This is a genomic window from Streptomyces sp. WG5 (genome assembly GCF_049974565.1).
In the GTDB taxonomy this organism is placed as follows: Bacteria; Actinomycetota; Actinomycetes; order Streptomycetales; family Streptomycetaceae; genus Streptomyces.
The window spans coordinates 1-55,133 of record NZ_JBNGGC010000039.1; the positions used below are offsets into that span (position 1 = coordinate 1).

52 protein-coding genes, 1 other RNA gene and 3 pseudogenes (1 of these 56 running past the window's edge) are annotated in these 55,133 nt (G+C 73.0%); 25 read left to right on the plus strand and 31 right to left on the minus strand.

All coding sequences use genetic code 11. The annotated features are described in order from the left end of the window. Positions 1-228: 228 nt before the first annotated feature. The 5 genes from ACP4IX_RS30800 to ACP4IX_RS30820 form a co-directional block, all read right to left on the minus strand. A complete protein-coding gene (locus tag ACP4IX_RS30800) occupies positions 229-975 on the minus strand; it encodes a DUF3618 domain-containing protein (RefSeq protein WP_426557802.1) in 747 nt (248 codons plus the stop codon). Further along, positions 951-1,382, minus strand: a complete 432-nt coding sequence (locus ACP4IX_RS30805) for a phage holin family protein (RefSeq protein WP_426522478.1) — start codon at positions 1,380-1,382, stop codon at positions 951-953. Before ACP4IX_RS30805 ends, ACP4IX_RS30800 begins: the two co-directional genes overlap by 25 nt. 1 nt (position 1,383) lies before the next feature. Next, positions 1,384-2,070 (minus strand): hypothetical protein, encoded by a 687-nt coding sequence (locus tag ACP4IX_RS30810; RefSeq protein ID WP_426522479.1) that lies wholly within the window; start codon positions 2,068-2,070, stop codon positions 1,384-1,386. A 316-nt stretch (positions 2,071-2,386) separates the two neighbouring features. Beyond that, positions 2,387-3,613 (minus strand): MFS transporter, encoded by a 1,227-nt coding sequence (locus tag ACP4IX_RS30815; protein ID WP_426557804.1) that lies wholly within the window; start codon positions 3,611-3,613, stop codon positions 2,387-2,389. A 129-nt stretch (positions 3,614-3,742) separates the two neighbouring features. Beyond that, positions 3,743-4,795: an endonuclease/exonuclease/phosphatase family protein gene (locus tag ACP4IX_RS30820; RefSeq protein ID WP_426522481.1), complete on the minus strand. Its 1,053-nt coding sequence runs from the start codon at positions 4,793-4,795 to the stop codon at positions 3,743-3,745. 443 nt (positions 4,796-5,238) lie between these two features. Here ACP4IX_RS30820 and panB point away from each other — a divergent pair, with 443 nt between their 5' ends. From panB to ACP4IX_RS30835, 3 genes are all read left to right on the plus strand, one after another. Next, positions 5,239-6,114: a 3-methyl-2-oxobutanoate hydroxymethyltransferase gene (panB, locus tag ACP4IX_RS30825; protein WP_426522482.1), complete on the plus strand. Its 876-nt coding sequence runs from the start codon at positions 5,239-5,241 to the stop codon at positions 6,112-6,114. A 209-nt stretch (positions 6,115-6,323) separates the two neighbouring features. Continuing rightward, positions 6,324-7,349 (plus strand): ATP-binding cassette domain-containing protein, encoded by a 1,026-nt coding sequence (locus ACP4IX_RS30830; protein WP_426557806.1) that lies wholly within the window; start codon positions 6,324-6,326, stop codon positions 7,347-7,349. Continuing rightward, the gene (locus ACP4IX_RS30835) at positions 7,346-8,191 is read left to right on the plus strand and encodes an ABC transporter permease (RefSeq protein ID WP_426557808.1); all 846 of its coding nucleotides are present in this window, start codon (positions 7,346-7,348) and stop codon (positions 8,189-8,191) included. Before ACP4IX_RS30830 ends, ACP4IX_RS30835 begins: the two co-directional genes overlap by 4 nt. 12 nt (positions 8,192-8,203) lie before the next feature. Here the strand turns inward: ACP4IX_RS30835 and ACP4IX_RS30840 are convergent, their stop codons facing one another. Continuing rightward, positions 8,204-11,665 carry an AfsR/SARP family transcriptional regulator gene (locus ACP4IX_RS30840; RefSeq protein WP_426557810.1) on the minus strand — a complete coding sequence of 1,154 codons (3,462 nt, stop codon included), beginning with the start codon at positions 11,663-11,665 and terminating at the stop codon, positions 8,204-8,206. Between the two features lie 240 nt (positions 11,666-11,905). Between ACP4IX_RS30840 and ACP4IX_RS30845 the strand changes: the two genes are divergently transcribed. After that, on the plus strand, positions 11,906-12,703 hold the full coding sequence (locus ACP4IX_RS30845) for a site-2 protease family protein (protein ID WP_426557812.1): 798 nt from the start codon (positions 11,906-11,908) through the stop codon (positions 12,701-12,703). A gap of 6 nt (positions 12,704-12,709) precedes the next feature. Here the strand turns inward: ACP4IX_RS30845 and ACP4IX_RS30850 are convergent, their stop codons facing one another. Beyond that, positions 12,710-12,901 carry a hypothetical protein gene (locus tag ACP4IX_RS30850; protein WP_279563676.1) on the minus strand — a complete coding sequence of 64 codons (192 nt, stop codon included), beginning with the start codon at positions 12,899-12,901 and terminating at the stop codon, positions 12,710-12,712. 100 nt (positions 12,902-13,001) lie between these two features. After that, positions 13,002-13,709 (minus strand): NADPH-dependent F420 reductase, encoded by a 708-nt coding sequence (npdG, locus tag ACP4IX_RS30855; protein ID WP_426522487.1) that lies wholly within the window; start codon positions 13,707-13,709, stop codon positions 13,002-13,004. A 240-nt stretch (positions 13,710-13,949) separates the two neighbouring features. On the opposite strand from npdG, the gene ACP4IX_RS30860 reads away from it, so the two are divergent. Beyond that, a complete protein-coding gene (locus tag ACP4IX_RS30860) occupies positions 13,950-14,552 on the plus strand; it encodes a hypothetical protein (protein WP_426522488.1) in 603 nt (200 codons plus the stop codon). Positions 14,553-14,574: 22 nt separating this feature from the next. Here ACP4IX_RS30860 and ACP4IX_RS30865 read toward each other — a convergent pair whose 3' ends face one another. Then, positions 14,575-14,808, minus strand: a complete 234-nt coding sequence (locus ACP4IX_RS30865) for a hypothetical protein (protein WP_426557814.1) — start codon at positions 14,806-14,808, stop codon at positions 14,575-14,577. A 66-nt stretch (positions 14,809-14,874) separates the two neighbouring features. On the opposite strand from ACP4IX_RS30865, the gene map reads away from it, so the two are divergent. Together map and ACP4IX_RS30875 are read left to right on the plus strand one after the other, a co-directional pair. Continuing rightward, complete coding sequence (map, locus tag ACP4IX_RS30870; RefSeq protein WP_426557816.1) at positions 14,875-15,732, plus strand: type I methionyl aminopeptidase; 858 nt, start codon at positions 14,875-14,877, stop codon at positions 15,730-15,732. Positions 15,733-15,862: 130 nt separating this feature from the next. Next, a complete protein-coding gene (locus ACP4IX_RS30875) occupies positions 15,863-16,510 on the plus strand; it encodes a heme oxygenase (biliverdin-producing) (protein ID WP_426522491.1) in 648 nt (215 codons plus the stop codon). A 129-nt stretch (positions 16,511-16,639) separates the two neighbouring features. On the opposite strand, the gene ACP4IX_RS30880 is transcribed toward ACP4IX_RS30875, so the two are convergent. Further along, the gene (locus tag ACP4IX_RS30880; protein WP_426557818.1) at positions 16,640-17,329 is read right to left on the minus strand and encodes a PhzF family phenazine biosynthesis protein; all 690 of its coding nucleotides are present in this window, start codon (positions 17,327-17,329) and stop codon (positions 16,640-16,642) included. A gap of 293 nt (positions 17,330-17,622) precedes the next feature. Between ACP4IX_RS30880 and ACP4IX_RS30885 the strand changes: the two are divergent. Together ACP4IX_RS30885 and ACP4IX_RS30890 are read left to right on the plus strand one after the other, a co-directional pair. Continuing rightward, positions 17,623-17,746: pseudogene (locus ACP4IX_RS30885) on the plus strand (iron transporter); the annotation flags it as partial. After that, positions 17,721-18,722, plus strand: coding sequence for a hypothetical protein (locus ACP4IX_RS30890; RefSeq protein ID WP_426557820.1), 1,002 nt, complete (start codon positions 17,721-17,723; stop codon positions 18,720-18,722). The pseudogene ACP4IX_RS30885 and the gene ACP4IX_RS30890, both read left to right, overlap by 26 nt. Positions 18,723-18,747: 25 nt before the next feature. Here the strand turns inward: ACP4IX_RS30890 and ACP4IX_RS30895 are convergent, their stop codons facing one another. Then, the gene (locus tag ACP4IX_RS30895) at positions 18,748-19,479 is read right to left on the minus strand and encodes a bifunctional DNA primase/polymerase (protein ID WP_426522494.1); all 732 of its coding nucleotides are present in this window, start codon (positions 19,477-19,479) and stop codon (positions 18,748-18,750) included. Positions 19,480-19,625: 146 nt separating this feature from the next. Next, the gene (locus ACP4IX_RS30900; protein WP_426522495.1) at positions 19,626-20,276 is read right to left on the minus strand and encodes a TetR/AcrR family transcriptional regulator; all 651 of its coding nucleotides are present in this window, start codon (positions 20,274-20,276) and stop codon (positions 19,626-19,628) included. A 112-nt stretch (positions 20,277-20,388) separates the two neighbouring features. Between ACP4IX_RS30900 and ACP4IX_RS30905 the strand changes: the two genes are divergently transcribed. Next, positions 20,389-20,595: a DUF6243 family protein gene (locus tag ACP4IX_RS30905; protein WP_426557822.1), complete on the plus strand. Its 207-nt coding sequence runs from the start codon at positions 20,389-20,391 to the stop codon at positions 20,593-20,595. 117 nt (positions 20,596-20,712) lie between these two features. On the opposite strand, the gene ACP4IX_RS30910 is transcribed toward ACP4IX_RS30905, so the two are convergent. From ACP4IX_RS30910 to ACP4IX_RS30925, 4 genes are all read right to left on the minus strand, one after another. After that, complete coding sequence (locus ACP4IX_RS30910) at positions 20,713-21,375, minus strand: response regulator transcription factor (RefSeq protein WP_426522568.1); 663 nt, start codon at positions 21,373-21,375, stop codon at positions 20,713-20,715. 306 nt (positions 21,376-21,681) lie between these two features. Beyond that, the gene (locus ACP4IX_RS30915) at positions 21,682-22,686 is read right to left on the minus strand and encodes a small ribosomal subunit Rsm22 family protein (RefSeq protein WP_426522497.1); all 1,005 of its coding nucleotides are present in this window, start codon (positions 22,684-22,686) and stop codon (positions 21,682-21,684) included. 113 nt (positions 22,687-22,799) lie between these two features. Next, a complete protein-coding gene (locus ACP4IX_RS30920) occupies positions 22,800-23,858 on the minus strand; it encodes a serine hydrolase domain-containing protein (protein WP_426522498.1) in 1,059 nt (352 codons plus the stop codon). 77 nt (positions 23,859-23,935) lie between these two features. Then, entirely contained in the window at positions 23,936-25,456 is a 1,521-nt protein-coding gene (locus ACP4IX_RS30925; RefSeq protein ID WP_426557824.1) for a multidrug effflux MFS transporter, read from the minus strand. Between the two features lie 97 nt (positions 25,457-25,553). On the opposite strand from ACP4IX_RS30925, the gene ACP4IX_RS30930 reads away from it, so the two are divergent. After that, positions 25,554-26,585, plus strand: coding sequence for a Gfo/Idh/MocA family protein (locus ACP4IX_RS30930; RefSeq protein WP_426522500.1), 1,032 nt, complete (start codon positions 25,554-25,556; stop codon positions 26,583-26,585). Here the strand turns inward: ACP4IX_RS30930 and ACP4IX_RS30935 are convergent. After that, positions 26,572-28,218, minus strand: a complete 1,647-nt coding sequence (locus ACP4IX_RS30935; RefSeq protein ID WP_426557826.1) for an alkaline phosphatase D family protein — start codon at positions 28,216-28,218, stop codon at positions 26,572-26,574. The two genes, ACP4IX_RS30930 and ACP4IX_RS30935, sit on opposite strands and share 14 nt — an antisense overlap. A gap of 132 nt (positions 28,219-28,350) precedes the next feature. Between ACP4IX_RS30935 and ACP4IX_RS30940 the strand changes: the two genes are divergently transcribed. Beyond that, positions 28,351-29,223: an SDR family oxidoreductase gene (locus tag ACP4IX_RS30940; protein WP_426557828.1), complete on the plus strand. Its 873-nt coding sequence runs from the start codon at positions 28,351-28,353 to the stop codon at positions 29,221-29,223. A gap of 310 nt (positions 29,224-29,533) precedes the next feature. Here ACP4IX_RS30940 and ACP4IX_RS30945 read toward each other — a convergent pair whose 3' ends face one another. Then, positions 29,534-29,713, minus strand: a complete 180-nt coding sequence (locus tag ACP4IX_RS30945) for a hypothetical protein (protein WP_426557830.1) — start codon at positions 29,711-29,713, stop codon at positions 29,534-29,536. 97 nt (positions 29,714-29,810) lie between these two features. Beyond that, positions 29,811-30,137, minus strand: a complete 327-nt coding sequence (locus tag ACP4IX_RS30950) for a nuclear transport factor 2 family protein (RefSeq protein WP_426522504.1) — start codon at positions 30,135-30,137, stop codon at positions 29,811-29,813. Positions 30,138-30,375: 238 nt separating this feature from the next. On the opposite strand from ACP4IX_RS30950, the gene ACP4IX_RS30955 reads away from it, so the two are divergent. Both ACP4IX_RS30955 and ACP4IX_RS30960 read left to right on the plus strand, forming a co-directional pair. Further along, positions 30,376-30,918: a DoxX family protein gene (locus ACP4IX_RS30955; RefSeq protein ID WP_426557832.1), complete on the plus strand. Its 543-nt coding sequence runs from the start codon at positions 30,376-30,378 to the stop codon at positions 30,916-30,918. Between the two features lie 50 nt (positions 30,919-30,968). Continuing rightward, the gene (locus ACP4IX_RS30960; RefSeq protein ID WP_426522506.1) at positions 30,969-31,328 is read left to right on the plus strand and encodes a MazG-like family protein; all 360 of its coding nucleotides are present in this window, start codon (positions 30,969-30,971) and stop codon (positions 31,326-31,328) included. A gap of 406 nt (positions 31,329-31,734) precedes the next feature. On the opposite strand, the gene ACP4IX_RS30965 is transcribed toward ACP4IX_RS30960, so the two are convergent. The 3 genes from ACP4IX_RS30965 to ACP4IX_RS30975 all read right to left on the minus strand — a co-directional run bounded on the left by ACP4IX_RS30965 (position 31,735) and on the right by ACP4IX_RS30975 (position 34,598). After that, positions 31,735-32,466: a hypothetical protein gene (locus ACP4IX_RS30965; RefSeq protein ID WP_426522507.1), complete on the minus strand. Its 732-nt coding sequence runs from the start codon at positions 32,464-32,466 to the stop codon at positions 31,735-31,737. 126 nt (positions 32,467-32,592) lie between these two features. After that, positions 32,593-33,588 carry a polysaccharide deacetylase family protein gene (locus ACP4IX_RS30970; protein ID WP_426522508.1) on the minus strand — a complete coding sequence of 332 codons (996 nt, stop codon included), beginning with the start codon at positions 33,586-33,588 and terminating at the stop codon, positions 32,593-32,595. 35 nt (positions 33,589-33,623) lie between these two features. Continuing rightward, positions 33,624-34,598, minus strand: a complete 975-nt coding sequence (locus ACP4IX_RS30975) for a glycoside hydrolase family 11 protein (protein ID WP_426557834.1) — start codon at positions 34,596-34,598, stop codon at positions 33,624-33,626. Positions 34,599-35,364: 766 nt separating this feature from the next. On the opposite strand from ACP4IX_RS30975, the gene ACP4IX_RS30980 reads away from it, so the two are divergent. Together ACP4IX_RS30980 and ACP4IX_RS30985 are read left to right on the plus strand one after the other, a co-directional pair. Next, on the plus strand, positions 35,365-36,150 hold the full coding sequence (locus ACP4IX_RS30980; protein WP_426557836.1) for a hypothetical protein: 786 nt from the start codon (positions 35,365-35,367) through the stop codon (positions 36,148-36,150). Next, complete coding sequence (locus tag ACP4IX_RS30985) at positions 36,143-39,337, plus strand: DEAD/DEAH box helicase (RefSeq protein WP_426557838.1); 3,195 nt, start codon at positions 36,143-36,145, stop codon at positions 39,335-39,337. The genes ACP4IX_RS30980 and ACP4IX_RS30985 overlap by 8 nt, the downstream gene beginning before the upstream one ends. Before the next feature lies 1 nt (position 39,338). On the opposite strand, the gene ACP4IX_RS30990 is transcribed toward ACP4IX_RS30985, so the two are convergent. Beyond that, positions 39,339-39,530, minus strand: a complete 192-nt coding sequence (locus ACP4IX_RS30990) for a hypothetical protein (protein WP_426557840.1) — start codon at positions 39,528-39,530, stop codon at positions 39,339-39,341. A 184-nt stretch (positions 39,531-39,714) separates the two neighbouring features. On the opposite strand from ACP4IX_RS30990, the gene ACP4IX_RS30995 reads away from it, so the two are divergent. Then, complete coding sequence (locus ACP4IX_RS30995) at positions 39,715-41,019, plus strand: hypothetical protein (RefSeq protein WP_426557842.1); 1,305 nt, start codon at positions 39,715-39,717, stop codon at positions 41,017-41,019. A 6-nt stretch (positions 41,020-41,025) separates the two neighbouring features. Then, positions 41,026-41,321: pseudogene (locus tag ACP4IX_RS31000) on the plus strand (LLM class flavin-dependent oxidoreductase); the annotation flags it as partial. A gap of 242 nt (positions 41,322-41,563) precedes the next feature. On the opposite strand, the gene ACP4IX_RS31005 reads toward ACP4IX_RS31000, so the two are convergent. Further along, a complete protein-coding gene (locus ACP4IX_RS31005) occupies positions 41,564-42,472 on the minus strand; it encodes a class I SAM-dependent methyltransferase (protein WP_426557843.1) in 909 nt (302 codons plus the stop codon). Between the two features lie 33 nt (positions 42,473-42,505). Then, positions 42,506-43,581: pseudogene (locus ACP4IX_RS31010) on the minus strand (NAD(P)-dependent alcohol dehydrogenase). A 333-nt stretch (positions 43,582-43,914) separates the two neighbouring features. Here ACP4IX_RS31010 and ACP4IX_RS31015 point away from each other — a divergent pair. Then, positions 43,915-44,448 carry an EF-hand domain-containing protein gene (locus ACP4IX_RS31015; RefSeq protein WP_426557845.1) on the plus strand — a complete coding sequence of 178 codons (534 nt, stop codon included), beginning with the start codon at positions 43,915-43,917 and terminating at the stop codon, positions 44,446-44,448. A 55-nt stretch (positions 44,449-44,503) separates the two neighbouring features. On the opposite strand, the gene rnpB is transcribed toward ACP4IX_RS31015, so the two are convergent. After that, an RNA gene (gene rnpB, locus ACP4IX_RS31020) (RNase P RNA component class A) lies at positions 44,504-44,905 on the minus strand. Between the two features lie 306 nt (positions 44,906-45,211). Here rnpB and ACP4IX_RS31025 point away from each other — a divergent pair. The 4 genes from ACP4IX_RS31025 (at position 45,212) to eda (ending at position 48,138) form a co-directional block, all read left to right on the plus strand. Further along, positions 45,212-45,973 carry a MerR family transcriptional regulator gene (locus ACP4IX_RS31025; protein ID WP_426522526.1) on the plus strand — a complete coding sequence of 254 codons (762 nt, stop codon included), beginning with the start codon at positions 45,212-45,214 and terminating at the stop codon, positions 45,971-45,973. Beyond that, positions 45,970-46,566 carry a hypothetical protein gene (locus tag ACP4IX_RS31030; protein WP_426557846.1) on the plus strand — a complete coding sequence of 199 codons (597 nt, stop codon included), beginning with the start codon at positions 45,970-45,972 and terminating at the stop codon, positions 46,564-46,566. Before ACP4IX_RS31025 ends, ACP4IX_RS31030 begins: the two co-directional genes overlap by 4 nt. Positions 46,567-46,610: 44 nt before the next feature. Further along, a complete protein-coding gene (gene yaaA / locus ACP4IX_RS31035) occupies positions 46,611-47,393 on the plus strand; it encodes a peroxide stress protein YaaA (RefSeq protein WP_426557848.1) in 783 nt (260 codons plus the stop codon). A gap of 76 nt (positions 47,394-47,469) precedes the next feature. Next, positions 47,470-48,138 carry a bifunctional 4-hydroxy-2-oxoglutarate aldolase/2-dehydro-3-deoxy-phosphogluconate aldolase gene (gene eda, locus ACP4IX_RS31040; protein ID WP_426522529.1) on the plus strand — a complete coding sequence of 223 codons (669 nt, stop codon included), beginning with the start codon at positions 47,470-47,472 and terminating at the stop codon, positions 48,136-48,138. On the opposite strand, the gene ACP4IX_RS31045 is transcribed toward eda, so the two are convergent. From ACP4IX_RS31045 to ACP4IX_RS31055, 3 genes are all read right to left on the minus strand, one after another. Beyond that, positions 48,113-49,438, minus strand: coding sequence for a bifunctional RNase H/acid phosphatase (locus ACP4IX_RS31045; protein ID WP_426557866.1), 1,326 nt, complete (start codon positions 49,436-49,438; stop codon positions 48,113-48,115). The genes eda and ACP4IX_RS31045 overlap by 26 nt on opposite strands. 108 nt (positions 49,439-49,546) lie before the next feature. Continuing rightward, positions 49,547-50,290, minus strand: a complete 744-nt coding sequence (locus ACP4IX_RS31050; RefSeq protein WP_426522571.1) for a zinc ribbon domain-containing protein — start codon at positions 50,288-50,290, stop codon at positions 49,547-49,549. Continuing rightward, positions 50,287-51,153, minus strand: coding sequence for a Nif3-like dinuclear metal center hexameric protein (locus ACP4IX_RS31055; protein ID WP_426522530.1), 867 nt, complete (start codon positions 51,151-51,153; stop codon positions 50,287-50,289). Before ACP4IX_RS31055 ends, ACP4IX_RS31050 begins: the two co-directional genes overlap by 4 nt. A gap of 208 nt (positions 51,154-51,361) precedes the next feature. Here ACP4IX_RS31055 and ACP4IX_RS31060 point away from each other — a divergent pair, with 208 nt between their 5' ends. After that, positions 51,362-52,582, plus strand: a complete 1,221-nt coding sequence (locus tag ACP4IX_RS31060; protein WP_426522531.1) for a hypothetical protein — start codon at positions 51,362-51,364, stop codon at positions 52,580-52,582. A gap of 97 nt (positions 52,583-52,679) precedes the next feature. Continuing rightward, a complete protein-coding gene (locus ACP4IX_RS31065) occupies positions 52,680-52,850 on the plus strand; it encodes a hypothetical protein (protein ID WP_426522532.1) in 171 nt (56 codons plus the stop codon). An 88-nt stretch (positions 52,851-52,938) separates the two neighbouring features. On the opposite strand, the gene ACP4IX_RS31070 is transcribed toward ACP4IX_RS31065, so the two are convergent. Continuing rightward, on the minus strand, positions 52,939-53,814 hold the full coding sequence (locus ACP4IX_RS31070; protein WP_426557850.1) for a MaoC/PaaZ C-terminal domain-containing protein: 876 nt from the start codon (positions 53,812-53,814) through the stop codon (positions 52,939-52,941). Positions 53,815-54,180: 366 nt separating this feature from the next. After that, positions 54,181-55,133, minus strand: the 3' portion of a protein-coding gene (locus tag ACP4IX_RS31075; protein WP_426557852.1) for an MFS transporter. It continues 490 nt past the right edge of the window; only the last 953 of its 1,443 coding nucleotides appear in the window; its start codon lies off the right edge, out of view; its stop codon occupies positions 54,181-54,183.

Consider the following 55,133-nt stretch of genomic DNA (forward strand, 5'->3'; position numbering starts at 1 on the left):
TCCCCCCCACTCCCCCTGGGTGGGGGGGGCCCCCTTTACCCCCCCTTTGCTTTGTTTCCCCGGGGCCCGCCCGTTTCAGCTCGGTCCTCGCCGGTACCGGCCACGAACGGCGCCGACGCCTGAGCCGTCGCCCGCGCATGCCCGCGGCCACGCCGGAGCCCCGGGCCTCCGTCCGGGCGGGACCGGATCGGGGCTCGGGGCTCCGGGGTCGGGCTCCGGTCGTACGCGCTAGGTGGAACCCGGGCGCTGCTGCCGGGCCTCGTCCTTGAGGTGCCGGCCGGAGTCCCGCGCCTGACCGGCGACCTCGCCGCCGCGGTCGCGGGCCTCGTCCTGCGTGGTGCGGGCGGCCTGCGCCGCGCTGTCCTTCACCTCGGCGGCCGCGCTCTGCGTCACCTCCTTGGCGCCTTCCTTCAGGTGCTGCGCGGACTCGGCCGCGGCCTGCTTCACCGGCTCCAGCGCCTCGCCGCCGCGCTCCATCAGCTCGGTGGCCTTCTCCTGTTCGGTCCGGGAGGCGGGCAGCAGCGAGGACGCCAGCAGGCCGACGCCGAAGGCGACCAGGCCGGCGGCCAGCGGGTTGCCCCGGGTCTGACGGCGGGCCATCTCGGGTGCCTGCTGGGCGGCCTCTCCCGCCTGGCCGGCCGCGTCCCGTGCCGCCTCGGCCGCCCGTCCGGTGCCTTCCTGTACCGAACCGGCCGCGGAGCGCGCCGTGTCCGAGACCGAGCCCGTCGCGGAGTGCGCGGTGCCCGAGACCGAACCGGCCGCGGACTGCGCGGTGCCGGTGACACTGTGGACGGTGTGCGACGCCGTGCCCATGACCCGGTCGCGCACGCCCCACACCGCGCCGCGCATCCTGGCCCGGCGCCGGCGGACCGCCCGCCGGGGACTGGTCCGCTCGGCGAGCTGGTCCACGTCCGTGGAGAGCTGGCCGCGCGTGGCCTCTATCTCGGCCCTCATCTGGTCGGGTGACGTGCCCATTCCGCGTTCTCCTTCATGGTCTCGACGGTTCGCTCGGGCTTCGGGGAGACCGTGCGCATCCCCGCGCGGCCCTTCATGTACAGCACGGCCGCGACGACGGCCCACACCGCGGTCACGATCAGGGCCGCCCATCCCCCGTCCATGACGTTGGCCAGGCCCAGCACGGCGGCCAGCGAGAGGAACAGGAGGACCATGTAGCCGGCGAAACCGGCTCCGCCGAACATTCCGGCGGCCTTGCCCGCCCTCGTTCCCTCCTCCTTGATCTCGGCCTTGGCCAGCTCGATCTCCTGCCGGAAGAGGATCTGCAGGTCCGCGGTCACGCGGGACATGAGCTGCCCGACGGACCTGTCGTCGACGTGCGGTTCGGTGGGGCGTGTGGGGCGGGGCGCGGGTCGGACGGTGGCCATCTCACACCTCCGGGCGGGCACGTCCCGGCGCGCTGTCCGGCGGCAGACCGGTGGCGGGCGGGACGGGTGCGCTGGTGGGGGCCGCCCGCGGCGGGGCACCCGGCGCGGGGCCGGGCGGCAGCGGCGCGGTGTCCGGGGCGGCGGCCAGGCCGCCGCGGTCCGCGGCACCGGTGGCCGGCCCCTGTCCGGAGCCGTCCGAACGGGCGGCGCTGCCCGCCTTCGCCAGGCGCCCGACGGCTATTCCGGCCAGCAGCGCGCCGCCGAGGAAGGCCCCGGGACGCCGCCGGGCGAAGCCCTGGAGGTCGGACACGAGGCCTTCGGCTCCCTGCCTCTCCAGGTAGCCGGCCGCCCGGTGACCCCGGTCGGCCGCCTGCGTCGCCAGGCCGCGGACCGCGGACTCCTTGTGGGCGTTCTCGGCGAGGTCGGCGAGGTCGTCCGCCCACTGCCGCAGCGTGCCGGCCGCCCGCCTGGTCTGGCCGTTCGCCTCGGTCATCGCACGGCCGCGCAGGTCCTGGACGGCCGAGCCGGCCTGCTGCCGGGCCTCGTCGGCCACATGCCGGGCTTGTTCCGCCGCGGTTCCGGCGACCTGGCCGGCAGCCTGACCGGCCTGCCCGGCCGTCGCGGCGGCCTCTGTTCTGACCTTGTCCCCGGTTTTGCTCCTGGGGCCGGTCTGTACGGACTCACTCATCGGCGACTTCCCCTCGTCGGATGTCCTTGTGTGAGGTCCCGTGTCCGTCTCCCGGACGACCCGGCGTGTGCCGGAGGGCGCACACCGGGCGTCACACGTGACCGTCCGTCTCACGACGAGTGGCTATTTGTCGGCCTTTGACACACTTTCTGTCCCAGTAATCTCCCGCTCCTCGCGCTCCCGCCCTCCCCCACCGGCCGGGCCCCCGCGGCGATCGCCGGACCCGGGCCGGCCGTGCGGGGAAAACCGCAGGTCACCGTGGCCGGGCCCGCCCGGGCCCGCCCGGCACCCGTCCCCGGGAGGCGGGTTCCGGACGTTACCGGCGGACCGTTTCCGCGGGCTCCGGCACGTGGCCCGCGACCACGCGCTCCCGCCCGGCCGCCGGAGCGGGAGCGACACGGCGCCGGTCCACCGCGTAGGCCGCGCCGGCGACCGCCACGCCGAGCACCGCCAGCGCCGCGCCCGCCGTCGCCGGGGAGGTGGCGCCGAACCCCGCCGCGAGGGCGAGGCCGCCGATCCAGGCACCGCCGGCGTTGGCGAGGTTGAAGGCGGCCTGGTTGGCGGAGGAGGCCAGGGAGGGGGCCGCGGACGCCTTCTCCATGACCATCAGCTGGAGCGGGGAGCCGGTGAGGAAGGCGGCCATGCCCAGCAGGGCCACCGCGACGGCCGCGGTGACCTCCGTGCGCATCAGGAGCGGGAAGAGGGCGAGGACCAGGACCAGCGAGGCGAGGCCGCCGAAGAGGGTGCCCCGCAGGGAGTGGTCGGCCAGCCGGCCGCCCAGCAGGTTGCCCGCGGTGGCGCCGACGCCGAACAGCGCCAGCAGCAGCGTCACACTGGCCTCGGCGAACCCGGCGGCGTCCGTGAGCATCGGCGTGATGTAGCTGTACGCGGAGAACAGCGCGCCGAAGCCCGCGACCGTCGTGCCGAGCGCCAGCCAGACGGGGAGGGAGCGCAGGGCGGCCAGTTCGCCGCGCAGGCCCGTGGTGGGTGCGGGGGCCTTCTCGCGCGGGATCAGCGCGAGGAGCGCCGCTATCGCCGCGACGCCGATCGCGCTCACGCCGAGGAAGGTGGCCCGCCAGCCCAGCTGCTGGCCCATGGCCGTGGCCGCGGGCACGCCGACGATGTTGGCGACCGTGAGGCCGAGGAACATCAGGGAGACGGAGCGGGCCTTGCGTTCCGGCGCCACCATCCCGGTGGCGACCACCGCACCGACGCCGAAGAAGGCGCCGTGCGGCAGACCGCTGACGAAACGGGCGGCCAGGAGGGAGCCCTCCCCGGGCGCGACCGCGGAGAGCGCGTTGCCGGCCACGAAGAGGACCATGAGGGCGACGAGGACCGTGCGGCGCGACATCCGGGCGGTCGCCGCCGCGAGCAGCGGGGCGCCGATGACGACGCCGAGCGCGTAGGCCGAGACCAGGTGGCCGGCGCTGGGGATCGAGATGTGCAGGTCGTCCGCGACGTCGGGCAGCAGGCCCATCATCACGAACTCGGTCGTACCGATGCCGAAGGCGCCCACGGCAAGGGCGAGCAGGGCCAGGGGCATGAGGGGTCTCGCCTTTCGAGAGCGGAGGTGTCCGTACGGGATGAGCGTCTGTCTGGGCGCCCCGTCCGGACGTCGTTATGTTCCCGTACGGAACAAAGCCTCTCAGGGCGAGTATTCCACCGGCGAATCTCAGGAAGCCGTTGTGTCGACCTTCACACGGGCGGCGATCGGAAGGTGGTCGCTGCCGGTCTCGGGGAGGGTCCAGCTGGTCACCGGGTCGACGCCGGTGACCAGGATCTGGTCGATGCGGGCCATCGGGAACGACGCGGGCCAGCTGAAGCCGAAGCCGTTGCCCACGGCACCCTGCGGGGAGCGCATCTGGGAGGTGATCGCGGTGAGCGCGCGGTCGTTCATGGTGCCGTTGAGGTCGCCGAGCAGGATCTTGCGGGGCAGCTTCTCGTGGGAGATGGCCTCGCCGAGGGCCTCGGCGCTCTTGTCCCGCTGCCGGGCGGTGAACCCGGCCTCCAGTTTCACCCGTACGGAGGGCAGGTGAGCGACGTACACCGCGACCGGACCGGACGGGGTGGCGACGGTGGCGCGCATCGCGCGCTTCCAGCCCAGCCGGATGTCGACGGCCTTCACGTCGCTCACCGGGTACTTGCTCCACAGCCCGACGGTGCCGACGACCGCGTGGTGCCGGTACTTCGGCTCCAGTGCCCGCTCGTACGTCGGCACGGCGGACGCCTTCAGCTCCTCCAGGGCCAGCACGTCCGCGCCCGCCGCGGCCACGGCGCGGGCGGTGCCGGCGGGATCGGCGTTGTCGGCGTTGACGTTGTGCGTGGCCACCGTGAGGTCGCCGCCGGCGCCGGTCTTGTCGAAGAGCAGGCCGCCGAAGAGGTTGAGCCACACGCTCACCGGCAGCACCAGCGCGATCAGGGCCGTCGCCGACTTGCGGACGACGGCGATCACCAGCAGGACCGGGAGCAGCAGGCCGAACCACGGCAGGAAGGTCTCCGTGAGGCTGCCGAGGTTGCCGATGGCGTTCGGGATGCGCGAGTGGGCCGCCATGACGCCGGCCAGGAGCAGGGCCACCGCGGCGGTGACCAGGCCCCGGCGCCAGATCCGCCGGTCGCCGCGCCAGCCGGTGACCAGCCGGTCGAACAGACGCCGAATCCGGGTATTCCGGCGCTCGGGGCCCGAGTCGCCGTTGTCCGTCTCCGTCATGTACGCCTGCTGCGCCATACCGTCGCCTCACTGACTGCCGTGCACACCGTCGCCCCCCATGACTCAGCACCCTAGGGGATGATCGGTTCCGATCCTGCCGTCCCATGACGGCCGTACGGGCACGAGGACGCACGAACCGGAGTCCGGAGTTCCGCAGACCGTCGACACGGACGGCTCTGTGACCCACCGGGCACATTCGCCCCCTCCCTCCCCTCTTCCTCCCTCCCCTTTCCCGGCGTGACTTCCCGCCCGCGCGACGTTCCCCGTCCGCGATTTCCCCCCGTCCGCGATTTCCCCCCGTACGCGGCTTCCCCCGCTCGCGGCTGTCCCCCCGTGCGCGACTCCCCCTCGCGCGGCCCGCGACGGGGGCCCCTAGCCGCCGGGGCTCACGAGGTGCCACCATGGAGGGGATCCGGGGACGCCGTCAGGGCGCCTCGAGATGACATGAAGGAGCCGTTGCCATGACGCAGCTTTCGGCTGCCCAGACGCCACAGAGCCGCCCCGCCGACGGGAGCAAGGCGCTGTACGGGGGCAAGAGCAACCGCCGTATCACCGTCCGGGACATCGCCGCCGCCAAGGAGCGCGGCGAGAAGTGGCCCATGCTCACCGCGTACGACGCGATGACCGCGTCCGTCTTCGACGAGGCCGGCATCCCGGTCATGCTCGTCGGCGACTCCGCGGGCAACTGCCACCTCGGCTACGACACCACCGTGCCCGTCACGCTGGACGAGATGACGATGCTCTCGGCCGCGGTCGTACGGGGCACCAGCCGCGCCCTCATCGTCGGAGACCTGCCCTTCGGCTCCTACCAGGAGGGTCCGGTGCAGGCGCTGCGCTCGGCGACCCGGCTGGTGAAGGAGGCGGGCGTCGGCGCCGTGAAGCTGGAGGGCGGTGAGCGGTCGCACGAGCAGATCCGGCTGCTCGTCGAGTCCGGCATCCCGGTGATGGCGCACATCGGCCTCACCCCGCAGTCCGTCAACGCCATGGGCTACCGGGTGCAGGGCCGGGGCGAGGAGGCGGCCCAGCAGCTGCTGCGCGACGCCAAGGCCGTGCAGGACGCGGGCGCCTTCGCGGTCGTCCTGGAGCTGGTGCCGGCCGAGCTGGCCGCCGAGGTGACGCGGACGCTGCACATCCCGACGGTCGGCATCGGTGCCGGGCCCGGCACCGACGCCCAGGTGCTGGTGTGGACCGACATGCTCGGGCTGACCGGCGGCCGGGTGCCGAAGTTCGTGAAGAAGTACGCCGACCTGCGCCAGGTCATCGGCGACGCGGCGAAGTCCTTCGCCGAGGACGTCGTCGGCGGAACGTTCCCGCAGGACGAGCACTCCGTCCACTGAGCCACCGCGGCACCACACACCGGCCCCAGGGGGCTCCGCCCCCACCTCTTCGCCCCCGAGCCCGGCGCCGCTCTCGCGGAGCCGGCCGCTCGCCGTGGTGGTCCAGCGGTCGACGGTCGCGGTGCGCCGCGGGTGGGACGGCGGGACCACGGGGCCGGTGTCGGTCGGATGTCGGTGGTTTGTCGGCGGGGGCTGACAACGTCGTCGGCATGAAGCGAATCGACGACGACCCCCGGACCGCGGGCAGCGCGGTCACCGTACGGGGGCTGGTCAAGCACTACGGCGAGACCAAGGCGCTGGACGGTGTCGACCTGGATGTGCGCGAGGGCACCGTGATGGGTGTGCTCGGGCCGAACGGCGCCGGCAAGACCACCCTCGTCCGCATCCTGTCCACCCTGATCACCCCCGACGCCGGCCGGGCGTACGTCGCCGGCTACGACGTCGTACGGCAGCCGCGGCAGCTGCGGCGGGTGACAGGGCTCACGGGGCAGTACGCGTCCGTGGACGAGAAGCTCCCCGGCTGGGAGAACCTCTACCTGATCGGCCGGCTGCTCGACCTGTCCCGCAAGGACGCGCGCGCCCGGGCCGACGAGCTGCTGGAGCGGTTCTCGCTCACCGAGGCCGGCAAGCGGCCCGCGGCCACCTACTCGGGCGGCATGCGGCGCCGCCTCGACCTGGCCGCGTCCATGATCGGGCGCCCGGCCGTGCTGTACCTGGACGAGCCCACCACCGGCCTGGACCCGCGCACCCGCAACGAGGTGTGGGACGAGGTCAAGCGCATGGTCGGCGACGGCGTCACCGTGCTGCTCACCACCCAGTACATGGAGGAGGCCGAGCAGCTCGCCTCCGAGCTGACCGTCGTGGACCGCGGCAAGGTCATCGCGAACGGCGGCATCGAGGAGCTGAAGGCCAAGGTCGGCGGCCGCACCCTGCGCATCCGCCCGGCCGACCCGCTCCAGCTGCGCCCGCTCGCCTCCCACCTGGACGAGCTGGGCATCACCGGGCTCGCCAGCTCCACCGTGGACACGGAGCGCGGCGCCGCCCTGGTGCCGATCCTCAGCGACGAGCAGCTGACCGCCGTGGTCGGCGCGGTCACCGCGCGCGGCATCACGATCGCCTCCATCACCACCGAACTGCCCAGCCTGGACGAGGTCTTCCTGTCCCTCACCGGCCACCGCGCCAGTGCCCCGCAGGACACCGCGCCCGCCGACGCCCGCGAGGAGGTCGCCGCATGAGCGCCACCACCACCGCCCCCACGGCTCCCGTCTCCGCGGTTCCCGTGCAGCCGGCCGCCGACGCCCGGATCTCGGTGCGCGGGCACCTGCGGCACACCAGCGCCCTGGTACGCCGCAACCTGCTGTGGATCCGGCAGGACCCGGAGTCGATGTTCGACGCCGTCCTGTTCCCGATCGTCTTCACGCTCCTGTTCGTGTACGTCTTCGGCGGCTCCATCGGGCAGTCGCTGGGCGGCGGACAGGAGGCGTACGTGCAGTACGTCGTCCCCGGTCTGATGGCCATGATGGGCATGACCATGGCCCAGGGGGTCGGCACCGGCTTCAACCAGGACTTCAACTCCGGCGTCATGGACCGCTTCCGGTCCCTGCCGATCGGCCGCGGCTCGGTGCTGTTCGCCAAGATCGCCGTGGAGCTGCTGCGGATGCTGTTCGCGACCGCGGTGCTGATGGTCGTCGCCGTTCTCGTCGGCTTCGACATCACCGACTGGGCCGGTCTGCTGGCCTCGGTCGGTCTGTCCGCGGTGTTCGGCTCGGCCCTGATGTGGGTGTTCATCACCCTCGGCGTGATCATGAAGAACGCGCAGTCCGTGCAGGCGATGGGCTTCCTGGTGCTGATGCCGCTCCAGTTCGGCTCGTCGATCTTCGCGCCGACCGACTCGATGCCGGGCTGGCTGCAGGCGTTCACCGACTACAACCCGCTCTCCGCCCTCGCGGACACCGCGCGCGGGCTGATGGTGGGCGGCCCCGTCACGCACGACCTGTGGGTGACGCTGGGCTGGTCGGCGGCCCTGACGGCGGTGATGGCGCCGGTCGCCATCCACAAGTTCCGTACGAAGAGCTGAGTCGCGTCCGCCTCAGACGAGGGCGGTGGCCTCCTTCGCGGAGAGACCGCCGCCCTCGGCGTACGCGGCCTCGTACGCCTCGGAGCCGAGCACCTCGCGGACCCGCTCGGCGGCCCGGTCACGCGCGTCCCGCTCCAGGCCCATCGGGACGTGGTCCGGCGGCAGCATCGCCTCGGCGGCGCCGATGCAGCGTGCGGCGTCCACGGCCCGGCGCCCGCCGTCCACGCGGGCCAGCGCCATCGCGGCGATGGTCAGGTAGCCGGAGCGCATGTGCGGGGCGATGGCCGCGGACAGCGGGTCCTCGGCCCGCGCCAACGACTCCCGGATCTTGACCAGGCACTCCTCGTGCCGGTCCTCCAGCGTGGCGATCCACGCCTCGGCGGCGAGGATGAAGGCGTCGAAGACGATGAAGTGCGAGATGACGAAGTCCTTGCGCAGCAGCCGCAGCTGCATCCGCGCCTCGGCGGTCCGGCCGGTCATGCCGAGCCAGCCGGTGAGGAAGAGCCGGGCGGCCGGCATGGCGCCGCTGTGCCCGGCCACGTCGGCGCGGTCGACCACGGCGTACAGGATGCGCTCGCCCTCCTCGCCCTCGCCCGCCTCCAGCAGCACACTGCCGAGGCGGGCCTCCAGGACGTCCACCTGGGCGTGCGCGCCGAGCCGCTCGGCGTGCTGCGCGGCGGCCCGGTAGTCGGCGGCGGCGAGCCGGAACTCGCCCTTGCGCTCCCGGGCCTCGCCGCGGGCGGCGAGGGCCTCGGCGGTGCCCCAGGCGTCGCCGAGGCGGCGGTAGATCTCCAGCGCCTCGTCGGCGTCACTGGTGGCGTCGCCCGCCCACTCGGCGCGGTTGGCGAGGAAGTTGGCGCGCATCTGGAGGCTGCCGGCCAGCGCCCAGTCGTATCCCGGCGTCTCGCGGCAGGTGCGCACGGCGCCGTCCATGATCTCGCGCAGCCGCTCCATGTCGCCGGAGAGCACCACGGCGAAGAACCAGAGCAGGCCGGGAGGGAAGCAGGTCTGGGGCATGCCCGGTTCGTACGTCTCGGTGATGGCGCGCAGCTTCCGCTTGGCCGCCGGGCTCTGCCAGGCGTCCAGCTCGGTGTCCATGCAGGCGAGATGGGCCAGGTGGACGCCGCGGCGGGCCTCGGCGAGCACTTCGCCGGTCATCGGGGGCGGGGCGGCCGTGCACCGCTCCCACACCGGCTCGGCACGGCGGACCGGCTCGGCGAACGGGTCCGGGCCGAGGGTCATGACCTCGCTGAACCAGTTCCGGGCCTCCACCCGCATGTCGCGCATCTGCCAGTACCAGCTCAGCGACAGGGCCAGGCTCAGCGCCTCCTGCTCGTCGCGCTCGGCGACGGCGTGGCGCAGGGCGGTGCGCAGGTTCTCGTACTCGCGCTCCAGCCGCTCGACGGCGGCGAGCTGCCGCGGGCCGCGCAGCAACGGGTCCGTGGTACGGGCGAGTTCCCGGTAGTACGTCAGGTGCGCGCGCTCGGCGGCGGGTCGGCCGCCGGTCTCGTCGAGGCGTTCACCGGCGTACTCGGCGACGGTCTCCAGGAGCCGGTAGCGCATCCCGTCGCTCCCGGACGGCGCGGCCACGACGAGGGACTTGTCGACCAGGGAGCCGAGCGCCTCCAGGGTGGCGGGCCCGCACACGGCCTCGGCGGCGGCGAGGTCGCAGCCGCCCGCGAAGACGGACAGGCGTCCCAGCACGTCCCGTTCGTGCCCGTCGAGCAGGTCCCAGGACCAGTCGACGACCGCGCGCAGTGTCTGCTGGCGGGGCAGGCCGGTGCGGCTGCCAGAGGTGAGCAGGCGGAAACGGTCGTCGAGGCGGTCGGCGATCTGGCGCGGGGTCAGCATCCGCAGCCGGGCGGCGGCCAGTTCGATGGCCAGCGGCAGGCCGTCGAGGCGGCGGCAGATCTCGGCGCAGGCGGCCGCGGTCTCCTCGTCGGCGTCGGTGCGGAAGCCGGGGCGGGCGGCGGCGCCCCGGTCGGCGAGCAGCCGCAGCGCGGCCGGCTCGGGCAGCGGCTCCACCGGGCGCAGCAGCTCCCCCGGTACGCCGAGGGGTTCCCGGCTGGTGGCGAGGACGGTCAGGTCCGGGCAGCGGGCGAGCAGTTCCTCGGCGAGGCGGGCGGCGGCGTCGACGACGTGCTCGCAGTTGTCGAGGACGATGAGCATGCGGCGCCGGCCGCAGTGCTCGACGAGGCGCTCGACGGCGGTGGCCTGCCGGTCGGTGGCGGCGACGGCCCGCATCTCCTCGGCGCCGGCGCCGTACAGCACGGTCTCGCGGGCGCCCAGCGCGGTCAGGACGGCCTCCGGTACGGCGTCGGGGTCGTCGACGGGCGCGAGTTCGGCCAGCCACACGCCGTCCCGCGCCGTGTCCCCGGCGCCCTCCGCGGCCTCCTGCGACAGCCGGGTCTTGCCCGCACCGCCGGGCCCGAGGAGGGTGACGAGCCGCGTGGTGGCCAGGTCGGAACGGAGGGCCTCCAGGTCGGCGGCCCGGCCGACGAACGAGGTCAGCCGGGCGCGGAGGTTGCCCGGGGGGCGGGGCGCCGCGGCGGCGACAGGGTGCTCGGGCGCTCCGGAGGCGGCTTGAGCTTCGGGGGCGGCGGGAGCTCCGGGGGCGGCGGGAGCCGGGGACTGCGGGGACGACGGGGAGGACTCACGGGGCGCCGAAGGTATCCCGCCGACCGCGGGCATCGCGGGCCTCCCGGGCGTGGCGGGCTTCCCGGGCCCGGGGGCCTTCGCGGGCGCTCCGGGATTGAGCAGCGCCCCGTGCAGGGCCTGCAGTTCGGGCCCGGGATCGGTGCCGAGCCGGTCCGCGAGCAGCCGGCGTACGGCCTCGTAGGCGGCCAGCGCCTCGGCGGCGCGGCCGGTGTCGCGCAGGGCGCGCAGCCGAAGGGCCTGGAGGGGCTCGTCCAGTGGGTGCTCGTCGCACAGCGCGGTCAGCTCGGGCAGGGAGGGCTCGGCCTGTCCGAGGGCCAGGGCGGCGGTGTGGCGCGCGCGCAGGGTGTCCAGGCGCCGGGTCTCCCAGCGGGCCGCCTCGGCGGTGCGGTCGGGCAGGTCGGCGAGGGCCGGACCGCGCCACAGGGCGAGGGCGTCGTCGAGCGCCACGGCCGCCTTGGCGAGGTCGCCGTCGGCGAGGGCGCGGGTGCCCTCGCCGGCCAGCCGGTCGAAGCGGTGGAGGTCGACGTCGTCGGGGGTGGCGGTGAGCCGGTAACCACCGTCGGCGGAGGCGACCGCGTCCGCGCCGAGCGTCCGGCGCAGCCGCCCGACCAGCGCCTGGAGGGCGCCCGGTGCGTCGGCGGGCGGGTCGCCGTCCCACACCTCCTCCACCAGCAGCCCCGCCGGCACGGCGCGACCGGGCCTGAGGGCGAGCACGGTCAGCAGCGCGCGCAGCCGCGCCCCGCCCACCGGGACGAGGGTGCCGTCGGGGCGGAGAACCTGAGTGGTGCCGAGGATGCGGTAGCGCACGGGGTCCATTGTCCCCGCTGCCGTCGAAGCCGGTCACGGGGTTTTGACGGTGCGGCGCGTGGAGCAGCCGCGGATGCCCACCGGCGGCGGGCGCCGGCGGGACCGCGTCCCGCGACCTCCCGCCGTTGTTCCGGAACCTCCCGCCGCCCGCGGGACGTTTTCCCGGTGCGCCCGGTACGGTCGGGCAGTCCCGCCGGCCCCCCGGCCGGCCCCGCAGGCCCCATGTGTGTCCGACAGCCAGGGAGTCCCATGACCACCGCCACCTCCCGCCCCAGCGACCGGCGGATCAGTCCCGTGTTCCTCGGGATCGTCGCCGTCGCCGCGGTCACCGGCTGGGCCACCTGGACCGGGTTCGCCGAGCAGCCGGGTCTCGCCGTGTTCCTGTTCGTGACGGCCGCGTGGGTCGTGTCGCTGTGCCTGCACGAGTACGCGCACGCCCGCACCGCGCTGCACAGCGGCGACATCTCGGTCGGCGCGAAGGGCTACCTCACGCTGAACCCGGTCAAGTACACGCATGCCCTGCTGAGCATCGTGCTCCCGGTGCTGTTCGTGATCATGGGCGGGATCGGTCTGCCGGGCGGTGCGGTGTTCATCGAGCGCGGGCGGATCCGGGGCCGCTGGCGGCACAGTCTGATCTCGGCCGCGGGCCCGCTGACGAACGTCCTGTTCGCGGTGGTGTGCACGGCCCCGTTCTGGCTGGACGCGCTGGACGGCGTGCCGCGCGACTTCCGGATCGCGCTGGCCTTCCTGGCGCTGCTCCAGGTCACGGCCGCGGTCCTGAACTTCCTGCCGGTGCCGGGCCTGGACGGCTACGGGGTGGTCGAGCCGTGGCTGTCGTACAACGTGCGGCGGCAGGTGGAGCCGCTCGCGCCGTTCGGGCTGCTGATCGTGTTCGCGCTGCTGTGGATCCCGGCGCTCAACGGCGTGTTCTTCGACGCCGTCGACGCGGTCCTGCGCGGCCTCGGGATCAGCGAGGTCGACACCTACTGCGGCTTCGAGCTGTACCGCTTCTGGCAGACGGACGAGCTGTGCTCGGTCGTCGGCTGACGCCGGTCAGCCCGTGACGGACGTGGCGCGGCGGGCGTCCCGGCCGCGCTTGACGTAGTACCAGCACATGTTGGACGACACCCCCGACAGCAGCACCCACACGACGCCGATCAGCACGCTGCCCTGCACGAAGGAGACGACTGCGGCGGCCACGGCGAGTACGCAGACGGCCAGGGCGTAGAGGGCGAGGCGGGGCATGGTGCGGGCTCCTGTCGGGGGACACGTGCGGGTACTGCGGCGAACACGGGCGGTACGGGTACTGCCGTACCGCCGGCACCCACCAGTGTCCCCCATCGCCTCAGACGTCGGTGACGCGGAGCCCGGCGTGTGCCTTGTAGCGGCGGTTGACGGAGATCAGGTTGGCGACGAGCGACTCGACCTGGTGGGCGTTGCGCAGCCGCCCGGCGAAGACGCCGCGCATGCCGGCGATGCGCCCGGCGAGGGCCTGCACGATCTCGACGTCGGCGCGCTCCTCACCGAGCACCATGACGTCGGTGTCGATCTCGTCGATCTCCGGGTCCTGGAGGAGGACGGCGGACAGGTGGTGGAAGGCGGCGGCGACCCGGCTGTCCGGCAGCAGGGCGGCGGCCTGCTCGGCGGCGCTGCCCTCCTCGGGCTTGAGCGCGTAGGCGCCCTTCTTGTCGAAGCCGAGCGGGTTGACGCAGTCGACGACGAGCTTGCCGGCCAGTTCCTCGCGCAGGGCCTCGAGGGTCTTGCCGTGGCCGTCCCAGGGCACGGCGACGATCACGACGTCGCTGCGGCGGGCGGTCTCGGCGTTGTCGGCGCCCTCGACGCCGTGCCCGATCTCCTCGGCGGCAACCTGGGCGCGCTCGGCGGCGCGCGAGCCGACGATCACCTTCTGGCCGGCCTTGGCGAGGCGGTAGGCGAGGCCCTTGCCCTGGGGGCCGGTGCCGCCGAGTACGCCGACGACGAGCCCGGAGACGTCGGGCAGGTCCCAGGGGTCCTTGGCGGGGGCCTTCTGTGCAGCACTGTCGGTAGAGGTCATGGGCCGACCCTACGTCCGTACCGGCCGCCGGACGGGTTCGGGTTCCACCCGGTGTCGGGCCGTTCCGGGTCCGTCCCGGAGCCCCCTCGGACCGTCCCCGGCGCGCCCTCGGACCGTCCCCGGGGAGTTGCGGGCAGTCCTCCGGCCGTTCCCGGGCCCTTCCCCGGGCCGTCCCCGGGTCGGGCGAATTCCGGGCGGATCCCGGGCGGCGCGGTCCGGGGTGCGGCAGGATGCGGGCCCATGGACGCCGTACGGGTCGCGCTGCTGCGGGACGTGCTCGCCGGAACCGAGTGGCTGGGGGCCACCCGGGGGTTCGCCGGGGCGCTGCGGGGGTCCGTGGTCCCGCACGGCGGCGGGCTGCTGCTGGTGGGCACCGCCGGGTACGAGCCCTGGCACCTGGCGGCGCACCTGGTGGACGAGGCCGCCTGGTCGGGGACACCGGAGCTGGCCCCCACGCTCGTACGGCACGACGCGCGCCCGTCGGACCCGGCACACCTCGCGGTGGGTCTCGGGCGGCTGGCGGCGGCCCGGCGCGGGGAGACGCTGCTCGTGGTGACGCCCGACGCCCCGGGAGCCCCGCTGCTGGAACGGGTGCACGACGCCCGCCGGGCCGGCGCGACGGTGCTGGCGCTCGGCACCGGCGAGCGGGAGCTGACGGCCATGGCGCACGAGACACTGACCGTGCCGGAGGGCGCCGAGCTGAACCTGGACACGGTGCAGCACCTGGTCAGCGCGGCGGCCGGCGAGAACACGGTGCCGCCGCCCCGGGGCCGCCGCCGCTTCCGGGACCGCCTCTCCCGGCTGGCCGACCACCTGACGGCCCCGCCTCCGTCCCGCTGGTGACCGGACGTCCGGGCAACGGCGGTCAGTCCCCGTCCGCGCGCCCCTCGGCGGAGGCGTCGTGCCACCTGGGGTCGTTCTCCCACTCCAGGTTGCGCTCGCGGGCGGTCTGCATCGCCTGCTCGGCCTCCGTACGGGACGCGTACGGCCCGAAACGGTCCTTGCCCGGGCAGTCCGGCCCCTCCTCGACCTTCCGGTGCTCCAGGCAGTAGTACCACTCGCCCGGTTTTCCGACCGTGCGCTTCTTGAACAAGGCCATGACCGGCTCCTTTCGCCCACCTGCCGGGGACATGCTCCCGTAGGCCCGCTGGTTAGACTCGCTGACATGTCTGGCCAGTCGCTGCTCGTACCAGGGGAGCTTTCTCCCACCCGTTCCGTACCCGGAAACATCCGCCGGCCCGAGTACGTGGGCAAACCCGCGCCGACGCCGTACACCGGGCCGGAGGTGCAGACGCCGGAGACGATCGAGGCCATGCGCGTGGCCGGCCGGATCGCGGCGCGGGCGATGGAGGAGGCCGCGAAGATCATCGCGCCCGGCGTGACGACGGACGAGCTGGACCGGGTGGCGCACGCGTACATGTGCGACCACGGCGCCTACCCCTCCACGCTCGGCTACCGCGGTTTCCCCAAGTCCCTGTGCAGCTCGGTCAACGAGGTCATCTGCCACGGCATCCCCGACTCCACGGTGCTGCGCGACGGTGACATCGTCAACCTCGACGTGACGGCGTACATCGGCGGAGTGCACGGCGACAACAACGCGACCTACCTCGTCGGGGACGTCGACGAGGAGAGCCGGCTGCTGGTCGAGCGCACCCGCGAGGCACTGGCCCGCGCGATCAAGGCGGTCAAACCGGGCCGGCAGATCAACATCATCGGCCGGGTCATCGAGTCGTACGCGAAGCGGTTCGGATACGGGGTGGTGCGGGACTTCACCGGGCACGGGATCAACTCGTCGTTCCACTCGGGGCTGATCGTCCCGCACTACGACAGCCCGCACGCGACGACCGTCATCCAGCCCGGGATGACGTTCACCATCGAGCCGATGCTGACGCTCGGGACGCACGAGTACGACATGTGGGACGACGGCTGGACGGTCGTCACGAAGGACCGCAAGCGGACGGCGCAGTTCGAGCACACGCTGGTGGTGACGGACTCGGGCGCCGACATCCTCACCCTTCCGTAGCCCCACCGCGTCCCTTCCCAACGCCCGCTCTCCTCGGAGGGCGGGCTTTCGCGTGTCCGGGTACGCTTTTACCGACAGCGCGTCGGAAAAGCATTGACTTAGGTAAGCCTAACCAGAGAAAATCGGCCTCATGGACTCCTTCTCGACCCTCATCCGCACGGCCTCCCACGAGCAGCACGTGGAGGCGGAGACCTCCACCTTCATGAGCGACCTGCTCGGCGGCCGGCTCGGCGTCGACGCGTACGCGCGCTACACCGAGCAGCTGTGGTTCGTCTACGAGGCACTGGAGGCCGGCGCCGGCCGGCTGGCCTCGGACGCGGTGGCCGGGCCGTTCGTCCGGCCGGAGCTGATGCGGCTGGCCTCGCTGGAGCGGGACCTGGCCCACCTGCGCGGCCCGCGGTGGCGCACGGGGCTGACCGCCCTGCCCGCGACCGAGGAGTACGCGGCCCGGGTGCGCGAGTGCGCCGAGCAGTGGCCCGGCGGGTACGTCGCCCACCACTACACGCGCTACCTCGGCGACCTGTCCGGCGGGCAGATCATCCGCGACAAGGCGGAGCGGACGTGGGGCTTCGCCAAGAAGGGCGACGGGGTCCGCTTCTACGTCTTCGAGGAGATCACCAACCCGGCCGCCTTCAAGCGCGAGTACCGCGAGCTGCTGGACGGCATCCCCGCGGACGACCTGGAGAAGCAGCGGGTCGTCGCCGAGTGCAAGCGGGCCTTCGCCCTGAACACGGCGGTCTTCCAGGGGCTGGGCGAGGAGTTCCCGCTGTCGGCGTGAGGCGGACCGGCCGGACCGGCACGACGGCGGCCGGTGCGAAGGCAGCCGGCACGACGGCGGCCGGTGCGAGGGCAGCCGGCACGACGGCGGCCGGTCCGCAGGCACGGCGCCGGGCCGCCGTCACCGCGGTCACCGCTCCAGGCGTACCCGTCCCCCGATCTCGACCCACCCCTCGGGCTGCGGGGCCGTGAGGATCTGCGAGCCGACCCCCTGGGTGATGTTGAGGGCACGCCCCAGCCGCTCGGTCAGCAGCAGCGCCGCCGCGCCCGTCGCCTCCTCCTCGTCGATCCCCCCGGGGCAAGCACCGGCTCCACCGGAGTGGCTGTCGCCGCGCTCATCGACGCGCCCCGGGAAGGCGCGGGCACGGATACGCCCGGCCGCCTCGTCCTCCCAGGCCCAGGCGTAGACCCACTCCCCCGGTGGCGGCACCCGCAGGTCGTCGACCTCGGCGACGGTGGCGTACTGGCGCAGGGTGCGCGGCGGTGCCCACTCGGGGCGGGCCTCGATCCAGCTGAACTCGCCGTCCAGCCGGGCGCCCACCACTCCGGCCGGGGTGACGAGTTCGGGCACGTCGAGCAGCCAGGCCGTGCCGACGCAGGGGTGGCCGGCGAACGGCAGGCGCAGGGTGGGTGTGTAGAGGTCGACGACGCCGCGCTCGGGGTCGTCGACGAACACGGTCTCGCTGAAGCCGAGTTTCGCGGCGAGCTCCTGCCGCTCGGCCCGGTCCGGCAGCACGGAGCCGTCCCGGACGACGCCGAGCTCGTTGCCGTAGCCGCCGTTCGGCGCGCAGAAGACGCGCAGTACGTCGTAGTCAGTCACCGGCGCATTCAAGCATCGCCGGGGCGGCGGGCGCGTCCCGGCCGCGCAGGCCTCCGGGCCGGGGCCGGGAGACGGTGCGGGCCGGGACGCACGGCCCGGCGCGTCCCCTCGCCGCCGGGGAAGCGGAAGAGGGCGCCCCCGTCCTGGGCGCCTGCCGGGCCGCGGCCGGCGGACCGCCGGCGGAGGTGCTCTGCGAACAGCTGCCGTCCGAGGTCCGCGACCGGCCGGTGGAGGTACTGCCGCGCCCGCGCCCGGGGGCGGTGCCGGTCGTCCCGAGGCGCGGTCCGTGACGGGAGGTCACGGTGTGGCCGCTGTACCCGGTCCCGGGGTTCGCGCGCCCCCTCGCCCCGGTAGGGTTCGCCTCCGGGAAGGGGAAGGTGAAGAAGACCTGATGAGCAGGGATCGCGGCCCTCGTAGGCCCCGCAGGCTTGACCAGTGCGCGCTCATAGCCGCCTCGGCGACCGCTTTGTCGTTGACGGCGAGCGGCTGCGTGGTGGTGCACGGAGAGCGCGAGGTGCTCCCCGCGACCACCCGGGCCGAGGCCGCGAAGGCGCTCCAGGAGTTCACCTCCGCGTACAACGCGGCCGACGAGGCGTACGACGCCTCCCTCGACGCCGAGCACACCACCGGCGCCCTCGCCGCCATCGACTCGGCGCGGCTGAAGGCGGGCCGGGCCAACAACCCGGGCGGCAACGCTTCGCACACGCCGCTGGAACTGACGGACGCGAAGTTCACGATCCCGAAGAAGGCGGGCTGGCCGCGCTGGTTCGTCGCGGACGCCAAGGGCAACAAGGGCGGCGACTCGCGCTGGGTGCTGGTCTTCACCCGGGACGGCCTGGAGGAGACCTGGCAGGCCGCGTACCTGACGCTGGTCCCTCCCGGGAAGATGCCCGAGATCAAGACCGACCGGGACGGCTGGGCCGAGGCCGTCCCCGCGAACACCACCGGCCTGGCCGTCCCGCCCGCCGGCCTGAGCAAGGGCTACACGACGTATCTGAAGGACGGCGGGAAGGCGTTCGCGGACGGCGCCCACACCAGTTCCTGGCGGCAGTCGCGCGAGAAGCGGTCGATCCGCCCCGGCCTGGTCACGCAGTTCATCGACGAACCGCTGACGGACGGCGACTACGCGCCGCTGGCGCTGCGTACCGAGGACGGCGGGGCGCTGGTGTTCTTCACCACGCGGCACTTCGAGAAGCGGACCGCCGCGCAGGGCACGTCGGTGCCGGCCCCGAACAAGGACGTGCTCGCGCTGACGGACGGTGAGATCAAGCAGTCCCTGACGATGGAGTTCGTCTCCAACCAGATCGCGCTCGACCCGGCGGACGGCTCGGGCGGCGGGCAGGTGTCGGTCCTGGGGCGGGTCCAGGGGCTGACGTCGGCGAAGGGCGAGTAGCGGCGGCGGGTGGCGCCGCGCCGGCTCAGCGGCGCAGGGGCCAGGCCGTGCCCGCCTGGTCGCTCTCCTCGCCGGCGTGCCGGGCGCACGCGTCCGTGAGGGTCTCCAGCAGGGTCAGCGGGTCCGGCAGCGGGTGCTCGGGGCCGCGCACCCAGTGCACCGTCCGGTCCTCACCGGGCAGCCGGGCGGGCGGTACGAGGACGTAGGAGCCCCGGCAGTGCCAGCGCAGACCAGGGTGCTCGTCCATCGTCTCGGGGTGGCAGTCCAGCTCGCAGGGCCACCATTCGTCCTCGTCCTCGGGAGTGCCGCGGGTGAGGGTGAAGAGCAGCATGCGGCCGTCGTCGCTCTCGGCGACCGGGCCGACCTCGACACCCGCGTCGAGCAGGCGCTGAAGCGCCTCACGACCGGCCTGGAGGGGGACGTCGAGGACGTCGTGCACCAGGCCGGTCGCGGTGATGAAGTTGGCCTCGGGCTGGTGGCGGGCCCAGCGCTCGATCTGCGCGCGGTCGGTGGTGGACTGCGTCTGCCAGGCGAAGGACACCGGGTGCCGGGCGGGGGTGGGGCAGCCGACGCGGTCGCAGGAGCAGCGGTATCCGGCCGGGTGCGCGGCGGGCGCCAGGGGCAGTCCCGCACCGGCGGCGGCGAGCAGCAGGTCCTCCCGGCCACCGTCACCGGCGGCCTCCTTGGGGCGGCGTCCGCGCAGCCACTGGGAGAGTTTGCCCTGCAGGCCGCTCCGACCGCCGAACTCCGCGCTCATCTAGCCCCTTCGCCTCGCCGTCGTGCGCACCAGCATGCCCTATGGTCGCACCATTCCGCGCTTCGGGGTCGGGAAGGGACAAACTTCCCCGGCCGGGTTTCCCCCGTCGGGTGTCCCCGGCCGGGCCTCGTCGCCGGGCTCCGCGGTCATCGCGGCGCGAGCCCGTGGAGCGCGTAGTCGACGAGTGTGTCGGTGTAGGCGTGGGAGATCGGCCCCGTGTGCTGGAGCCAGCGCTGGGCGAGCGGGGAGACGAAGAGCTCCAGTGCGATGCGCGGATCGATCTCCGGCCGTACGTGGCCGGCCTCCTGGGCGGCGCGCAGCCGGTCGGCGTGGAGTTGGAGCGACGGCTCCAGGAGCCGGGCGACGAACTCCCGGCCGAGCTGTTCGTTGACGACGCCCTCCGCGGCCAGGGCGCGGTAGGGGGCTTCGAACTTCGGATCCCGCAGTTCGTCGACGGTGGCGCGCAGCACGGCCTTGAGGTCGGCGGCGAGGTCGCCGGTGTCCGGGATGGCGTACGCCTCCTCGCCGGCGGCCTGCACGGCCCGCTCGCCCAGGTCGAGGAAGGCCTCCAGCAGGACGTCCGCCTTCGAGGACCACCAGCGGTAGATCGTCTGCTTGCCGACGCCGGCGCGGGCGGCGATGCCCTCGATGGTGGTCTTCGGGTAACCGACCTCCGCGACGAGCGCGAGGGCGGCGTCGTAGATGGCCTGGCGGGACCGCTGGCTGCGCCGGGTGGCGTCGGGGTTCTGCCGGTCGCGGGAGGTTGTCGGGGTGGGGTCTGTCTTCTGGACGGCCATGGATCCGAATTTACCAGGTTGACAAGACGGTGCGTCTCGCCGGACAGTGGACCGCGGAACCGATCGAGACGATACGTCTCGTATTCATGTCCGTACCGAGAGGGGAGATCCCATGTCCCGAGGTGGAGCCGGAAACATGCTGGGCGTCGGCGGCACGCGCCGCAACCTCACCCGCGACGCCCTGCGCGGCGGCGACCGGACCGGCCGGATCGGCGGCGGACCGGACCCGCGGGCCCGGAAACGCGAACTGCTGCGCAGGCTCCAGGAGCGGCAGGGCAAGGACCGGGAGGAGGCCGCCGCGAGCGACGGGACGTCGTGAGCAAGGGAAGGCGGAGGGCCTTCCGGACGGCGTCGGCCGGCCGGCGCCGCCGGGGAGGCGTCGCCCGGGAGGCCGCCACCGGGCCGGCCCGGGGTGCGGCAGGACGCACCCCGCCGGTCAGTGGGGCTGCGTCCGCGCGTTCTCCAGGTAGTGCAGGACGGCCGCCACGCGCCGGTCGACCTGGTCGGCCGGGGACAGGTCGAGCTTGGCGAAGATGCTGCGGATGTGCTTGTGGACCGCGCCGTCGGTGACGACGAGCCGTCCGGCGATGGCGCTGTTGCCCAGGCCCTCGGCCATCAGAGCGAGCACCTCCCGCTCGCGCGGGCTGAGACGCTCCAGGCGGGTGTCCTGGCGGGTCCGGGTGAACAACTGGGCGACGACCTCCGGGTCGATGGCGGTGCCCCCGGCCGCGACCCTGCGCAGCGCGCGCATGAATTCCTCGACCCGCCCGACACGCTCCTTGAGCAGGTAACCGAGGCCGCCTACCCCGCCGGTGAGCAGGTCGGTGGCGAAGGACTGCTCGACGTACGCGGACAGCACCAGGACGGCCGGCGCGGGGCGGCGGCGCCGGGCCTCGACGGCCGCGCGGACGCCCTCGTCGGTGTGCGTGGGCGGCATGCGTACGTCCAGGACGGCCACGTCGGGCTCGTGCTCGTCGATGGCGGCGAGCACCGACTCGGCGGTGTCCGCGGTGGCGACCACGTCCAGGCCCTCCGCGCGCAGCAGCAGGGCGAGTCCCTCGCGCAGCAAGGGGTCGTCCTCGGCGATCACGATCCGCAGGGGGCGGTCCGCGCCGCCGGTCGTGCCACGGTCTTCACGTTCCACGGGGAGGTCCACTTCCAGGGTCGTCGGTCCGCCGGGCGGGCCGGCCCGGCGCGGGGTGCCGTCGTGGGCCGCGAGGCGGTGCCGGACACCGGTCGGGGGCGAACCGCCGCCCTCGTCCGCACCGCCCCGGCCGTCGTCCTGGAGGGAGGCTCGCCGGCCGCGCCGTTCCGCGGTGTCGCCGTGCGCCCCTCCCCCGCCCTTCGGCCGACGACCCTACTGGCTCCGGGGCAGGCCGTCATGTCCGGCCGCACGCCGTGCCCTCTACGCCTTCGACGGCGGCCAGGGATCGCCCCAGTCCGCGTCGCGGGCGGCCTTGTACAGGTCGCCGTGGCGCTTGGTGACCGTCCGGCGGCCGAGCTGCTCGTGCGGGCCGGACGGCGACGTCTCGCACAGGTCGAGCAGGACCTGCCCCTTGCGGATCTGCGGACGCCGGACCACCCGGGAGGCGGCGGGGCCGGCCGGGAACCGGGTGGCGGCGACGTAGCTGAACTTCTCGTCCTCGTAGGCGAGCGAGCCGCCCTTGACCTGACGGTGCAGGGAGGAACGGCTGACCCGGGCCGCGAAGTGGCACCAGTCCGTGCCGGGCACGATGGGGCAGGCGGCGCTGTGGGGACAGGGGGCGGCGACCTGGAACCCGGCGGCGATCAGCCGGTCGCGGGCCTCGATGACGCGGGCGTAGCCGTCGGGGGTGCCGGCCTCGACGATCACGACGGCCTGCGCGGCGGAGGCGGCGGCGTCGACGAGCGCGTCGCGGTCGGGCCCGGTCAGCTCGTTGAGGACGTAGGAGACGGTGACCAGATCGGTGCTCTCGACGGTGAGCGCCGCTGAGATCCGTGAGCGCTGCCAGCGGACGTCGCGCAGGGCGGGGCGGGCGGCGGCGATCTCCCGGCCGAGGGCGAGCGCGGGCTCGGCCCAGTCGAGCACGGTCACCGGGCGAACGCCCTCCCACGTGTCGCTGACCGCCCAGGTCGCCGCGCCGGTCCCGCCGCCGATGTCGACGTGGCTCCCGGGCACCCACCCGGGCACCGTGTCCGCGAACGCCGCCAGCGCCGACCGCACGGCCGCGAAGGTCGCCGGCATGCGGTACGCGGCGTAGGCGACGACGTCGGCGCGGTCCCGCAGGATCGGGGCGTCGGTCGGGGTGGCCCCGCGGTAGTTGGCGATCAGCCGCTCCACGGCCTGGGCGGCCTGCCGGGGCGGCAGCCCGTCGACCAGGTCGGCGAGGGCGGCACGCAGGGCGTCGGCGGGGGTGGCGGGGTCGTTCACCCGGTGATTCTACGGGGCGGGCCGAGTGGGACGGTCGGGCCGGCGGTGCGCGGGGGTACGGGCGGTCCTCCCCCACCGAACCCGGCTCGCGCGGGCCGCCGCGGGCGCCCCGCTCAGGTCTCCCGCACCGCCCGCACCGCGCGGGCCACCCGCGTCCCCAGCGCCGCCCGGGGCCGGTTGTCGGGGGCGCGGCGACGGGGATGGACCGTGTTGGCGAGGAGGATCGCGAACGTGTCCGTCGCCCGGTCGAGGACCAGCATCGTGCCCGTGAAGCCGGTGTGTCCGGCCGCGCCGTGCCCCGCCAGCTCGCCCATGAACCACGGCTGGTCCAGGGCGAACCCGAGCCCCGGCTCGGTCAGGAGCAGTTCCACGAAGTCGGGGCCGAGGATGCGCGCCGGCCCGTACGAGCCGCCCGCGAGCAGCGTGCGGCAGAAGACCGCGAGGTCCCGGCCGGTCGAGAACAGCCCCGCGTGGCCGGCCACCCCACCGAGTGCCCACGCGTTCTCGTCGTGGACGACGCCGCGCAGCATCCCGCGGTCCGCCTTGGCCCACGGCCGCCGCTGGTCCTCCGTCGCCGCCGCGCCGGGGCACGGCCCGAAGTGGGTCGCCGTCATGCCCAGGGGCCGGGTGATCCCGTCGTGGACGAGGACGTCGAGGCCGCGGCCGGTGACGCGTTCCAGGACCTGCTGGAGGAGGAGCATGTTCAGGTCCGAGTAGCAGTACGTGCCGGGCACCCCCACCGGCGGCTCCGCGCGCAGTCGCCGCAGCCGTTCCTCGTCGTCGGCGCAGTCGTACAGCGGCAGTTCGGGCCGCAGCCCGGAGGTGTGGGTGAGCAGCTGCCGCACGGTGACGCGGTGTGCGGCGGCCGCACGGAAGTCCGGCAGGTAGGCGCCGACCTCCGCGTCGATGCCGAGGGTGCCCCGTTCGATCTGCTGCACGGCGGCGACCGCCGTGAACACCTTGGTGAGGGACGCCAGGTCGAAGGGCGTACGGACGGCCGTCGGCACGCGGGAGCGGGCGGGCAGTTCCACGCCCGTGTCGGTGCGCGGGTCGTAGGACGCGTAGCGCACGGCCCAGCCCGCCGCCTCCTCGACGGCGAGCACGGGTCCGCGGCCGACGGCCACGACGGCGCCCGCCGCCCAGGGACGCTCGCCGGCGGTGAGGCCGTGCACCTCCTCGACGACACGGCGGAGCTGCTCGGGGTCGAGTCCGGCCCGTTCCGGCGTGTCGCTGCGCAGTCTCGGAGCGCTCAGCTCTCTTCTCCCTCCCCGGGCGCACGCCCGGCCGTCGTCCGTCCTGCCGTACGCCCGGCCACCTGTCCTGCCACCTGTCCTGCCGCCTGTCCTCCTGCCTGTCCGGCGGCAGGACGGCACATCCCGACCAGGAACCCGAACGCCACCAGCGCCGCCACCAGCTGGACGACGGCCATGGGCAGGGCGGTGTCCTCCCCCGCGATCCCGACGAGCGGGGAGGCGATGGCACCGATGAGGAAGGAGGACGTGCCGAGCAGCGCGGAGGCGGAACCGGCGTTCTTCCTGACCCGCAACAGGGCGAGGGCCTGGGTGTTGGGCAGGCTGATGCCCATCGCGGACATCAGCACGAACAGCGCGGCGGCGACCGGCACCAGGCCGACCTCGCCGAAGACGCCCAGGGACATCAGGAGCAGGGCGGTCGCGGCGGCGATGACGATCAGGAGGCCGAGACCCAGCACGCGGTCCAGGCGGGCCCGTCCGACCAGGATCTTGCCGTTGATCTGGCCGACGACGACCAGGCCGATCGAGTTGATGCCGAACAGCAGGCTGAACGTCTGCGGGGAGGCGCCGTAGATCTCCTGGATGACGAACGGGGACGCCGAGACGTAGGCGAACAGCGAGGCGAAGGCGAAGCCGCCCGCGAGCATGTACCCGGTGAAGGCGCGGTCGGCGAGCAGACCGCGCATCGCGTGGAGGGTGTCGCCGACGCCGCCGGCGTGCCGTTCGGCGGCCGGCAGGGTCTCGGGGAGCTTGGCCCAGACGATCCCGCCCAGCACCGCTCCGACCACGGTGAGCACGACGAACACGCCCCGCCAGTCCGTCACGCGCAGGATCTGCCCGCCGATGAGGGGCGCGACGACCGGGGCGACACCGGAGATCAGCATGAGGGTGGAGAAGAAGCGGGCCATGGCCATGCCGTCGTACAGGTCACGGACGACGGCCCGGGAGATGACGATCGCGGCGGCGCCCGCGAGTCCCTGCACCAGCCGGAAGGCGATGAGGAGTTCCACGGAGTGCGCGATCGCGCACAGGGCGGTGGCGACGACGTAGACGGCGAGGCCGGCCAGGAGCGGGCGGCGGCGGCCCCACTTGTCGCTCATCGGTCCGACCACGAGCTGGCCGAGGGCCATGCCGGCCAGGCAGGCGGTGAGCGTGAGCTGGACGGTGGCGGCGGGTGCGCCCAGGGTCCGGGTGACCTCCGGGAGCGCGGGGAGGTACATGTCCATCGCCAGCGGCGGCGTCGCGGTCAGGCTGCCGAGGATGAGTGTGACGAGCAGCCCGGTGCGGCGGGTGGCACGCAGCGTGCGGGCGGCCGGTCCCGTCTCCGGACCGGCCGCCTGTGCGGTCTGCGCACTCTGTGCGGTCTGCGTGGTCTGCGTCGCCTGCGTGGTCTTGGTGATGTCCGTGGCCTGTGTGGTTTTCGTGGCCTGCGTGGCCAGGGTGGTTTTCGGTGTGGTGTCCGGTGCGGTGGTCGTGTCCGGTGACTCGTGCGGTATGGACGGCCCGCGCTCGGGCATGTGCCCCTCCCTCTTCGACAGATCCGGCACCTATGCTCTCAGCTCGTACGGACTTGAACGAACAGACTTGAACGAACCTGAACGAGGGTGGGGCAGGGTGTCAGTGGAGACCGGACAGAAGGTGCGCTGGGGAATTCTGGCGACCGGCGGTATGTCGGCGAGGTTCACGGCGGATCTGGTCGATCTGCCGGACGCGGAGGTCGTGGCGGTGGCCTCGCGGACCGAGGCGTCGGCGAAGGCGTTCGCGGAGCGGTTCGGGATACCCCGGGCGTACGGCGACTGGGAGACGCTGGCGCGGGACGAGGACGTCGACGTGGTGTACGTCGCGACCCCGCACTCGGCGCACCGGGCGGCCGCCGGCCTGTGCCTGGAGGCGGGGCGGAACGTGCTGTGCGAGAAGCCGTTCACGCTGAACGTGCGCGAGGCGGAGGAACTGGTCGCACTCGCCCGTCGGGGCGGCAGCTTCCTGATGGAAGCGATGTGGATGTACTGCAACCCGATGGTGCGGCGGCTGAAGACGCTGGTCGACGACGGCGCGATCGGCGAGGTCCGCAGCCTGCAGGCGGACTTCGGGCTGGCGGGGCCCTTCCCTCCGGCGCACCGCCTGCGGGACCCGGCGCAGGGCGGCGGCGCGTTGCTCGACCTGGGCGTGTACCCGGTGTCGTTCGCCCAGCTGCTGCTCGGTGAGCCGTCGGACATCGCGGCGCGGGCGGTGCTCTCGGAGGAGGGCGTCGACCTCCAGACGGGCGCACTGCTCTCCTACGGGAGCGGCGCTCTCGCCTCGGTGCACTGCTCCATCACCGGCGGTACGCCCAACTCCGCCTCGGTCACGGGCTCCCGGGGCCGTATCGACGTCCCGGACGGCTTCTTCTTCCCGGAGCGCTTCGTGCTGCACCGGGACGGCCAGGAGCCGGAGGAGTTCCGGGCCGACCCGGCCGACGGGTCCCGGGACGGCCTCCACCACGAGGCGCGGGAGGTGATGCGCGCCCTGCGCGCCGGTGAGACCGAGTCCCCGCTGGTCCCGCTCGACGGCACCCTGGCCGTGATGCGGACGCTCGACGCGATCCGGGACCGCGTCGGCGTCCGCTACCCGGGAGAAACGGGCGCGCCGGTCGTCACGCCGGCTTGAGCCCCTGCTCCCCCACCTCCGTCACGAACGACGCGGCGGTCGTGAGCGGCGCGCCCTCGGTGGTCACGTGGGACACCGTCTTGAAGTCGACGCGCGCCAGTCGGCGGTCGAGCGAGACGGTCGCGTAGCCGCGCCGCCCGTCGAAGAACTTCAGGTGCGGGTTGGCGGCCATGAGCGTGTCCCAGTTGGACGGCTTCTCCGAGCCGTCGCGGCCGCTCGTGACGGAGGTGGTGACGATCTCGGTGCCCAGGGTCCGGGAGCCGGGGTCGTCGAAGTCGCGCTTGATGTCGAAGCCGTAGTGCACGTGCACGTCGCCGGTGAGGACCATCAGGTTCTCGACACCGGCGGCCTGCGCGCCGGCCAGCACCCGTTCGCGGGAGGCCGGGTAGCCGTCCCAGGAGTCCATGGAGACCTTGGACGGTGAGGCGGTGGAGTTGAACCGCTGCGAGAAGGTGACCTGCTGGGGGACCACGTTCCACAGGGCGTCCGACCGGTGCCAGCCGTTGATCAGCCAGCGTTCCTGCGCGTCGCCGGTCATCGTGCGCGAGGGGTCCTCGGACTCCGGTCCCGGGAACTGCCAGCCGTCGCCGTAGGCCTGGTTGGAGCGGTACTGGCGGGTGTCGAGCACGTCGAACTGGGCCAGCCGGCCCCAGTGCAGGCGGCGGTAGAGCCTCAGGTCGGCGCCGTCGGGCAGCTGCGGGCGGCGCAGCGGCATGTTCTCCCAGTAGGCGCGGTAGGCGGCGGCCCGCCGGATGAGGAACTCCTCCGGCGGGACGCTGTTCTCGGGTGTCCCGCCTGCGTAGTTGTTCTCGGTCTCGTGGTCGTCCCAGGTGACGACGAACGGGTGCGCGGCGTGCGCGGCCCGCAGGTCGGGGTCGGACTTGTAGAGGGCGTACCGCAGGCGGTAGTCCTCCAGGGTCACCGTCTCGTGGTTGAAGTGGGCGGGCAGGGTGCCGGCCGGGTAGGCGCGGGAGCCGCCGACGTCGTTGACGGCGTACTCGTAGAGGTAGTCGCCGAGGTGGAGGACGACGTCCACGTCCTCCTGGGCGAGGTGCCGGTAGGCGGTGTAGTGGCCCTGGTCGTAGCGCTGGCAGGAGACCAGGCCGAAGGTGAGGCCGGAGACCCGGCTGCGCCCGGCGGGCGCGGTGCGGGTGCGGCCGGCCGGGCTGACCCAGCGGCCGGCGCGGAAGCGGTAGTAGTAGACGTGGCCGGGGGCGAGGTGGCCGACCTCGACGTGGACGGCGTGGTGGAACTCGGGGTGGGCGGTGGCCCTGCCCCGTCTGACGACGCGGCGGAACCGTTCGTCGAGGGCCAGCTCCCAGTCGACGGTGACGCGTTCGGCGGGCAGTCCGCTGTCGGCCTGGTACGGGACGGGGGCCAGGCGCGTCCACAGCAGGACGGAGTCGGGCTGCGGATCACCGGAGGCGACGCCGAGCGTGAAGGGGTCGTCGGTGAGCCGTGCCGCGTCGAGTTCGGCGGCGCTCGCGGTGCCGGCGGCCGGCAGGTTCACGGAGAAGGCGAGCGCGGCGGCGGCGCCGGTGACGGTCAGGAAGCGGCGGCGGCCCAGGTGCCGGGCGGCGGCGCGGAGTTCGGGCGCGTGCGAGGGCTGGGCCTGGTGGTGCGCGGGTGTCATCCGTTCCTCCCCTTGCGGTGGTTGCAAGGGGCATTCGACGGGCCGGGAACGGCACATCCTTGGCGCGGACATGGCGAGTTCATGGCGAAAGGATGAGTTCCGCATGATCGTCGACCCGTACGCTGCCGACTCATGAACACCGTGAGAACCACTGACGAGGAACCGAACGGCAGGGAACGGACCGGCAAGGGACAGGCCGGAGAAGAACAGGCCCGCAGGGAACAGGTCGGCAGGGAACAGGCCGGCGCGGAACGGGCGCAGCGCGTCGCCGTCGTCACGGGCGCCGGTTCCGGCATCGGCCGGGCGGTCGCCCTCGAACTGCTGGCAGCCGGCTGGTCGGTGACCCTGGCCGGGCGGCGCCCCGGGGCCCTGGAGGAGACGGCCGCCCTGGCACCCGCGGGCAGCACGGCGCTCACCGTACGCGCCGACGTGTCACAACCCGACGACGTGGCGGCCCTGTTCGCCGCCGTACGCGACCGCTTCGGGCGGCTGGACCTGCTGTTCAACAACGCCGGGACGTTCGGTCCGGGCGGCGTGCCGGTCGAGGAACTGCCCTACGAGGCGTGGCGGCACGTCGTGGACACCAACCTCAACGGCGCCTTCCTGTGCGCGCAGGCGGCGTACCGGCAGATGAAGGAGCAGGACCCGCGGGGCGGCCGGATCATCAACAACGGCTCGATCTCGGCCCACACGCCGCGCCCGCACTCGGTGGCGTACACGGCGACGAAGCACGCGCTGACGGGCCTGACCAAGTCACTGTCGCTGGACGGCCGGCCCTACGGCATCGCGGTCGGCCAGATCGACATCGGCAACGCGGCGACCGACATGACGGCCGGGATGCAGACCGGCGCGCTCCAGGCCAACGGGGAGACGGCACCCGAGCCCGTGATGGACGTCGCCGACGTGGCGCGCACGGTGCGGCACATGGCGGAGCTGCCGCTGGAGGCGAACGTGCAGTTCGCGACGGTCATGGCGACGGCGATGCCGTACGTGGGGCGGGGCTGAGGCCCCCCCGGCCCTGCCCGGTCCCGCCCCGGCCCGTCCCGGCCCCTCCCGGCCCCTCCCGGCCCGTCCCGCCCCGATTCACACAATCGGAATTTCCGGATCCGCTGTATTGCGGCCGGTGGCGAACATATGCTCAACTCTCCTTCACGAGAGCTTCACACGTGGAGCGTTGGGCTTCGGTAACTCCGCGGACCATTCCGAGGGGGGAGGCGGCAGCCGTTCCGCCACACCGGATGGGGGTGGATCCCGCGGGGAACCGCGGGGTACGCACCGGTGGGCGGAACGGCTGCCGCACAGATCACCGCCCGGGTCAGCGCCCCGGGATCCGGTCGGCCTCCGCCCTCTGCTCCCCACCGAGCGGCCCCTTCGCCGGCGCGCCCGCGTTCTCCCCGGCCTGTGCGGCGTTCTCCCCGGCCTGTGCGGCAGTCTCCTCGGCCTGCCTGACGGCCTCCTGGGCCTGCGCGGCGGAACGGACCCCGGCTGTCGGCACGGCGCGCGGGCTGCGGCCCACAGCCGGGCCGGGGCTCCCTGTGCGGGCGTACGGCCGCCCGCGGTGAGGCGGGACCGGTCCGCCGGCCCTGTGCCGCTTACGCCTGCCCGGTCTCGAACCGCGCGATCCGCCCGTCCTCACCCACGGTGAAGCTCCACCGCGTACGCATCTCGCCCCAGGTGTCGTTGCTGTAGCGGGCGATGAGGGCGCGACCGCCGTTCGACTCGTTGTCGACCTCCATGTGGCCGTGGGAGGAGAAGATCTCCTGGTCGATCCACTGGGCGAGGTCCCGGTCGTCCCCGTCGTCGGCCATGGTGGCGTCCGGCGCGAGCAGCGCGAGGAAGGCCTCGCGGTCGTGGGCGTTGACTGCGGCGACGAAGGCGCGGACGGCCGGGTCACTGAGTCGCGTGGTCTGAATGGTCATGCCGGCCAGCGTCACACCGCCTCCGGGCCCTCGCCACCCGACCGGCCACCCGGTCCGACCCCCGGCCCGACCCCCGACCCGACCGGCCACCCGGCCCGACCCGCCCCGGCCCGTCGCCGGACCGGGTGACCGGCCCGCCGCGTGGGCCCACCACCCGAACGGCGTCCGCGGCGGGCCCGCGCGGCGCGGGCGGGCGACGGTGGGGAGACGAGCCGCCGCCGTCTGCGAGGGAGTCGACGTGAACTGTTTTGACCGGCGTGATCTGGGGCTGCTGCTGCTCCGACTGGGTACCGGTGGCGTCCTGGCCGCGCACGGCGCGCAGAAGCTCCTCGGCTGGTTCGGCGGCGGCGGGATCGAGGGCACCGGCCAGGCCATGGAGGCCATGGGCTACGCGCCGGGCCGGGCCAGCGCCACCGCGGCGGGCCTCGCCGAGGCCGGTGGCGGAGCGCTGCTGGCACTGGGACTGGCCACCCCGGCCGCGGGTGCGGCGGCGGCCGGAGCGATGGCGGGCGCCGCGGCGGTGCACGTCCCGAGCGGCTTCTTCGCCCAGGCCGGCGGCTACGAGTACGCGGCGTCGCTCGGTCTGACGGCCGTCGGCCTCGCGGTCACGGGCCCGGGCCGCCTCTCCCTGGACCACGCCCTCGGCCACACCGTCAACCGGAACTGGATGGTCCCGGTGGCGTTCGCGGCGACGGCCGCGGCCACGACGGTGGTCGTGGGGGCGCGCAACAAGCGGGTGCGGAAGGCGGCGGAGGAGCAGCAGGAACCCCTGTTCGACTGACGTGGCGGTCACATACCGCTCGCCGCGCCACCCGTGGCAGGCTGCCGCGCATGAGCGACGACGATCACGGCAGCCCGCCCGCCGGCCTCTGGGACACCATCGACGACCTGTGGCGGTGGCTGGAGACGGACCAGCCCGTCGGCGGCGGGGAGGGCCTCCTGCTGCGCATGCTGAAGCTGTCCGAGGAGGTCGGCGAGGTCGCCGAGGCGGTGATCGGCGCGACCGGCCAGAACCCGCGCAAGGGCGTCACCCACACGTGGGAGGACGTCGAGGCGGAGCTGTGCGATGTCGTGATCACGGCGCTGGTGGCCCTGCGGACGCTGACGCCTCAGGCGCGGGAGGTGTTCGGGCGGCATCTGGCGCGGGTGGCGGAGCGGTCCCTGGGGGCACCGGGGACGCCGGCCGCCTGAACGTGGCGGAGCCCGGGAGTCGTATCCAGCTCCCGGGCCCCTGGGGATGCCACCCAATTGCGCACGCCGGCGGGGTTTAAGAGGACGGATCAGTCATCATGCCGTCGTGTTCTGCCTTTGAACTACCGCACCAGGTGAGAGGTGCAGGCGAGAGTCGAACTCGCACTCGACGGCGTTCGTCCGTCCCCGGTCGATCCGGCGATCGGTGGCAATACTGAAGCTGGAGCGAGAGTCTGAGATTGACGGCCCGGACGGTTGTCGCCCGCGCCTCTTCAGGCTGAACTTCAGTTTCAGCTTGCGCTCATCGCGCGAACCGGTCCTCAATCCGGCCCGCGCCTGTCGCGCACCCCCGCGCTCGCACGCGGGGGCGTTCGTGGAGGCCACCCGTGTCCGGGCGGCCTGTGCTTCAGCCGAACAGGTAGCCGAACACCGCGTCGCCGACCCGCTGGTCGGTGACCTCGGCGCCGTTGGCCTCCTCGCGGGCGAACTTCACGGCCTGCTGGAGCTTCTCGACCCGCTCCAGCAGCTCGTTCACCCGCCGCGCCGGAAGCGCTCCGGAGAACTTCACGGTCGTCCAGTACCCGATGGGCACGTCCTCGTAGTACACCTCGACCTGCGCCGGGTGCTTGTCCGTCGCCTCGGCCTTGACGTGGTTGCGCGGGACCTTCTTCGTCCGGATCGTGCGGACCGGGTCCGTCTTCCACCAGTCCGTGGACGGGTCCTGGGACCAGGACTCGGCGGCGTCGAGCGTGGGGAGCTTCTTGACGAAGGTGTGCAGGTCGGTGAGCTGCTTCTCCAGGAAGAGCAGGTAGCTGACCGGGACGTCCGCGACGACCGTCCGCCCGTCGACCGTGACGTCCGCGCGGGCCGCGCAGTTCGCCCAGTCCTTCGTCGCCGTCACGTCGAAGAGCCGCGTCAGCGACGCGGACATCTCGCGCAGCACGTCCTCGGCCCGCACCTGCACCCGTGTGGACTCGGGCGGCAGCTGCTCGCCCTCCTCGTCCTTCGGCTGGTACGTGCGCGAGATCCCGGCGAGCAGCGCCGGCTTCTGCACCTTCTGGTGCGCCGCGGTGATGTCCTGGAGCGATCTGCTCTTGACGCCCTTTTCGACAGCGATGATCTGGTTCAGCTTCGCCATGTCGGTCCCCCTTCGAACAGGCACGAACCTATCCCAGTGCCTCGGGGGCGCGCACGTCCTTTCGGTGCCGGCGGACGCTCGTGCGGCACGGCGGCCGGAACCGCCGTGCCCCACCACGTGCCCGGTTCAGCCCGTGCTGCAGGAGACCGTGGGCCAGGCCCAGTTGCCGTTGGCCTGGATGGTGGCACCCCAGTTGTTGCCGCCGCCGTTCGACTTGGCGGTCAGCGTCTGCGCACTGGGATAACTCGCGTTGACGTTCCAGGTGGACAGCACCTTCGCCGGGGACGGCACGTTCATCGTCACGGTCCAGTCACTCGCCCCACTGACCGAGACGTTGAGGTTGTACCGGTCCCCCCACCGCTGCCCCGCCGACAACGTGGCGGTGCAGCCACCACCACCGCCGCCACCGCCACCACCACCGCCCCCGCTGCCGCCGTCGGGGGCGACCGCGCGGCCGGTCTGCGGCGAGATCATGCCGGAGCACAGGCCCTTGCTCTCCAGGGTCCGCGCGATGCGCGGAATGGCCGCGAGCGTGTTGGCGGACCAGTCATGCATGAGCATGACCTGGCCGTTGCCCAGCCGGGAAGCGGCCTGCACGATCGCGTCGGTACTGGCGTTGTTCCAGTCCTGCGAGTCGACGTCCCAGATCACCTCGGTCAGCCCGTACTTGGCCTCGACCGCCCGCAGCGTGGCGTTGGTCTCACCGTACGGAGGGCGGAACAGCTTCGGCGTGCCACCGCCCGCGCTCGCGATGGCCTGCTGGGTCCGGGAGATCTCCGAGTCCATCTGGGACTGGCTCAGCTGGGTCATGTGCGGGTGGGTGTAACTGTGGTTGGCGACCCACATGCCGGCGTCGACCTGGGCCCGGACCAGCGACGGGTTCTGGGCCGCGTACTGGCCCTGGTTGAACATGGTGGCCCGCAGCCCGTTCTGCCGGAGCGCGTTGAGCAGGGCCTGGGTGGTGCCGGAGGGGCCGTCGTCGAAGGTGAGCCCGACGTAGCCGTTGCAGGCGGCGGCCTGCGCGGGCGCGGCGTCGGCGGCGACGGTGCCCGCGGCGGCCAGCGCGGCGACGGCCACCCCGGTGACGAGGGAACGCAGTGACGGGCGTGGTCTGGTGCGCATACGAGTGGGTCCTCCTCTCCTCGTGTCAGGTGCGGTCAGCCCGTGCTGCAGGAGACCGAGGGCCAGGTCCAGTTGCCGTTGGCCTGGATGGTGGCACCCCAGTTGTTGCCGCCGCCGTTCGACTTGGCGGTCAGCGTCTGCGCACTGGGATAACTCGCGTTGACGTTCCAGGTGGACAGCACCTTCGCCGGGGACGGCACGTTCATCGTCACGGTCCAGTCACTCGCCCCACTGACCGAGACGTTGAGGTTGTACCGGTCCCCCCACCGCTGCCCCGCCGACAACGTGGCGGTGCAGCCACCACCGGAGCCGGTGCCGCCGACCGTGATGTTGGAGCTGCCGCTGCTCTGGTAGCCCTCGGTGGCCATGATCATGTAGTAGCTGAAGTTGCCCAGCGGCATTCCGGCCCGCGCCCACGCGTCGAAGTGGTTGCCGGTGGTGATGGTGCCACCGGTGCGCTTGGCCTGCCGCACGCTCCAGTACTGGTCGAAGGTGCGGGTGCCTTCGACGGAGGGCGCGTTGTGGCGGGTGGTCTTGTAGATGTCGTAGGTGCCGCCGTCGCTGGTCACGGTGCCCTTGTACTCGCCCGTGGGCCGGTAGGTGCCCCAGTTGTCGACGATGTAGTACTCGACGAGCGGGTTCGACGTCCACCCGTAGAGGGTCAGGTACGCGTTGCCGGACGGGTTGAAGGTGCCGGAGTACTGCACGGTCCTGCGTCCGCCGTTGCTCCAGCCCTTGCCCGCGACGAAGTTGCCGGTGTTCCGCCACGAGGTGCTGTACTGGCCGCCGGAGCCCATGTCCATGGAGACGGTGCCCTGGCTGTCGGTCCAGAACGAGTAGTAGTAGCCGTTGTTGGTGCCCTCCTGGTTGGTCGTGACGACCGTGCCGGCGTGGGCGGTGCCCGGCAGCATCAGCGCGGCCAGGGCGGCCAGCGCGAAGGCCCAGGCACTTCTGACGAGCAGCGTGACGGGGCCGCTTCTGCGGCGCCCGGGTTGGACGAGCACGTTCATGGGGGGTGCTTCCTCTCGTGAGGGTGGCCAACGGCGCCAGTGTTGGCCTGCACTCGTCAAGCGTCAACAGTTTCGGTAGACATTTCGAAAGCTTCGTCTCCGGGGAGACTCAAGAAATGTCGATAGACTCGCTGTTCAGGCAGGCGTAGCTCAGCCGGTCAGACTCACAAGAGGAGAACCGCCACCGCAGGGGAAGAAAGCCAAGGGTCGGAGCTTCGAAAGTTTCGACGAGTCCACGTCGCCGCCCCTGACTATCGCCACTGCCTACAACCCACGGGGTCGGTTCGGGGGTGTCCGCTGACCTTCGAGCAGTCACGCCGCGCTGGTGATCGGTTGCTACGTCCCGGACGGCTGGAAAGGAGTGCGGCCGCTTCCGCCTCGTAGCCCGGCCCGCCCAACTCCCCGTCGTCGTCCGACGCCTCCGCCACCACCTCGGACACGACTGCCCCCACCGGGGCACGAAGCGAGCCGACCACGGGCCCCGACCCCGACACGCTCCGTAGCGAGGTCACCGACGCACGCGGCGCCGGCCGCGGCCTGCCCCTCGTCGAAGCCCTGTCCACCCGCTGGGGGGGGTGTGATCCCTATCAGCCCGCCGGGAAGACGGTGTGGGCATGTCTCCCGCGCTCCTGACGGCGATTGCGAGACAGTCCGTCCACAGACGGACACGCGGCGTGGACAACTCCCCGGGGAGGTGGAAAGAATTCCGATCACACTGAGGGGGAGGGACGTAAGGGTGGGGGAAGACAGCACGTCGGACGGTTCCGTGCCACGCATACCTCGCGGGGTCGGGATGTACGGCGGCGTCGACGGAGGGGTGACCTGGGTCGGCGTCGAGCTGACGGCCGATGTTATGCGGGCGGTGACGGAGCCGTGGGCCGAGCGGGCCGGCGACCTGGCGGCGACACACGAGGTCATCACCGAGTTGCGGTCCCTGGCCACGACCGACATGGAGTCCGAGTACATCCGCGACCTCCTGGAGGCCGAACCGGAACCGAGGCCCTGGCAGCTCGGCGAGGCCCTGGCTGAGGTGCTGTTCGAGCATTGGCACGGAGCGGTCTGGCTCTGGCACCAGAGCCGGGACCGACGTACCCGTAACGCGAGTCTGCCGGGCGCTGACCTGGTCGGGCTGTGTGTCGTCGACGGTTCGGCGACGCTGCTGTTCGGCGAGGTGAAGTCGTCGGCCGAGCTACAGTCACCGCCCAGGGTGATGACCGGGGACAAAGGGATGATCGAGCAGCTCAAGCGGCTCGCCGAGAAGGACGATCACCTCACGCTCATCAAATGGCTGCGTTCCCGCTGCCAGACACCGGAACACATCGCCGCGTACCGCACGGCAGCCCGTCGGCTCATCACGTCCCAGGGCAAGGACATCCACCTCTTCGGCGGACTGGTACGTGACACCCCTCCCGTACCCACGGATCTGAGCGGCCTCGCCGCCGACCTGGCCAAGACGGTCGTGGAGCCGATGCACGCGCTGCTGACGGCCTGGTACGTACCGGTCGCCATGTCGGCCTGGCCCGCGCACGCGGGGGTGCAAGGTCGTGGCTGATCTCGGCTGGCTGGAGGGCGCCATCGACCCCGGGTTGGTGGCGGAGGCCGGTGAGCGGGCGCACCGTGTGCTCATCGGGTCCGCGCTGCGCGCCGTGGAGGGGGAGGTCCCCCAGGGGCCCGAGGAGGGTCGCGAGGCGGTCGGTTTCGCGGTGGACGCACTGGACTTGCTCGCGTGGGACGCGATCGCCGATGATCCGAAGGCGGAGTCGACTCGGCGGCTGTGCGGACAGATGTTCGCGCTGGCGAGGGCCCGGCTGCCCGACGGTGACGGGTATGCACCAGAGACTCGGCTGGAACTGCTGCGTACGGCGTGCCTGGGCTGGATCGCGGATGAGACCCCTCTCGCGGCCCGGCTGCTCGCGGACGTCGAGTTGCCCTCCGTACCGGCCATGGGCGACGACTGGGAGTCCCGGGTGCGGCGCGGCACCACCGACGCGTGGCTGTTGTTGCTGCGCAAACGCGGGTGGGAGGACCTGGACGCGCTGGATCAGCTGGTGCTGCGGCTGCGGCGGGAACAGGAGGGGCTGGAGGAGCCGTACCTCTCGGCGGCGGGTGAAGACGCGCGCCCCGCCGCCTGGTCACTGGCCGCGCACTATCACCTGCTCAAGACGGCGGAACTGCTGGCCGAGTACCTGGCGACGGGTGCACTGCTGCGGGGGCGGCGGCCGAGCCGTCACTACGGGGTGCGGGAGCAGGTGCAGTCGCACTGCGACCGCGCGCTGGAGGCGGCCGTGGCCACAGCCGACCCGGAGCTGGAACTGCTCGTACGGCTGCTGACCGCGACCGCCGACCAGATCATCGACAACAGCCTGTGGACGGTGGCGCGCGCGGTCAGCCCGGAGGTCAACGCCTTCGTGGCCTCGCTGGTCGACCGGGGCCGGCCGCGCCCGATCTTCGAGGTGTTGCCGCCGCAGCGGGTGGCCCTCGCGGAGCAGGGGCTGATCCGGGCGGCGCACCGGAGTGTGGTGGTCAGTCTCCCGACGAGCGCGGGCAAGACCCTGATCGCCCAGTTCCGCATCCTCCAGGCCCTCAATGCCTACGACAAGCAGCAGGGCTGGGTCGCGTACGTCGCCCCGAACCGGGCGCTGGTGAACCAGATGACGCGGCGGCTGCGCCGGGACTTCGAGGGACTCGGTATCGGAGTGGAACGGGTCAGTCCCGCCCTGGAGTTCGACGGTCTGGAAGAGGACATGCTCACGGACCGCGGCGAGGGGCGGTTCCGGGTGCTGGTGTCGACGCCGGAGAAGCTGGATCTGCTGCTGCGGTCGGGCTGGCAGGAGAAGATCGGGCGTCCGCTGTGTCTGGTGGTGGCGGACGAGGCGCACCACCTGGGCGCGGGCAGCCGGGGGATCAAGCTCGAACTGTTGCTGGCGACCGTCAACCGGGAGGCCCTGGACGCCGGTTTTCTGCTGCTGACGCCGTTCATCGACAACGGGGACGTCATCGCCGAGTGGCTGGACAGCGGCAGCCGGCAGTCGGTGGGGCTGTCCGTGGACTGGGCGCCGAACGACCGCATCCTCGCGCTCGCCTTACGGGAACGCGCTCCAGGCGCCGGCGGTTTCCGGGTCGCCCTGGAAACCCTGGTCACCAGCCGGAGAACGCTCAGCGTGCCGGACACTCTTCCGCTGGACGGCCACCGGCCGCTCGGACTCACCTGGTCGCAGGCAAGCAGCCCGGGCAAGTTGGCAGCCGCGACGGCGACGGTGCTGGCGGAGCGGGGGCAGACCATCACTCTCGCCCAGCGGCCGGATCACGCCTGGTCGCTGGCCAAGTCGCTCGCCGGAGGCCGGGAGGAGCCGGCCGGCGGCGGCGAGGACCTGCGGGCGGTCCAGGACGTGGTCGCGGAGGAGTTCGGCGCGGACTTCCCCCTGGTGGGGCTGCTGGCGAAGGGCGTCGGAATCCACCATCGCGGCCTGCCCGACGACATCCGCACGCTCACCGAGTACCTGATGGAGGTGGGCGACCTGACCCACCTGGTCTCCACCACGACAATCGCGCAAGGCGTCAACTTCCCCGTGGCAAACGTCGTCCTGGCCTCCCACCAGTTTCCGTACGGTGAGGACATTCCCGCCCCGGACTTCTGGAACCTGGCCGGCCGCGCCGGCCGGGTCGAGCAGGGCCAGGTGGGGTTGATCGCGCTGGCGGCGACGGACGAGGTGCGGGCCGGGAAACTGCGGGCGTTCGTCGACCGCCAGGTGACGGAGCTGAACTCCACCCTCGTCGACATGGTGCGGACGGCCATGAACAATTACGGTCACCTGGACCTGCACGTCCTCGCTCACCTCCCGCAATGGTCGGCGTTCGTGCAGTACCTGGCCCACACCTACCGGCAGATCGGGGACGCGGAGGAGTTCGCGGAGGAGGCCGAGCAGATTCTGCGCGGCACCCTGGGCTTCCAGGACCTGCGGCGCACGGACCGTGGCTGGGCCGCGCAGCTGACGCGCAGCGTGCGGACGTACGCGGCACGGCTGTCCGGGCAGCCGCTGGCGCTGGTCGACAGTACGGGTTTCTCGTGGGAGAGCGTGTCGGCCACGCTGGGCCGGCTGAGCGAGGCGCGCATCGACCGCGAGGTGTGGGAACAACCGCTGTTCCAGGGAGACCGCCGGCCGCTGGCCCAGCTGATCGGCGTGATGCTGGAGGTTCCCGAACTCAGGAACAACCTGGTCGAGGTGACCACCGAACACGAGGGACGTAGCGGTGACTTCGTCGCCCGTGTCATGCAGGACTGGGTGGGTGGCGCGTCGATGCGGCAGCTCGCCGCCGACCACTTCACGAAGGCCGGCACGAGGGACGAGCTCAAAGCGATCACCAAGTGCTGCCAGCGACTGTTCGGCGAACTGGCGCCCACGGTCTCCTGGGGATTGTCGGCGCTCCAGTCCCTGACCCTGGGCCGGGACTTCGCCACGCTGCCGACCGAGACCACACGCGAACTGCGCAACATCCCGTCGTACGCCTACTACGGCGTCCGCACCGAGGACGCCGTCGCCATGCGGCTGGCCGGGATGCCGCGGGCGGCGGCGGCCCGCATGGCCACGGCGACCGCCGACGGCGAAGGCCGCACGGGCGGCCCCGCGGGGGCGCGCGCCCGGCTGGCCGCCCTGCCCGAATCGGGCTGGCGGACGGCCCTCGGTCACAGGGGCTCGGCCTATCGCACGGTCTGGCGGATCCTCGACGGGGCGCAGTGAGTCACCGCACGCAGGACGTCCACAACGCGTACGCGCGGCGGGCCTCCGCGAGCAGCACGGCGGTGCCGGCCGGAGTCCCGAAGGAGTCCACCGCTCTCGCGGTCACGGTGCGCAGGTGGTCGCCGGCGATCCGGGTCCGCTCCCGCCGGATCTCGTGCTGTCGTGAGGCGAGCCCTTGGTCCCGTTCCCACATGTCCTCCAGGGTGCTCGTGCCCCCAGTCGTCGTTGCCCCTGAATGGATCACAAGAACGCTCGGCGGTCACCTGGGCTCCGTGGTGGGCGACTGTTCCCTCACACGTCGTTGACGGGTCGGCATACGCTAAGGCGACGCGTCATGACAGCGCCGACCGTCCAGCGTGCGGCCCGCCTCGACAGGAATGAGTCCTTTGCCCTTCCCTCCCGGCGACATGGTCGCTGCCTTCGGCAGACACCTGCACTTCCAGAGCCTGGAACAGGCCCTGTGCGAACGCCACCCCGAACTGGCCGAGCGGGTCCGCTTCGACGACTCGCAGGGACGTATGCTCCTGAAGGTCGCGCTGTCCGGCGCTCGGTCGGTCGCGCTGGCGCACTTGCGCCTGGACCACACCATCGTCTGGGCGGTGCTGGACCCGGTCCTGGACAGCGAACCGTCCCTCTGGCCGCTGGACACGCCCGACGACGTACTGGTGGACGCCGTGCACGCCCACGCCACGGCCCAGCTCAATGGGGAGCCGGTCTCTTCTCCCTGGCGCTGGCACGAGAGCGAGCCGTCCGAGATGACCGCACTGGCCGACCTCTTGGACTCGCGGGGTGTGCGGGTGCGGCGAGTGGCCGCCGGGAACGGGTACTTCGCCTACGGGCCACGTCACACGCCGAAGCTCGACATCGTAGGCGGCCGCGGTGAGGCGTTCTTGGAGGCCGCCTTCTGCGACGCCGTCGTACGGGTATCGCTCAAGCACACCCTCGGCTGGCTGGTGGACGTGTACGAACCGAGGTGGGGCGGTTGGGGCCGTGTCGTCCTGGACTGGTACGTCCGAAGCGGATCGTCCCCCACGCCGGGTGTGCCCCGCGCGGACGTGTCCGTGGAGGAGATCGCCGAGTTGCTGTGCAAAGGGCCGGACGCGTGGGAAACGGAGCCACCCTGGGTACCTCCGCGGCTCGGCACACCGCCCTCCCGGGAGCCCAGGTCCGCCTTGCAGGAGAGCCTCTTCGCGGACCTGCCCGTTCAGAGCAGCGTCCCCGCATGGGTGGAGGACTTCACCGACCTGCTGGACGAGGCGGAAGAGCAGAGCGTGCCGGAACGCCGCGAAGGCCCTCTCACTCCACGGGAGATCACGGAAGCGGTCCTTCGGCAACTCACCACGCTCGGTTTCTCTGACCTCTTGGAAGGCGAGGCCGACGTCCCGATCGAGTCCGATGCGTTCCACATCGAGTGGCGCAGTGCCCGCAAGGACCTGTCGGCCACCGAGATGCAGCGGCTGAACGGCCTGGCCGCGGCGGCCGGCGAAGTCCTTCCCAAGCGACTGATCGTCATCACGGGCGCCGGTCTCACCCGCCCGGCGGCGGACTTCGCCGACAAGGCCAAGGCGTACGCCTTCTGCCTCGACCGGATGACAGGCCTGCTGACAGCCCTCAACTCACGTGCTCGTGAAGCAATGCCGCCCACCCAGATCCCCGGCACACGGGAGCTCGAGCCCTGGTGACTGCTCTTCGAGGCCGCTGGGGAGTTGTCCGACGGCTGCCCCCACGCCCCGGGCTACACCCGCGAGGCCTACGACTACGCCGTGCACCATGTCCGGGCGGGCGCAAAGCGCGTCGGCGAGGACTGGCGATCCCTGGACATCGGGGCCTGGGTGGTCGTCGCGACCGGTCCCGACTCTGCGGCGGCCAAGGAGGCGGCGCGCAGCATGGTCGGCATCTACGCGTCCTGCCCGAGGGGCAACTGCTCCGCAACGGCGTGGACCCGGCCGAGCTGAAGCCGGTCATCGACGCGATCGGCGCCGGATCGGCCGGGATTCGCCGGCCGAGCCAGTACCGCGTTGTCGCCGGATCGCGCCGCCCGTTCCGGCGGGCCGGAGCTGCCTTCGCCGTCTGGTGGTCAACGGACGGCCTGACCGTGCTCAGGCTCGGGAGGGAGGCTGGTTGCGGAAGTCCCGGCGTCGTGGCCAGATCACCGCTCGTCCGTGGACATTCGCCCCTCGCCGCAGGCGGGAGGCCGGGCCGCGGCCCGGCCTCCCGCCTGCGGCGTCACGGTCGTGGCTTGTTCGCGAAGACCCACCGGTTGCCCGCCAGGGCGTCGTTCTGCTCGGGCAGCGGACCGCGTCCGTGAAGGCGGGTGAAGTCGAAGGGGGTGCGGACCGATGTGGACCAGCCTCTGCTCGCCAGATCACCGGCGGAGTCGGGGCGCGGCTCTCTGTCGAACAGATTGAGCAGGTCGATGCCGACCTGGTGGGTCGTCGAGGTGTAGAGCGGGCTGTCGCGGTATTCCATCAGGTCCTTTTCGAGCTTGACCTCGAACGCCAGAGCGCTCCGCTCCGTGCTCAGCCGGTCCACCCTGTCGATGAGGTACGTCTCGGTGGCAGCCGGCAGGTAGAACAGCAGCCCCTCGGCCAGCCAGACGCTCGGTGCGTCCGTGTCGAATCCGGCGTCGGCGAGCGCCCCGGTCCAGTCGGCGCGCAGATCGATCGGGAGGGGTACGCGCGCTGCCTTCGGGGTGGCCGACAGCCCGTCGAGCACCTTGTGCTTGAACGCCAGCACTCCTTCCCTGTCGATCTCGAAGACCACGCAACCGGGAGGCCAGTCGAGCCGGAACGCCCGCGCATCCAACCCTGCTCCGAGCAGGACGACTTGGCGGGCACCTCCCGTGCGCACCGACCGGAGGAGGAAGTCGTCGAGGACCCTCGTCCGCAGCCCGAAGTAGCGCGCGAACCGGCCCCACAGCGGGTTCGCGTCCCCGTCCGGGGCCTGTTGTATGCGGACCGGCCAGTGGGCGGACGCCGGTGCGGCGAGCACGAAGTGCTCCGCGTAGACGTCCCGCGCCAGGGAGTCGTGGCGGTGGGTCTCGATCGCCCGTGCCGCGGCGACCATGAGAGCGGTCACGCCCACACCTCCTTCCACGTTCCCCTCGTCGGGGTCGAGATGCGTGGGTTCGGCCATGCTTCCTCCATCGCTGAGTGGGGACCGCGGCCTTCAAGGCCGCGCTCGTCGCTTCCGCCCCTCCGGGATCAGGACGGGTTTGACCACGCGGCCCGCTTCGCAGTCGCGTTCGGCCTCGTTGATGTCGGCGAGCGGATACCTGCGGATCAGCTCGTCGAAGGGAAAACGCCCTGCCTGCCACAGCCCGGTCAGCCGCGGGACCAGCAGTCCCGGCACCGCGTCGCCTTCGCAGATGTGGGAGATCCTCCTGCCCCGGTCCAGCGACCCCGGTTCGAGTGGCAGCGTGGTGTGGAGCCGTGCCACCAGACCGAGGTGGCCGGTCGGGCGCAGAGCCCGGAGCGCGTCATTGATCAACCGGGCGGAGGCAGTGGTGTCCAGCGCGTAGTGCGCGCCGCCGTCGGTCAGTCGCCGGATGCGGCCGGGCAGGTCGGATGACGCGGAGTGCAGCGGGGACGCGCCGAATCGTTCGGCGAGGGCCAGTCGTCGAGGGTGCCGGTCGACGGCCACGGTCACCACTCCGGAAGCGGTGGCCGCCATCACCGCGGCCAGGCCCACCGCTCCTGCGCCGAAGACCGCGAGGGTGTCGCCGGGCCCGGCGCCGAAGGAGTTGAAGACCGCTCCGGCGCCGGTGAGGAACCCGCAGCCGAGCGGTCCGAGCAGTTCGACGGAGAGCGAGGGATCGACCCTCACGGCGTTACGGGCCGGGACCACCGCGTACTCGGCGAACGAGGACTGGCCGAACCACCGGGGGGCCAGCTCGTCCCCGGCCACGTCGGTGAACCGCGCGGCGTTCTCCGCGCGCCCGCCGAAGAGGTTGAGTGCGGCGAAGGAGTCGCAGTGGGCGGGGGCAGCGGCCATGCAGTGGTGGCAGTGGCCGCAGGAGTCGAAGCTCAGTACCACGTGGTCGCCCGTGCTCAGGCCGGTGTGCGGGCCGCCCGTCTCCACCACGACCCCGGCGCCTTCGTGGCCGAGCACCGCCGGCAGCGGTGAGCGGCCCGCGGAACGCCGGACGCGAGATCGGTCCGGCACATCCCGCAGCCCGCGATCTCGACCAGGATCTCGCCGTCGGCCGGCCCGGTGTGAAGGATCACCTCCTCGATGGGCCGCACCGCCGACGAGGAGACACCCGCCGACGGGAGACGTGGAAGGCGAGGACGGCTGAGCGGCGGCGGGACCGGTGCGTGTTTCATGCCGGAGCGGCACCATTTTCATTCTTTCCGTTGAACAGCCCGCCTTCCCCGGGGCACCGGATTCCGCAGCCCGCATAGTGGCAGCGCGACGGCCACACGACCGGCCGACGGGACACGGGCTCCCCCGCCCCGCGCGGGTGCTCGCCGCACCCGCCGGCGGCCCACCGGTACCTCGTCGGGCCGTCGCGCACCGTACGGCGCGGCCGGCGCGCACGGCCGTCCCGTCTCCTGGTCCGACGAAAGGCAAGAGCCATGCGGAACGAAGCGATCAACCGGGTACAACTCGTCTTCACCCTGTTCGACGCCGACGGGAACGGAGTTCTGGAATCCGACGACTTCGCTCTGATGAGCAACCGGGTCGCCGCTGCCGTCCCCGAAGCCGACGAGGCGCGGAAGCAGGCCATGCGTGCCGGTTTCACGCGCTACTGGAACACGCTGGCCGGTGAACTCGACACCGATCGAGACGGCCGGATCACCTACGACGAGTTCCAGGCGTGCGTCTTGTCGCCGGAGCGCTTCGGCGGAGCGATCGACGAATTCGCGGCCGGCTTCGCGCGCCTCGGTGACCTGGACGGCAGCGGTACTGTCACCCGGCCGGTGTTCATCGGCATGCTGAGGGGGGTCGGTTTCGACCTGCCGAACATCCACGCACTCTTCGACGCCTTCGAACCCGATGAGGACGACCGGGTCCGGGTGGACGTCTGGGAAGCCGAGATCAAGAACTTCTACGCCCCTGACAAGGGCGGTGTCCCCGCGGACCTGTTGGCGGCTTCTCCGGCGGCCTGATCCAGCCGCTCTGTCGCGGACCAGGGCCTTTCCGAGGCGAAGCCGCAGGTGGCGGCAGACGAGTCGGGCTGTACGCCGGGTTCTGTTCCGGCGGGTCCTCGCGGGCCCGCCGGCGACGGCCATCCATCTAGGACCGGCGTTGCCACCGGCCTCGTGCGGTCTACCCGCGGACTCGGGCGGGCAGCCCTCGAACGTCCGCGCAGAGACACCGGGGTGTCTCCTTTTGACCTTGCTCCGGGTGGGGTTTACCTAGCTGCCCAGGTCACCCTGGGCACTGGTGGTCTCTTACACCACCGTTTCACCCTTACCCGGCGCCGAAGCGCCGGGCGGTCTGCTTTCTGTGGCACTGTCCCGCGGGTCACCCCGGGTGGCCGTTAGCCATCACCCTGCCCTGTGGAGCCCGGACGTTCCTCGGGAAGTCCCGTGAGGGACTCCACGCGGCCGCCCGCCCGGCTCGTCTGCCGTATCGACCATGGTACCGGGCGTGCGCGCGGGCTCGGGCCCGCGGCCGCCGTCGCCCAGGACCGAGCCCGTGAGGATCAGGGCGAAGGCGGCGATGACGCCGGGTGCCGGGGACTCGCCCGGGAAGAGCGCGCCGCCGCGACCGCGATCGCCGGGTTGGCCTACGTGATGACCGGCGCGCGGATCGGACCGGCCTCCTTGATCAGCTCCGGGATGGCGGCGAAGGCGATCGCCGTGCAGAGCCGGAAGCCGGACCCGCCACGCTTGACCCTGCCGCAACGGCAACGTCTTCACTGGAGTCATGCGAATCGGAGAACTCGCCGACACCGTCGGCGTCACCACGCGGACCGTGCGGCACTACCACCACCAGGGCCTGCTGCCCGAGCCGGAGCGGCTGGCCAACGGATATCGGACGTACACCCTGCGGCACGTCGTCGTGCTCGCCCGGATCCGCCGGCTGACCGAGCTGGGGCTCGGGCTGGCGGAGGTGCGGGACGTGCTGGCGGACGAGGCCGGGAAGGATCTGACCGAGGTGCTCGAGGAGCTGGACGCGGATCTGGCGCGGCAGGAGGCGGCGATCCGGGACCGCCGGGCGCGGTTGCGGGCGCTGCTGGGGACGGAGGGCGGGTTGCCGCCCGAGGGGCCGGTCTCGGCGGAGCTGGCCGAGCTCTTCGCCGGTATGGGGGACGTTTCCGGTTCCCCCATGGCCGTACGGGACCGCGAGATGCTGGCGCTGCTGGAGAGCACCGTGGCGCCGGAGGACCGGGAGGGGCTGCTGACCGCGCTGCGCGGTGCCCTGGGTTCACCGGAGGCGGTGGCGCGGGCCCACCATGCCTACGCGCTGCTCGACGAGCTGGCGGACGCCGGCGTCGACGACCCGCGCGTGGCGGAGGCGGCCCAGGTGCTCGCCGACTGCCTGCCCGCGGAGCTGCTGCCCGAGGAGGACGTCGCACTGGACTCCGGCCACGGTTTTCTGGGTGCCCTGTACGCCGACTTCGCGCCGGGCCAGGCGGAGGCGATCCGGCAGGCCATGGAGATCGCGTCGAGGGGGCGGCGGCCATGAGGATCCTGTCCCTGATCGTCCGGCACGAGCTGCGGATGCTGGCGAGTCTGTGGCTGTGGGCGGCCCGGCGGACCGACGGGGCGTCGGCCGGCGGGGCCGTCTTCGGGTACACCCGGGGGCAGGGCGCGATGACGCTCGGGCTGGCGTTCGTGTGCGTGGTCGAGACGGTGATGATGTCCGTGCTGCTGCGCGACTGGCCCACCGTGCACCTCGTGGTGCTGGTCCTGGACGTGTACACCATCGTCTTCGTCGTCGGGCTGCACGCCGCGTCCGTGGTCCGCCCGCACGTCCTGGACCCGGACGCCGGCACGCTGCGCGTGCGCCAGGCCGGGCACGCCGACGTGCGGATACCGCTGGAACGGATCGCCTCCGTGCGGCGCGAGCTGCGGACCACGCACGAGCGGACGGAGGGTGAGCTCGGTCTCGCCGTGGGTGCGCAGACCTCCGTCACCGTCGAACTCGCCGAGCCCGTGCCCTACGTCACCTTCTTCGGCCGGCGGCGCGAGGTCCGTGTCGTGCGCTGCCACGCCGACGACGCCGGGGGCCTCGTACGGGCCGTCGACCAGGCACGGGAGGGGTACGCCGTACCCTGACCGGGAGCCCTGGAGCCCAGGAGGCTCGTAGTGAAGGAGTGCGTGTGCTTGTCCTGCTGCCCCCGTCGGAGGGGAAGGCCGCGTCCGGTCGCGGCGCCCCGCTGAAGCCGGAGTCGCTGTCCCTTCCGGGACTGGCCGCGGCCCGGGAGACCGTCCTCGGTGAACTGGTCGAGCTGTGCGCCGGTGACGAGGAGAAGGCGCGCGAGGTGCTCGGACTGAGCGAGGGGCTGCGCGGCGAGGTCGCCAAGAACACGGAGCTGCGGACGGCGGGGGCGCGTCCGGCCGGGGAGATCTACACCGGCGTGCTGTACGACGCCCTGGACCTGGCCTCGCTGGACGCGGCCGCCAGGAAGCGGGCCGCCCGTTCGCTGCTGGTGTTCTCCGGGCTGTGGGGCGCGGTACGGGTGACCGACCGGATCCCCTCCTACCGGTGCTCGATGGGCGTGAAACTTCCCGGGCTCGGGGCGCTGGGCGCGTACTGGCGGGCGCCGATGGCCGAGGTGCTGCCCGAGGCGGCCGGGGACGGGCTGGTGCTGGACCTGCGCTCGTCGGCGTACGCGGCGGCGTGGAAGCCGCGGGGGGAGGTCGCCGGGCGGACGGCGACCGTGCGGGTGCTGCACGCGCCGACCCGGAAGGTGGTCAGCCACTTCAACAAGGCGACCAAGGGGCGGATCGTACGGAGTCTGCTGGCGTCCGCGAGCGCGCCGGAGGGGCCCACGGAGCTGGTGGAGGCGCTGCGGGACCTGGGGTACGAGGTGGAGGCGCAGGAGCCGGCGAAGGCGGGGAAGCCGTGGTCGCTGGACGTGCTGGTGGCGGAGATCCACTGATCCGGCCACCGGATCACGCGTTGCGCATGTCGCAACGCCGATTGCACAGAGTGCTTTCCGGCGGCACGATGAGGGCATGACCTCTCCACTGCCCTCCTCCCCCCGTGCCTCGACGCCGTCGGTACTGGATCTCGCGCCCGTCGTGCCCGTCGTGGTCGTCGACGACCTCGCCGACGCGGTGCCGCTCGCCCGGGCGCTCGTCGCGGGCGGGCTGCCCGCGATCGAGGTGACGCTGCGGACGCCGGTCGCGCGGGACGCGATCCGCGCGATCGCCGCCGAGGTGCCGGGCGCGGTCGTCGGGGCGGGCACGGTCATCGCGCCGGAGCAGGTCGGTGAGGTCGTGGCGGCCGGGGCCCGGTTCCTGGTCAGCCCGGGGTGGACGGACGGGCTGCTGGCGGCGATGCGGGCGTCCGGGGTGCCGTTCCTGCCGGGGGTGTCGACCACGTCGGAGGTGGTGGCGCTGCTGGAGCGCGGGGTGCGGGAGATGAAGTTCTTCCCGGCCGAGGCCGCGGGCGGCACCGCCTACCTCAAGGCGCTCGCCGCCCCGCTGCCGCAGGCCCGCTTCTGCCCGACCGGCGGCATCACCCCGGCCTCGGCGCCGGAGTACCTGGCGCTGCCCAACGTCGGCTGTGTCGGGGGCAGCTGGATGCTGCCGAAGGACGCGGTGGCCGGCCGTGACTGGGCGCGCGTGGAGGCGCTGGCCCGTGAGGCGGCGGGGCTCAGCGCAGGTGGGACGTGTCGTTGAACAGCCGGACGCTGGCGCCGCCGTCCGCGTAGTACGCCACCGCCGACAGCGAGGCCGCCGACAGTTCCATGCGGAACAGCGACTCGGGCGGGGCGCCCAGGGCGAGCCGTACGAACGTCTTGATCGGCGTCACGTGGGAGACCAGCAGCACCGTGCGGCCCGCGTAGGCCGCGGCCAGCCGGTCGCGGGTGACGGCGACCCGGGCGCCGGTCGCCGCGAAGCTCTCGCCGCCGCCGGTCGGTTCGGCGTCCGGGGAGGACAGCCAGGCGTCCATGTCGTCGGGATACCGCTCGCGCACCTCGCCGAAGGTGAGCCCCTCCCAGGCGCCGAAGTCGGTCTCCCGCAGGCCCTCGTCGACCGTCACCGCCAGGCCGAGGCGGGCGGCGACGATGCCGGCGGTTTCGCGGGTGCGGGCCAGCGGCGAGGCGACCACCGCCTGGATCGTGCCGCGCCGGGCGAGGCTCGCGGCGACCTTCTCGGCCTGTTCCCGGCCGACGGAGGACAGGGACGGGTCGCTGCCGCCGCTTCCGGAGAACCGCTTCTGCGGGGTGAGCGGCGTCTCGCCGTGCCGGAGCAGGACGAAGGTGGCGGGAGCACCCATGTCGGGGGGTCCCCAGCCGGGTGAGGCCACGGTCCTCGCGGCCCGCACGTCGGCGTCGGCCGCGGAGACAGCGGCAGCGGCAGCGGCAGCGCGAGGAGGGACACCGGTGGTCTGCGTGGTCTCCGGGTCCGTCCGGGCCGCCTGAGTGAGGCGTTCGCCCACGGCGGCTCCGTCACCGGCCTCGGCGGCCCCTCGCTCCGCTTCCGCTTCCGCATCCGCGTCAGCGGCCGCTGTCCGGGCGCCGCCGGCGTCCAGTTCCGCCGTCGACGTGGACGCGGACCACTGCTCGCCGCGGGCCCCGGCGTCCATCGCCTCGTTGGCCAGTCGGTCGGCGTGCTTGTTGCTCGCGCGGGGGATCCACTCGTACGTCACGCGCCCCGGCGGGAAGACGCGCGCCGCCTCGGCCGCCAGCGGCTTCATGCCGGGGTGCTTGATCTTCCAGCGGCCCGACATCTGCTCGACGACGAGCTTGGAGTCCATCCGGACGTGGACGGTCGCGTCCGGGTCCAGCTCCTTCGCCGCGCGCAGACCTGCCAGCAGACCCCGGTACTCGGCCACGTTGTTCGTGGCGACCCCGAGGTACTCGGCGGCCTCGGCCAGGGTCTGCCCCGTGGCCGCGTCCAGGACCACGGCTCCGTACCCCGCGGGTCCCGGGTTGCCCCGCGACCCGCCGTCGGCCTCGACGACGAACTCCCGCACCGGGCCCGCCGCCGGACCTGCCACGGGACCCCTCGCCGGATCGGTCGCCGGGCCCGCCACCGGGTCTCCCGTCGGGCCCGCCGCTGGATCAGCCACCGAACAGGCCCCTCACAGCCCGGAGTCGGCCGTGCGCACCAGGATGCGGCGGCAGTTCTCGCAGCGTACGACCGTGTCGGGCGCCGCCGAGCGAATCTCGCTCAGCTCGGTGATCGCCAGCTCCTGGCGGCACCCCTGGCAGCTGCGCTGGTACAGCTTGGCCGCGCCGACGCCGCCCTGCTGCTCGCGCAGCTTCTCGTAGACCTTCAGCAGGTCCGCGGGGACCGAGGCCGCGATGACCTCGCGCTCCTTGGTCACCGAGGCCGCCTCGGCGTCCAGTTCCCCGACGGCGGCGTCCCGGCGCGCGGCGGCGTCGTCGGTCTTCCCCTGCACCGCGCCGACCCGCTCGGTCAGCTCGGCGACCCGCTCCTGCGCGGACTCACGGCGCTCCATCACCTCCAGGACGATGTCCTCGAGGTCGCCCTGCCGCTTGGCGAGGGACGCGATCTCGCGCTGGAGGTTCTCCAGGTCCTTCGGGGAGGTGACGGCGCCCGAGTCCAGGCGCTGCTGGTCGCGGGTGGCGCGCTGGCGCACCTGGTCCACGTCCTGCTCGGCCTTGGTCTGCTCGCGGGCGCAGTCGCTCTCCTCGGTCTGCGCGGCCACGAGCAGGTCGCGCAGCTGCGTGAGGTCCTTGGTCAGCGACTCGATCTCGGCGTGCTCGGGCAGGGACCTGCGCTTGTGCGCGAGCTGCTGGAGACGCACGTCGAGGCCCTGGACGTCGAGGAGTCGGATCTGGTCGGCGGGCGCGGCTTTCAGTTGGGGGCTCCCATTGTGTCGGAGGTCGGGGCGGACGCCGCGTGGGCGGTCCAGGGGTCGGTGACCGTCTTGGAGACGTGGACCCGGAGGTCCCAGCCGTTGCGGTCGGAGATCTCGTCGAGCTGGGCGGCGGCCAGCTCGCACCAGGGCCACTCGGTGGCCCAGTGCGCCGCGTCGAGCAGCGCGAGGGGACTGCGGGCGCGGTCCGCGGTGAACTCGGACACCGGGTGGTGGCGCAGGTCCGCGGTGAGGAACGCGTCGACACCGGCCGCGCGTACGTGGTCGAAGAGGCTGTCGCCGGAGCCGCCGCTGACGGCGACCGTGCGGACGGTCGCGTCCGGGTCACCGGCGACGCGGATGCCCTGCGCGGTGGCGGGCAGCCGCTCGGCGGCGCGGGCGGCGAGTTCGCGGACGGTCAGCGGGTGCTCCGGTTCGCACACCCGGCCCAGGCCCCGACGTCCTCGCGGGTCGGCCGGGTCCGGCACGAGGGGCCCCACGACGCGGAGGTCGAGCGCGCCGGCCAGCGCGTCGGAGACACCCGGGTCGGCGGTGTCGGCGTTGGTGTGGGCGACGTGCAGGGCGATGTCGTTCTTGATGAGCGTGTGCACCACGCGGCCCTTGGATGTGGAGGCGGCGACCGTCGTCGTCCCCCGCAGATACAGCGGGTGATGGGTGACGAGCAGGCCGGCGCCCAGCTTCACCGCCTCGTCGGCGATTTCCTGGACCGGGTCGACGGCGAACAGGACCCGGGAGACCTCCTGGCCGGGGTCGCCCACGACGGTGCCGACCGCGTCCCAGGACTCGGCCCGCTCGGCGGGCCACAGGTTCTCCAGCGCGGCGATGACTTCTGACAGACGGGGCACGAATGCAAGGCTACCTGGAGGTTCTGCGCCGCTGTACCCGCAGCCGTACCGGCGGCCTCCCGTCCGGCCGTCCCGCTCCGGCGCAGCACACACCCCGCCCTCCTCTCAGGCGAATCGTTCCTGTGCCACACGTATGTGTGATGGGGCCTGCCGCCGGTCCCCCACCCCCGCGTACGAAACTAGCTTCGTCGCTGGAGGTGACCGAACGATGACGGTCTGTGCAATCGAGCCTTCGGTGAATCCCGGGCACGGCGGCCCCCCGCGGGCGGCCTGCAGCATCACCGCGGAGGGCGCCTACGCCGCGCGCCTCACCCTGAGCGGAGACTCCTGGTACCCGGAGCGCTGGACCCTGGACGGCCCCGAACCGTACGCGGTGCCGCTGCCCGGCAACCAGCCGGAGGAGCCCGGCACCGAGGTGCAGCCGATGGGCGACGGGCGGGTCCTGGTCCACCGCGTCGCGGCCGGACGGCACGTCTTCTCACTGCTGTACCCGACCGGCCCCGGCACCGGCGAACTGCCGCTCGGTGCGGTCGAGTGCCCGTCGGACACCATCGGGCTGCGGCTGCTGCCGCCGGCCCCGGACGGCGAGCGGGCGTACGCCCTCGCCGCCGGCCCGCGGGTGTCGGTGCTGTGGCAGGTCGCCGGCGGCCTCTTCGGACCGGAGCGGGTCGCCGAGATCCCCGGCCGGTGCTCGGGCGGGGCCTGGCTGGACCGCACGGGCCGGATACTGGCCGTGGACCGGGAGTCCGGCGGGCGCACCAAGGCGGTCGTGGTGGACCTGGAGCGGGGCGGCGAGGTGTCCCCGCTGCTGCAGATCACCGCGGACAGCGACGACCGGATACTGCTGGCCGACCCGGACAGCGGGCTGGCGCTGATCCGCTCGGACGCGCCCTCGCCGGGGCAGGCGCGGCTCGGCTGGGGGGTGCTGGGCAGCACCCTGCCGGTGCGCTTCCCGGAGTGCCTGCGGCTGCCGGACTGCGTCGTCACGCCGTTCGCGATCCAGCCCGGCCAGGCGCTCACGCCGGAGCGCTGCGCGGTGGCGCTGCGCCTGGACGGGGCGTTCGGCAGCTGGGTCGGGGTGTGGCGTCCCACCGAACGGCGGGTGCGTCACCTTCCGGCCCCGGAAGGATGGCTGACGGGCGCCGGGCTGTGGACCGCGGACGGGGAGCTGCGCCTGCCGTGCGCCACACCGCAGTCGCCGTGCGGCGTGGCGCGGCTGACCGCACGCGACGCGGGCGGTGGACCGGCAGGGACCCCGCAGGGTGCGGAGCGAACGCGGGATGCGGCGGGTACGCGGGATGCGGAGAATACGGAGGATATGACTCCGGGCAATCCGGAGACAACGGGCGTATCAGGCGCTCCGGCGTCCGCCTCGACGCGTCCCGTGCCCCTGCAACAGGCCCCGCTGGGACGGCTTGTAACGAAGTAGTGCCGGTTGGCGTGGTCACCTGGATTCGGGCCGAGGGGTGCCGGTTACACTCGCCCGGCTGTAGGAAAGATCATGTTGACGGGGTGAATTCCTTCCGATGAACGACGCCAGCACGACCCAGCCGATGCAGGCCGACGGTGCCGACGTTCGCGAGACCGACACCGGCCACGGCCGGCACCGAGGACCGGTCTCCAGTCAGGACGGCGCGGCGATTCCGCGGGGCCGCCACCGCAAGCCGGCCGAAGAGGCCGACACCGCAGCGGCCTGACGGTACGTCACGAGGCACGGACCAGAAGTAGCAAGCAGGCGAGCGGCTCCGGCCCCGTCCGTCACTCCGGCGGGCGGGGCCGGAGCCGTCATCCGTACCGGACGACGGTGTCGGCGAGGACCGGCGCGTCGCTCCGTTCCACGGCGCCCACCGCCACCCGCACCGTGCCGCCGCCCGCCGCCCCCGCGGACCGCCACATGCGCACCCGCAGTGTCTCCCCCGGATACACGGCCCCGACGAACCGCGTGCGGTACGCGCGCACCCGGGTCACGTCACCGTCCAGCAGCGTGTCGACGACCGACTTGAGCGTGCTCCCGTAGGTGCACAACCCGTGCAGCACGGGCCGGTCGAAGCCGGCGCGCGCGGCGAACTCCGGGTCGGCGTGCAGGGGGTTCCAGTCACCGGAGAGCCGGTAGAGCAGGGCCTGGTCCTCGCGTACGGCGCGCTCGGCCACATGGTCCGGTGCCGCGGCGGGTGGCGGCGCCGGACGTCCGGACGGTCCCCGTTCACCGCCCCAGCCGCCTTCTCCGCGTACGAAGACCTCGGCCTCGTCGGTCCACAGGGGCCCGTCCGCGTCGGTGACCTCGGTGCGCAGGACGAGGACGGCCGCCGTGCCCTTGTCGTAGGCGGCGACGACACGGGAGGCGGCGCTCGCCCGGCCCCGCACCGGAACGGGCCGGTGCGGGCGCAGGTACTGCCCGCCGTGCAGGACGCGGGCGAGGTCGACGTCGACGCCGGGCACGGACAGCGCGCGGATCACGTCGGGCGGGCCGCCGCCCGCGACGGTGGCGAAACTGGGCAGGACGTGCAGCCGGGACTCCAGGGTGTAGCGCAGTTCGCCCGGGTCGGTGGCGGGCAGGCCGGCGCCGATGCCGAGGTGGTAGAGCTGGACGTCCTTGTGGTCCCAGGTGATCTCGCGGACGCGGGGCGCGGCGGCGAGCGCCTGGGCTGCGTCGATGGGCATGGCTCTCCTGTCATCCCGGTACCGGTCGTCCGGGCACCCGTTGTCCGGGCGTCCTTCGTCCGGGCATCCGTCGTCCGGGCACCTGCCGTTCCGGCACCCGTTGCCCGGGCACCCGCCGTTCCGGCACCCGTCATCCCGGTACCGCCTACGGACGGCCCCGACCGTACGGGACGTCGGCCGCCCGTGACATGTGTCCTGCCGAAGTCCGGACGACCGCATCCGCCGCCCGCCCCCGCCCGCTCCGCAGCGTCCTCCGTATGCCACCGACGACGCGCCGCACCGCACCGCACCCGCCGTGCTGGCCGGCGAGACGGCCGTCGACCCGCCAGGCCCCGGTCCACCGAGCCCCGGTCCACCGAGCCCCGGCTACCCGCGTGCCCCGCGTTTCGTCCGCTCCCCCGGCGGCAGCCACACCCGCATCAGCACCGCCCCGGCGGCCAGCACCACCGCCGCCGTGCGGAACACCAGCGCGTACCCGTCCGTCAGTTCCTCGGGCCCGGCGTCCTCTCCCCCGGACCGGGCCGCCGCGATCGTCGACATCACGGCGAGTCCCAGCGAACCGCCCATCGTGCGGGAGGTGTTGACCAGCCCGGAGACCAGTCCGGCGTCCCCGGCCGCCGGCCCGGAGATGGCCAGCGACGCCAGCGGAGTCGCCGCCAGTCCCGCGCCCAGCATCATCAGCACCCCGGGAATCATGATCGCGGTCATGTACCCGCCGTCTGCGGTCATCGTCGACTGCCAGCCGAAGCCGACCGCCGCGACGAGCGTGCCCAGCACGGCCACGTTCCGCGCCCCGATCACCGGCATGAACCGCGGTGCCGCCTTCGAGCCGAGGACCACCGCCAGCGAGCTGGGCACCAGCGCGAGCCCCGCTTCCAGCGGGGAGTAGCCCAGTACGTTCTGCGCGTACAGGGTCATGAAGAACCACATCGAGAACATCGACGAGCCGGACACCAGCATCGCCACGTTCGCCGACGCCACCGACCGCAGCCGCAGCAGCCCCAGCGGCATCAGCGGTGCCGCCGTCCGCGCCTCGACGAGGAGGAACAGCGCCAGCAGCGCGAGCCCGGCGAGCAGCGGCACCAGCGCGGCGGCCGCGGTCCACCCCTCGGACTCGGTCTGCGAGATGCCGTAGGCCAGGGTGGCCAGCCCGGCGGTGACCAGCAGCGCGCCCGGCAGGTCGAGGCGCCGCCGCTCCCCCGCCCGGCTCTCGGAGAGCCAGTACACGGCTCCGGCCAGCACCACCGCGCCCACCGGCACGTTGATCAGCAGTACCCAGCGCCACGACAGCCCGTCCACCAGGACGCCGCCCACCAGAC

Coding starts and splice junctions, on each gene's coding strand:
- ACP4IX_RS30800 (WP_426557802.1), bottom strand. CDS start 975: ATGGGCACGTCACCCGACCAGATGAGGGCCGAGATAGAGGCCACGCGC.
- ACP4IX_RS30805 (WP_426522478.1), bottom strand. CDS start 1,382: ATGGCCACCGTCCGACCCGCGCCCCGCCCCACACGCCCCACCGAACCG.
- ACP4IX_RS30810 (WP_426522479.1), bottom strand. CDS start 2,070: ATGAGTGAGTCCGTACAGACCGGCCCCAGGAGCAAAACCGGGGACAAG.
- ACP4IX_RS30815 (WP_426557804.1), bottom strand. CDS start 3,613: ATGCCCCTGGCCCTGCTCGCCCTTGCCGTGGGCGCCTTCGGCATCGGT.
- ACP4IX_RS30820 (WP_426522481.1), bottom strand. CDS start 4,795: ATGGCGCAGCAGGCGTACATGACGGAGACGGACAACGGCGACTCGGGC.
- panB (WP_426522482.1), top strand. CDS start 5,239: ATGACGCAGCTTTCGGCTGCCCAGACGCCACAGAGCCGCCCCGCCGAC.
- ACP4IX_RS30830 (WP_426557806.1), top strand. CDS start 6,324: ATGAAGCGAATCGACGACGACCCCCGGACCGCGGGCAGCGCGGTCACC.
- ACP4IX_RS30835 (WP_426557808.1), top strand. CDS start 7,346: ATGAGCGCCACCACCACCGCCCCCACGGCTCCCGTCTCCGCGGTTCCC.
- ACP4IX_RS30840 (WP_426557810.1), bottom strand. CDS start 11,665: ATGGACCCCGTGCGCTACCGCATCCTCGGCACCACTCAGGTTCTCCGC.
- ACP4IX_RS30845 (WP_426557812.1), top strand. CDS start 11,906: ATGACCACCGCCACCTCCCGCCCCAGCGACCGGCGGATCAGTCCCGTG.
- ACP4IX_RS30850 (WP_279563676.1), bottom strand. CDS start 12,901: ATGCCCCGCCTCGCCCTCTACGCCCTGGCCGTCTGCGTACTCGCCGTG.
- npdG (WP_426522487.1), bottom strand. CDS start 13,709: ATGACCTCTACCGACAGTGCTGCACAGAAGGCCCCCGCCAAGGACCCC.
- ACP4IX_RS30860 (WP_426522488.1), top strand. CDS start 13,950: ATGGACGCCGTACGGGTCGCGCTGCTGCGGGACGTGCTCGCCGGAACC.
- ACP4IX_RS30865 (WP_426557814.1), bottom strand. CDS start 14,808: ATGGCCTTGTTCAAGAAGCGCACGGTCGGAAAACCGGGCGAGTGGTAC.
- map (WP_426557816.1), top strand. CDS start 14,875: ATGTCTGGCCAGTCGCTGCTCGTACCAGGGGAGCTTTCTCCCACCCGT.
- ACP4IX_RS30875 (WP_426522491.1), top strand. CDS start 15,863: ATGGACTCCTTCTCGACCCTCATCCGCACGGCCTCCCACGAGCAGCAC.
- ACP4IX_RS30890 (WP_426557820.1), top strand. CDS start 17,721: ATGAGCAGGGATCGCGGCCCTCGTAGGCCCCGCAGGCTTGACCAGTGC.
- ACP4IX_RS30895 (WP_426522494.1), bottom strand. CDS start 19,479: ATGAGCGCGGAGTTCGGCGGTCGGAGCGGCCTGCAGGGCAAACTCTCC.
- ACP4IX_RS30900 (WP_426522495.1), bottom strand. CDS start 20,276: ATGGCCGTCCAGAAGACAGACCCCACCCCGACAACCTCCCGCGACCGG.
- ACP4IX_RS30905 (WP_426557822.1), top strand. CDS start 20,389: ATGTCCCGAGGTGGAGCCGGAAACATGCTGGGCGTCGGCGGCACGCGC.
- ACP4IX_RS30925 (WP_426557824.1), bottom strand. CDS start 25,456: ATGCCCGAGCGCGGGCCGTCCATACCGCACGAGTCACCGGACACGACC.
- ACP4IX_RS30935 (WP_426557826.1), bottom strand. CDS start 28,218: ATGACACCCGCGCACCACCAGGCCCAGCCCTCGCACGCGCCCGAACTC.
- ACP4IX_RS30940 (WP_426557828.1), top strand. CDS start 28,351: ATGAACACCGTGAGAACCACTGACGAGGAACCGAACGGCAGGGAACGG.
- ACP4IX_RS30950 (WP_426522504.1), bottom strand. CDS start 30,137: ATGACCATTCAGACCACGCGACTCAGTGACCCGGCCGTCCGCGCCTTC.
- ACP4IX_RS30960 (WP_426522506.1), top strand. CDS start 30,969: ATGAGCGACGACGATCACGGCAGCCCGCCCGCCGGCCTCTGGGACACC.
- ACP4IX_RS30965 (WP_426522507.1), bottom strand. CDS start 32,466: ATGGCGAAGCTGAACCAGATCATCGCTGTCGAAAAGGGCGTCAAGAGC.
- ACP4IX_RS30970 (WP_426522508.1), bottom strand. CDS start 33,588: ATGCGCACCAGACCACGCCCGTCACTGCGTTCCCTCGTCACCGGGGTG.
- ACP4IX_RS30975 (WP_426557834.1), bottom strand. CDS start 34,598: ATGAACGTGCTCGTCCAACCCGGGCGCCGCAGAAGCGGCCCCGTCACG.
- ACP4IX_RS30990 (WP_426557840.1), bottom strand. CDS start 39,530: ATGTGGGAACGGGACCAAGGGCTCGCCTCACGACAGCACGAGATCCGG.
- ACP4IX_RS30995 (WP_426557842.1), top strand. CDS start 39,715: ATGAGTCCTTTGCCCTTCCCTCCCGGCGACATGGTCGCTGCCTTCGGC.
- ACP4IX_RS31005 (WP_426557843.1), bottom strand. CDS start 42,472: ATGGCCGAACCCACGCATCTCGACCCCGACGAGGGGAACGTGGAAGGA.
- ACP4IX_RS31015 (WP_426557845.1), top strand. CDS start 43,915: ATGCGGAACGAAGCGATCAACCGGGTACAACTCGTCTTCACCCTGTTC.
- ACP4IX_RS31025 (WP_426522526.1), top strand. CDS start 45,212: ATGCGAATCGGAGAACTCGCCGACACCGTCGGCGTCACCACGCGGACC.
- ACP4IX_RS31030 (WP_426557846.1), top strand. CDS start 45,970: ATGAGGATCCTGTCCCTGATCGTCCGGCACGAGCTGCGGATGCTGGCG.
- eda (WP_426522529.1), top strand. CDS start 47,470: ATGACCTCTCCACTGCCCTCCTCCCCCCGTGCCTCGACGCCGTCGGTA.
- ACP4IX_RS31060 (WP_426522531.1), top strand. CDS start 51,362: ATGACGGTCTGTGCAATCGAGCCTTCGGTGAATCCCGGGCACGGCGGC.
- ACP4IX_RS31065 (WP_426522532.1), top strand. CDS start 52,680: ATGAACGACGCCAGCACGACCCAGCCGATGCAGGCCGACGGTGCCGAC.
- ACP4IX_RS31070 (WP_426557850.1), bottom strand. CDS start 53,814: ATGCCCATCGACGCAGCCCAGGCGCTCGCCGCCGCGCCCCGCGTCCGC.